56 protein-coding genes and 1 tRNA gene (2 of these 57 only partly in view) are annotated in these 56,521 nt (G+C 53.8%); 29 read left to right on the top strand and 28 right to left on the bottom strand.

Translation table 11 applies throughout. The features are described 5' to 3' along the window. The 3 genes from CCY01nite_RS09295 to CCY01nite_RS09305 all read right to left on the bottom strand — a co-directional run. Positions 1–869 carry the 5' portion of a tyrosine-type recombinase/integrase gene (locus CCY01nite_RS09295; RefSeq protein WP_146859946.1) on the bottom strand. It extends 385 nt beyond the left edge of the window, so only the first 869 of its 1,254 coding nucleotides appear in the window; its start codon is at positions 867–869; its stop codon lies off the left edge, out of view. 89 nt (positions 870–958) lie between these two features. After that, positions 959–1,045 (bottom strand) — tRNA-Ser (locus tag CCY01nite_RS09300). Between the two features lie 70 nt (positions 1,046–1,115). Further along, on the bottom strand, positions 1,116–1,361 hold the full coding sequence (locus CCY01nite_RS09305; protein WP_146859948.1) for a YdeI/OmpD-associated family protein: 246 nt from the start codon (positions 1,359–1,361) through the stop codon (positions 1,116–1,118). A gap of 91 nt (positions 1,362–1,452) precedes the next feature. On the opposite strand from CCY01nite_RS09305, the gene CCY01nite_RS09310 reads away from it, so the two are divergent. Beyond that, a complete protein-coding gene (locus CCY01nite_RS09310; RefSeq protein ID WP_146859949.1) occupies positions 1,453–2,376 on the top strand; it encodes a sugar phosphate isomerase/epimerase family protein in 924 nt (307 codons plus the stop codon). Here CCY01nite_RS09310 and CCY01nite_RS09315 read toward each other — a convergent pair. Then, positions 2,373–3,407: an asparaginase gene (locus CCY01nite_RS09315; protein ID WP_146859951.1), complete on the bottom strand. Its 1,035-nt coding sequence runs from the start codon at positions 3,405–3,407 to the stop codon at positions 2,373–2,375. The two genes, CCY01nite_RS09310 and CCY01nite_RS09315, sit on opposite strands and share 4 nt — an antisense overlap. A 43-nt stretch (positions 3,408–3,450) precedes the next feature. Continuing rightward, on the bottom strand, positions 3,451–4,221 hold the full coding sequence (locus CCY01nite_RS09320) for a TatD family hydrolase (RefSeq protein ID WP_146859953.1): 771 nt from the start codon (positions 4,219–4,221) through the stop codon (positions 3,451–3,453). Between the two features lie 118 nt (positions 4,222–4,339). Between CCY01nite_RS09320 and CCY01nite_RS09325 the strand changes: the two genes are divergently transcribed. After that, on the top strand, positions 4,340–5,209 hold the full coding sequence (locus CCY01nite_RS09325; RefSeq protein ID WP_146859955.1) for a hypothetical protein: 870 nt from the start codon (positions 4,340–4,342) through the stop codon (positions 5,207–5,209). A gap of 56 nt (positions 5,210–5,265) precedes the next feature. Here the strand turns inward: CCY01nite_RS09325 and CCY01nite_RS09330 are convergent, their stop codons facing one another. Beyond that, complete coding sequence (locus tag CCY01nite_RS09330) at positions 5,266–5,880, bottom strand: polysaccharide deacetylase family protein (RefSeq protein WP_146859956.1); 615 nt, start codon at positions 5,878–5,880, stop codon at positions 5,266–5,268. 65 nt (positions 5,881–5,945) lie between these two features. Here CCY01nite_RS09330 and gltX point away from each other — a divergent pair, with 65 nt between their 5' ends. Next, positions 5,946–7,478, top strand: a complete 1,533-nt coding sequence (gltX, locus tag CCY01nite_RS09335) for a glutamate--tRNA ligase (protein ID WP_146859958.1) — start codon at positions 5,946–5,948, stop codon at positions 7,476–7,478. Positions 7,479–7,572: 94 nt separating this feature from the next. On the opposite strand, the gene CCY01nite_RS09340 is transcribed toward gltX, so the two are convergent. After that, a complete protein-coding gene (locus CCY01nite_RS09340; RefSeq protein ID WP_146859960.1) occupies positions 7,573–7,857 on the bottom strand; it encodes a hypothetical protein in 285 nt (94 codons plus the stop codon). Positions 7,858–7,928: 71 nt separating this feature from the next. Beyond that, positions 7,929–9,596 carry a glutamine--tRNA ligase/YqeY domain fusion protein gene (locus tag CCY01nite_RS09345; RefSeq protein WP_146859962.1) on the bottom strand — a complete coding sequence of 556 codons (1,668 nt, stop codon included), beginning with the start codon at positions 9,594–9,596 and terminating at the stop codon, positions 7,929–7,931. A gap of 83 nt (positions 9,597–9,679) precedes the next feature. Between CCY01nite_RS09345 and CCY01nite_RS09350 the strand changes: the two genes are divergently transcribed. The 4 genes from CCY01nite_RS09350 to fumC all read left to right on the top strand — a co-directional run bounded on the left by CCY01nite_RS09350 (position 9,680) and on the right by fumC (position 13,352). Next, positions 9,680–10,099, top strand: a complete 420-nt coding sequence (locus CCY01nite_RS09350) for a cobalamin B12-binding domain-containing protein (protein ID WP_146859964.1) — start codon at positions 9,680–9,682, stop codon at positions 10,097–10,099. Positions 10,100–10,180: 81 nt separating this feature from the next. After that, positions 10,181–11,002: a porin family protein gene (locus CCY01nite_RS09355; RefSeq protein WP_146859966.1), complete on the top strand. Its 822-nt coding sequence runs from the start codon at positions 10,181–10,183 to the stop codon at positions 11,000–11,002. A gap of 108 nt (positions 11,003–11,110) precedes the next feature. After that, complete coding sequence (locus tag CCY01nite_RS09360) at positions 11,111–11,887, top strand: enoyl-CoA hydratase/isomerase family protein (RefSeq protein ID WP_146859968.1); 777 nt, start codon at positions 11,111–11,113, stop codon at positions 11,885–11,887. A 64-nt stretch (positions 11,888–11,951) separates the two neighbouring features. Then, on the top strand, positions 11,952–13,352 hold the full coding sequence (fumC, locus tag CCY01nite_RS09365; RefSeq protein ID WP_146859970.1) for a class II fumarate hydratase: 1,401 nt from the start codon (positions 11,952–11,954) through the stop codon (positions 13,350–13,352). Positions 13,353–13,429: 77 nt separating this feature from the next. Here fumC and CCY01nite_RS09370 read toward each other — a convergent pair whose 3' ends face one another. From CCY01nite_RS09370 to CCY01nite_RS09405, 8 genes are all read right to left on the bottom strand, one after another. After that, entirely contained in the window at positions 13,430–14,401 is a 972-nt protein-coding gene (locus CCY01nite_RS09370) for a sulfite exporter TauE/SafE family protein (protein ID WP_146859971.1), read from the bottom strand. 111 nt (positions 14,402–14,512) lie between these two features. Further along, on the bottom strand, positions 14,513–15,181 hold the full coding sequence (locus tag CCY01nite_RS09375; protein ID WP_246129897.1) for a lipoprotein signal peptidase: 669 nt from the start codon (positions 15,179–15,181) through the stop codon (positions 14,513–14,515). 63 nt (positions 15,182–15,244) lie between these two features. After that, on the bottom strand, positions 15,245–17,737 hold the full coding sequence (locus CCY01nite_RS09380; RefSeq protein WP_146859973.1) for a bifunctional UDP-N-acetylmuramoyl-tripeptide:D-alanyl-D-alanine ligase/alanine racemase: 2,493 nt from the start codon (positions 17,735–17,737) through the stop codon (positions 15,245–15,247). A 64-nt stretch (positions 17,738–17,801) separates the two neighbouring features. Next, positions 17,802–18,752: a TerC/Alx family metal homeostasis membrane protein gene (locus CCY01nite_RS09385; protein ID WP_146859975.1), complete on the bottom strand. Its 951-nt coding sequence runs from the start codon at positions 18,750–18,752 to the stop codon at positions 17,802–17,804. Between the two features lie 68 nt (positions 18,753–18,820). Further along, positions 18,821–20,539: a gliding motility-associated ABC transporter substrate-binding protein GldG gene (gene gldG, locus CCY01nite_RS09390; protein ID WP_146859977.1), complete on the bottom strand. Its 1,719-nt coding sequence runs from the start codon at positions 20,537–20,539 to the stop codon at positions 18,821–18,823. 10 nt (positions 20,540–20,549) lie between these two features. Further along, positions 20,550–21,287 carry a gliding motility-associated ABC transporter permease subunit GldF gene (gldF, locus tag CCY01nite_RS09395; RefSeq protein ID WP_146859978.1) on the bottom strand — a complete coding sequence of 246 codons (738 nt, stop codon included), beginning with the start codon at positions 21,285–21,287 and terminating at the stop codon, positions 20,550–20,552. Positions 21,288–21,389: 102 nt separating this feature from the next. Further along, positions 21,390–21,716: a HesB/IscA family protein gene (locus tag CCY01nite_RS09400; RefSeq protein WP_146859981.1), complete on the bottom strand. Its 327-nt coding sequence runs from the start codon at positions 21,714–21,716 to the stop codon at positions 21,390–21,392. Positions 21,717–21,739: 23 nt separating this feature from the next. Then, on the bottom strand, positions 21,740–22,912 hold the full coding sequence (locus CCY01nite_RS09405) for an IscS subfamily cysteine desulfurase (RefSeq protein ID WP_307726078.1): 1,173 nt from the start codon (positions 22,910–22,912) through the stop codon (positions 21,740–21,742). Positions 22,913–23,027: 115 nt separating this feature from the next. On the opposite strand from CCY01nite_RS09405, the gene mce reads away from it, so the two are divergent. Next, on the top strand, positions 23,028–23,426 hold the full coding sequence (gene mce / locus CCY01nite_RS09410; protein WP_146859983.1) for a methylmalonyl-CoA epimerase: 399 nt from the start codon (positions 23,028–23,030) through the stop codon (positions 23,424–23,426). A gap of 171 nt (positions 23,427–23,597) precedes the next feature. Here the strand turns inward: mce and CCY01nite_RS09415 are convergent, their stop codons facing one another. Further along, positions 23,598–24,878 (bottom strand): UDP-N-acetylmuramoyl-tripeptide--D-alanyl-D-alanine ligase, encoded by a 1,281-nt coding sequence (locus tag CCY01nite_RS09415; protein WP_146859985.1) that lies wholly within the window; start codon positions 24,876–24,878, stop codon positions 23,598–23,600. A 130-nt stretch (positions 24,879–25,008) separates the two neighbouring features. Between CCY01nite_RS09415 and CCY01nite_RS09420 the strand changes: the two genes are divergently transcribed. From CCY01nite_RS09420 to apaG, 5 genes are all read left to right on the top strand, one after another. After that, entirely contained in the window at positions 25,009–25,380 is a 372-nt protein-coding gene (locus CCY01nite_RS09420; RefSeq protein WP_146859987.1) for a hypothetical protein, read from the top strand. Positions 25,381–25,410: 30 nt separating this feature from the next. After that, complete coding sequence (locus CCY01nite_RS09425) at positions 25,411–25,956, top strand: YceI family protein (RefSeq protein ID WP_146859989.1); 546 nt, start codon at positions 25,411–25,413, stop codon at positions 25,954–25,956. Positions 25,957–25,969: 13 nt separating this feature from the next. After that, positions 25,970–26,896, top strand: coding sequence for a DUF5777 family beta-barrel protein (locus CCY01nite_RS09430; protein WP_146859991.1), 927 nt, complete (start codon positions 25,970–25,972; stop codon positions 26,894–26,896). A 78-nt stretch (positions 26,897–26,974) separates the two neighbouring features. After that, a complete protein-coding gene (locus tag CCY01nite_RS09435; RefSeq protein WP_146859993.1) occupies positions 26,975–27,301 on the top strand; it encodes a DUF4157 domain-containing protein in 327 nt (108 codons plus the stop codon). Between the two features lie 102 nt (positions 27,302–27,403). Further along, complete coding sequence (gene apaG, locus CCY01nite_RS09440) at positions 27,404–27,790, top strand: Co2+/Mg2+ efflux facilitator ApaG/CorD (protein WP_146859995.1); 387 nt, start codon at positions 27,404–27,406, stop codon at positions 27,788–27,790. A gap of 17 nt (positions 27,791–27,807) precedes the next feature. Here the strand turns inward: apaG and gldB are convergent, their stop codons facing one another. After that, on the bottom strand, positions 27,808–28,824 hold the full coding sequence (gene gldB / locus CCY01nite_RS09445; RefSeq protein ID WP_443092681.1) for a gliding motility lipoprotein GldB: 1,017 nt from the start codon (positions 28,822–28,824) through the stop codon (positions 27,808–27,810). A gap of 19 nt (positions 28,825–28,843) precedes the next feature. Between gldB and CCY01nite_RS09450 the strand changes: the two genes are divergently transcribed. From CCY01nite_RS09450 to CCY01nite_RS09490, 9 genes are all read left to right on the top strand, one after another. Next, positions 28,844–29,554: a porin family protein gene (locus tag CCY01nite_RS09450; protein WP_146859999.1), complete on the top strand. Its 711-nt coding sequence runs from the start codon at positions 28,844–28,846 to the stop codon at positions 29,552–29,554. Positions 29,555–29,579: 25 nt separating this feature from the next. Next, positions 29,580–31,247: an NAD+ synthase gene (locus CCY01nite_RS09455; RefSeq protein ID WP_146860001.1), complete on the top strand. Its 1,668-nt coding sequence runs from the start codon at positions 29,580–29,582 to the stop codon at positions 31,245–31,247. A gap of 40 nt (positions 31,248–31,287) precedes the next feature. Beyond that, positions 31,288–32,565, top strand: a complete 1,278-nt coding sequence (serS, locus tag CCY01nite_RS09460) for a serine--tRNA ligase (RefSeq protein ID WP_146860003.1) — start codon at positions 31,288–31,290, stop codon at positions 32,563–32,565. Between the two features lie 98 nt (positions 32,566–32,663). After that, positions 32,664–32,960, top strand: coding sequence for a c-type cytochrome (locus CCY01nite_RS09465; protein WP_186830981.1), 297 nt, complete (start codon positions 32,664–32,666; stop codon positions 32,958–32,960). A gap of 13 nt (positions 32,961–32,973) precedes the next feature. Beyond that, positions 32,974–33,519 (top strand): GNAT family N-acetyltransferase, encoded by a 546-nt coding sequence (locus tag CCY01nite_RS09470; RefSeq protein ID WP_146860007.1) that lies wholly within the window; start codon positions 32,974–32,976, stop codon positions 33,517–33,519. 3 nt (positions 33,520–33,522) lie between these two features. Then, on the top strand, positions 33,523–34,545 hold the full coding sequence (locus CCY01nite_RS09475) for a M48 family metalloprotease (protein ID WP_146860009.1): 1,023 nt from the start codon (positions 33,523–33,525) through the stop codon (positions 34,543–34,545). Positions 34,546–34,596: 51 nt separating this feature from the next. Continuing rightward, complete coding sequence (locus CCY01nite_RS09480; protein ID WP_146860011.1) at positions 34,597–35,673, top strand: HesA/MoeB/ThiF family protein; 1,077 nt, start codon at positions 34,597–34,599, stop codon at positions 35,671–35,673. A 157-nt stretch (positions 35,674–35,830) separates the two neighbouring features. Further along, on the top strand, positions 35,831–37,282 hold the full coding sequence (locus CCY01nite_RS09485) for a DUF1800 domain-containing protein (protein ID WP_186830982.1): 1,452 nt from the start codon (positions 35,831–35,833) through the stop codon (positions 37,280–37,282). A gap of 11 nt (positions 37,283–37,293) precedes the next feature. Then, positions 37,294–38,496 (top strand): DUF1501 domain-containing protein, encoded by a 1,203-nt coding sequence (locus tag CCY01nite_RS09490; RefSeq protein ID WP_146860013.1) that lies wholly within the window; start codon positions 37,294–37,296, stop codon positions 38,494–38,496. Between the two features lie 93 nt (positions 38,497–38,589). Here the strand turns inward: CCY01nite_RS09490 and bla are convergent, their stop codons facing one another. From bla to CCY01nite_RS09510, 4 genes are all read right to left on the bottom strand, one after another. Then, positions 38,590–39,522, bottom strand: a complete 933-nt coding sequence (bla, locus tag CCY01nite_RS09495; RefSeq protein WP_146860015.1) for a class A beta-lactamase, subclass A2 — start codon at positions 39,520–39,522, stop codon at positions 38,590–38,592. 86 nt (positions 39,523–39,608) lie between these two features. Next, a complete protein-coding gene (locus CCY01nite_RS09500; RefSeq protein ID WP_146860017.1) occupies positions 39,609–40,121 on the bottom strand; it encodes a hypothetical protein in 513 nt (170 codons plus the stop codon). A 24-nt stretch (positions 40,122–40,145) separates the two neighbouring features. Further along, positions 40,146–42,215 (bottom strand): OPT family oligopeptide transporter, encoded by a 2,070-nt coding sequence (locus CCY01nite_RS09505; protein WP_146860019.1) that lies wholly within the window; start codon positions 42,213–42,215, stop codon positions 40,146–40,148. A gap of 107 nt (positions 42,216–42,322) precedes the next feature. After that, a complete protein-coding gene (locus CCY01nite_RS09510; protein ID WP_146860021.1) occupies positions 42,323–44,026 on the bottom strand; it encodes a peptide MFS transporter in 1,704 nt (567 codons plus the stop codon). A 255-nt stretch (positions 44,027–44,281) separates the two neighbouring features. On the opposite strand from CCY01nite_RS09510, the gene purD reads away from it, so the two are divergent. The 7 genes from purD (at position 44,282) to CCY01nite_RS09545 (ending at position 52,271) form a co-directional block, all read left to right on the top strand. After that, the gene (gene purD / locus CCY01nite_RS09515) at positions 44,282–45,565 is read left to right on the top strand and encodes a phosphoribosylamine--glycine ligase (RefSeq protein WP_146860023.1); all 1,284 of its coding nucleotides are present in this window, start codon (positions 44,282–44,284) and stop codon (positions 45,563–45,565) included. A gap of 151 nt (positions 45,566–45,716) precedes the next feature. Next, complete coding sequence (locus CCY01nite_RS09520; protein ID WP_146860025.1) at positions 45,717–46,739, top strand: rod shape-determining protein; 1,023 nt, start codon at positions 45,717–45,719, stop codon at positions 46,737–46,739. Between the two features lie 67 nt (positions 46,740–46,806). Next, entirely contained in the window at positions 46,807–47,709 is a 903-nt protein-coding gene (gene mreC / locus CCY01nite_RS09525; RefSeq protein WP_146860027.1) for a rod shape-determining protein MreC, read from the top strand. Next, entirely contained in the window at positions 47,706–48,215 is a 510-nt protein-coding gene (locus CCY01nite_RS09530; RefSeq protein ID WP_146860029.1) for a rod shape-determining protein MreD, read from the top strand. Before mreC ends, CCY01nite_RS09530 begins: the two co-directional genes overlap by 4 nt. Positions 48,216–48,244: 29 nt before the next feature. Continuing rightward, positions 48,245–50,221: a penicillin-binding protein 2 gene (gene mrdA / locus CCY01nite_RS09535; RefSeq protein WP_146860030.1), complete on the top strand. Its 1,977-nt coding sequence runs from the start codon at positions 48,245–48,247 to the stop codon at positions 50,219–50,221. Next, a complete protein-coding gene (rodA, locus tag CCY01nite_RS09540; protein ID WP_146860032.1) occupies positions 50,218–51,504 on the top strand; it encodes a rod shape-determining protein RodA in 1,287 nt (428 codons plus the stop codon). Before mrdA ends, rodA begins: the two co-directional genes overlap by 4 nt. Before the next feature lie 17 nt (positions 51,505–51,521). Continuing rightward, positions 51,522–52,271 carry an MBL fold metallo-hydrolase gene (locus tag CCY01nite_RS09545; protein WP_246129898.1) on the top strand — a complete coding sequence of 250 codons (750 nt, stop codon included), beginning with the start codon at positions 51,522–51,524 and terminating at the stop codon, positions 52,269–52,271. On the opposite strand, the gene CCY01nite_RS09550 is transcribed toward CCY01nite_RS09545, so the two are convergent. The 6 genes from CCY01nite_RS09550 to rfbA all read right to left on the bottom strand — a co-directional run. Then, the gene (locus CCY01nite_RS09550; RefSeq protein ID WP_146860034.1) at positions 52,264–52,758 is read right to left on the bottom strand and encodes a hypothetical protein; all 495 of its coding nucleotides are present in this window, start codon (positions 52,756–52,758) and stop codon (positions 52,264–52,266) included. The two genes, CCY01nite_RS09545 and CCY01nite_RS09550, sit on opposite strands and share 8 nt — an antisense overlap. A gap of 4 nt (positions 52,759–52,762) precedes the next feature. Further along, positions 52,763–53,395: a hypothetical protein gene (locus CCY01nite_RS09555; protein ID WP_146860041.1), complete on the bottom strand. Its 633-nt coding sequence runs from the start codon at positions 53,393–53,395 to the stop codon at positions 52,763–52,765. A 35-nt stretch (positions 53,396–53,430) separates the two neighbouring features. After that, positions 53,431–53,982 carry an RNA polymerase sigma factor gene (locus CCY01nite_RS09560; protein ID WP_146860043.1) on the bottom strand — a complete coding sequence of 184 codons (552 nt, stop codon included), beginning with the start codon at positions 53,980–53,982 and terminating at the stop codon, positions 53,431–53,433. 114 nt (positions 53,983–54,096) lie between these two features. Then, a complete protein-coding gene (locus CCY01nite_RS09565; RefSeq protein ID WP_146860045.1) occupies positions 54,097–55,059 on the bottom strand; it encodes a transketolase family protein in 963 nt (320 codons plus the stop codon). Positions 55,060–55,100: 41 nt separating this feature from the next. Beyond that, entirely contained in the window at positions 55,101–56,132 is a 1,032-nt protein-coding gene (galE, locus tag CCY01nite_RS09570; protein ID WP_146860047.1) for a UDP-glucose 4-epimerase GalE, read from the bottom strand. A gap of 35 nt (positions 56,133–56,167) precedes the next feature. Then, on the bottom strand, positions 56,168–56,521 hold the 3' portion of the coding sequence (gene rfbA, locus CCY01nite_RS09575) for a glucose-1-phosphate thymidylyltransferase RfbA (protein WP_146860049.1). Its footprint extends 507 nt past the window's final position; 354 of the gene's 861 nt are visible here — the last part of the coding sequence; the start codon falls outside the window, past its right edge; its stop codon occupies positions 56,168–56,170.

Here is a 56,521-nt window from a genome sequence, read left to right on the forward strand (position 1 = left end):
TTAATGATCGAGTTCAGCCAGTCCACCATATCGTACTGTACCTGCAGTATCTCATCAGGGCGCATACCTGTCACATATTCCACCCGTAACAGGTTTCCCAGTTCGGGATGAGCTTTGGCCAAGTGGTTTTTGATGAGCTCGGTTTCTTCATCGGTCGCGTGGCGGTGGATTCCGAACGCAATGGGGGGCTTGTCGTCGATTTTATCGCACGGATTGAACTCAATAGCATCCAGCCCCACAAGGGTGTCAAAAAACGCACTCAGATACGATTTATAACGGTTGAATGCATTTGGCGTCCAGGTCTTCCCCTTCTTTTCTTTGTCGTACTCTTCCTGCCGGTCCTTCCCGATCTGTTCCAAGATCATGCGGACATGCAGCCGCTTCAGCTTACACAGCGGCAGTGTATCTACTGATAGTGCTTTGGCTGCTGGCACAGCGTATCGCAGCCCGGTTTCGTAGTTGAATTTCGTCTTTCTCTTCAGATCCTTCTTTTTGATCTGATAGGAGAGATCCAGCGCCTCGGCAAGTGGTGTGTCTGGCGTTGGGATTGGAATGCCATCTGGCGTTTTGAGAATGATTGCTGCCGGCGGGGTAGGTTCTTCCGGCTTGATGGAGCTGAGGTAAGTTTCGATGTTGCAGTCGAAGGGATTCCAGCCATTTTCCAAGGCTTTGGAAACAACCTTCTTTACCATTTTGCCCTCTATATCGCGTTCACGGGCTGTTTTGAAGAAATTGATCCCCAAGCGAACTTGTACAGGCTTGCGTTTCATCCGGACCGGGCATGTGAAGCGGAAACCCACATACCACTCCTTATCTGTATCGCCGCCGTACCTGTACAATTCGGGGTCAGAATAACCTTGTTTCAGCATACTAACTAAAATTAATGTTTGACTTTTCGTTTGACATTATTCTAATTAGCACTTCGGAAATCGCCGAAAATCAAGACTATAAAGAACTGCGGAGGAGAAGGGATTCGAACCCTTGATAGGCTTTCACCTATACACACTTTCCAGGCGTGCCAGTTCAACCACTCCTGCACTCCTCCGTACGGTTGAATTGATTATTCAGGGCTGCAAAGATAATCCTTTGGATAATAAATCCAAAAAATCCTCCTTTTATTCCCCTTTGTACACCATATTCATGTATTTCCCGCCTTTCCGCAGCTCTTCCAGCATCTGGTTCAGCCGTTTCTGCCGCGTTTCCTCCCGTTTGGCGCTGCTGATCCAGTGGATGTAGTCGTTTTGCTGATACGGGGGGCGCTTTTCGTACTTTTCGTACAGCTTATGGCGGGTCAGCGCCTCGCCGATGAAATCCGGCATCGGGTAGCGCGGGCGCTTCAGCGAGCTAAAATCCCTTTTCATCCGTTAATATTTATTTTTTTACGGGTCAGATGGAACCTTACGGTTTCATACAATATATTTTAAGCTATTTTACTACAAAATTCCAATTACCATGCCGTATACCCGTCGAAATTTTATTCAGACCCTCGCCATGGCGGGCGCAGCCTTTCCCCTGCGGGGCCTCGCCGGAAAAGCGGCTCCCGCATGGGAGATACACTGCTTTTCCAAACCGTTTCAATGGATGGATTATGACCTGCTTTGTGAAACTTTTGCCGCGGCGGGGCTGGACGGGGTGGATTATACCGTTCGTCCGGGCGGGCATGTGCTGCCGGAGAAGGTGGCTGACGACTTGCCGAAAGCCGTAGCAGCGGTTAAAAAGGCGGGCATGAAGGCGGTGATGATGACGACCGCCATACTCGACGCAAAGGAAAAGTATACCGAAGATATCCTTCAAACAGCAGCGGGAGAAGGCATCCGGTATTACCGCATGGGCTGGTATGAATATCTGAAAGATAGGCCGCTGCTGGAAAGCCTCCACCACCGCGGCCAGCAGCTGAAAGAATTAACCCTCCTGAACAGGAAATACAACATCCGCGCGGCCTACCAGAACCACGCCGGTAAGCTGGTCGGCGCCTCGGTGTGGGACTTGTACGAGATGATCAAAGATGTTGATCCGGCCTTTACAGGGGTGCAATACGATATCCGGCATGCTACCGTGGAAGGCGCCAACAGCTGGCCGCTGGGGTTGCAGCTGATCCGGCCGTTCATCAATACGCTGGTGATAAAAGACACCCGGTGGACGCAGCGCAACGGGCGTTACGTGCTGGAAAATGTGCCATTGGGCGAAGGCATGGTGGATTTCGCGGCATTCTTCAGGCAGGTGAAGCAGCTGGGTATTCATGTGCCGGTAACTTTGCATCTTGAATACGAATTGCTGAGCAAAGCGGAGGAAGCCTTGCCTGTAAAGCAGAAGCAGCAGATCGTGCTGAACAAGCTGAAGAAGGATGTGGACACGCTGAAGGGCTGGCTGGCCTAAAACTCCGCGTCCGGCAGCGTCAGTTCCCCACGCATCGGCGTTTCTATCAGCCGTTTGATCTCGGCAGGCGGAAGGTCCTGCCCCAGGAGGAACATCAGTTTGGTGGTGGTAGCCTCAAAGGTCATGTCGTGACCGCTGATCACGCCCACTTTCTGCAGTTGCTGGCTGGTTTCATATTTTCCAAGCTCTACCGATCCCCCGTCACACTGTGTAATGTCTACCATGATGATCCCCTTGTCTGTCGCTTTTTGCAGGCAGTCGGTGAACCAGGACTGAGTGGTGGCGTTCCCGCTGCCGAAGGTTTCAAGCAGCAGCCCGCGCATGCCGGGGGTATTGATGATCGCTTCCACGGCGCGGCGGGTGATGCCGGGGAAGATCTTGAGCACCCCGATGTTGGGGTCCATATTCTTGTGCACCACCAGTCCTTTGTCAGGCGCGGGCAGTACGTACTGGTTTTTATATTTGATGTCGATGCCGGCCTCTGCCAGCGCGGGATAGTTCATGGAATAGAACGCCTCGAATTTCTCCGCGTTGTATTTCTTGGCGCGGTTGCCGCGGAAGAGCATGAAGTCGAAATAGATGCAGACCTCCGGCACCATGCAGTGGCCGTTGCTTTTGGTAGATGCGATCTCCATCGCGGTGATGATGTTTTCTTTGGCGTCCGTACGGATCTTGCCGATGGGCAGCTGGCTGCCGGTGAGGATCACCGGTTTGGAAAGGTTTTCCAGCATGTAGCTGAGCGCGGAAGCGGTAAAGGCCATAGTGTCCGAACCATGCAGGATCACGAACCCATCGTAGCGGTCGTAACGGTCTTCGATGATGCTGGCCAGTTCCGACCAGATATCCGGTTGCATGTCTGACGAATCCATCGGCGGATTGAAGGCGTACACGTAGAAATCAATTCCCATCCGGTACAGTTCAGGCAGGTTGTTCCTTATTTCATTAAAGCCGATGGGCCGCAAGGCAGCCGTCTTTTCGTCGTAGATCATCCCCACGGTGCCCCCGGTATAGATGATGAGAATTTTCGTCATTTATCTATCAATAGAATTGCATGCAAATGTATCTACTTATCAGTTAGAGCGTTTTAAATAATTTCTGTGCATTGGCATTGGTAATTGCAGCTACTTCTTCAATTTTTAGATTTTTTGCATCTGCGATCTTTTCGGCGATCAATGGAATGTAAGCGCTTTCGTTGCGTTTGCCGCGATAGGGGACCGGTGCGAGGTAGGGTGCATCCGTTTCCAGCACGATGTGTTCCATCCCAATATCCGCTATCAAAACGTCCAGCCCCGCTTTTTTGAAAGTGACCACCCCGCCGATGCCGAGGTAGAATCCCATATCAATGATCTCCTGCGCTTCCTCCCGTGTGCCGGAAAAACAGTGGAATACGCCTGTCAGCGTGCCGTCGTGCAGCTCTTTCACTACCTCTATGCAGGCGCGGGTGGCTTCCCGGCTGTGGATCGAAATAGGCAGGCCATGCTCTTTGGCCATGATGATCTGCTGCCGGAACGCCTCCGTTTGCCGGTCGATGTACGTTTTGTCCCAGTAAAAGTCCAGCCCGATCTCCCCCACACCCCAGAAACGGCGCTTCTTCAGCCAGCTCCGCACAATAGCCAGCTGCTCTTCAACGTTTTCTGTCACGTAACAGGGGTGGATGCCCATCATGGGAAGGCATTTCCCGGGGAATTGCGTCTCCAGGGCCAGCATTCCGTCAATGGAGCCTTCATCGATATTCGGCATCAGCAGCCTGTCAACGCCCTGCCGGATGGCCCGTTCCACCATTTCCGTCCTGTCAGCCGCAAACTCTTTGGAATATAAATGGGTGTGGGTGTCGGTCCAGTTCATTACATATAGTTTTTTTCAATTAATTGTTTATCTTTATTTTCGCAAAAATTATAATATTTAACAAAAACCTTTTCACAAAGGTACAGTCTGAATACCATACCCTATTAAAACCGCTAAGATGAAACACTATTTTAACGCCAACAAGGTTCTCACGCTGACCGCAGTAGCCATCGGCACCATCACCGTTTTTTTCGCCTGCAAAAAGGATGACAAGGAGGGAGGAGATGAGCAAAGAGATTTACAGGTCATGAGCATTGCGCAGAAGGAAGCCGAGGTGAACGTCATATACGAAGATGCCTTCGAAGTAACGCTGGAAGCCAGTTCCCAGGATAACGGATTGAGCGGTACTGGCCGTAAAGCGCCGGTATCTGAAGGCGCGCAGGCCCGCTATTGTGAAACCATGCTCATTGGTTACGATCCTACAGACCTTGTTACATGGCCCAAGACGGTAACGATCGATTTCGGGGAAGGCTGCACCGACGCGGCCGGCCGCACCCGTAAGGGACTTATTCAGGTGGTGTTGAACAAGCCCGTTTTCCAGCAGGGCGCCAAAGCGACTATTACATTCGTGGATTATTATGTGAATGATATCAAGGTAGAAGGCACCCAGGTACTGGAAAACCTTTCTACCGGTTACTCCTACATGGTAAGCGGCGGCAAGCTGACCTATCCCGGCAATTATGTGGTGGAATACAGCGGTACCCGCACCGTTATGCTGAAGGAAGGTGCTGAAACTCCCTTCGTACTGATGGATGATGTATATGAACTGAGCGGCAACGCCACCCTGAAAGACAGCGCCATCACCGCACAGGTGGCTACTACCGAAAAGCTGCAGCGCCGCCTAGATTGTGCGCACATCGGTAAGGGCGTTCTTACCATCACCGTCAACGGCCATACGGCGAAACTGGATTATGGTAACGGTGATTGCGATAACAAAGCAATGCTGACGCTGAACGATAAAACGAAAAAAATCACCCTGCCGAGATAATCCGGCTGGTAAAAGATATACCGATGGGCTGTCTCAATCAGGAGGCGGCCCTTTTTTTACGTAATCGCCTCCACCCGCCACCCCTGGCGTTTGCAATGTTCCAGCACCCGCGGCAATGCAAAGCTCATCCGGTCCCACGCCTTTTCACTGTCATGAAACACCACAATAGAACCGGCCTGCAGCTTGAATACCACGTTCTGCACACAGGCTTCGCCGGTAATAGCGGTGTCGAAATCGGCGCTCAGCACGTCCCACATAATGATCCGGTAATTTTGCTTCAGTTGTTTTACCTGGAAGGGGGTGATACGGCCGTAGGGGGGCCGGAACAGATCGGAGCGGATGTATTGGGCGGCGTCGCCAATATTGCTGAGGTACGCCTGGGTGCCGGTTTTCCAGCCGTTGAGGTGGTTGTGGGTGTGATTGCCTACAGCATGGCCTTCCAGCAGTATCTGCTGATAGATATCGGGGTGCTCCACCACATTTTTGCCGATGCAGAAAAAGGTGGCTTTGGCGTCATATTTTTTCAGCTGTTCCAGCACGAAGGGCGTGGCTTTTGGGTGGGGGCCATCGTCGAACGTCAGGTATACGACCGGCGCCGCGGGAGAAAAATTCCAGATGCAGCTTTTGTACAATGATTTAAGCAGGGCTGGCGTCTTCGTGAAATAGAACATGCATGATAGTTTATCCGGTATCCAAAATCTCGTTCCCAAGCCCGAAATTATTATTTTTGCGGCGTATGAGTCAGAAAAAAGTACGGGTGCGCTTTGCACCAAGCCCTACCGGCGGCCTGCACCTCGGCGGTGTGCGCACGGTATTGTTCAATTACCTGTTTGCCCGCCATCATGGCGGCGAATTTGTGTTGAGGATAGAAGATACGGACCAGACCCGCTTTGTGCCGGGCGCGGAAGAATATATTATGGAGTGCCTCCGCTGGTGTGGACTGGAGGCTGATGAAGGTCCGCATAAAGGCGGGCCTTACGCCCCGTACCGGCAAAGCGAGCGCAAGGAATTGTACCGCCGCTATGCTGAACAGCTGGTGGAAGCGGGACATGCTTACTATGCTTTCGACACGCCGGAAGAGCTGGAAGCCATGCGGGAAGTGGAGAAAGCGAAAGGCAACTACGCGCCGCAATACAACCAGGCCGTGCGCGGCATCATGCGCAATTCGCTCTCACTCGGCGCGGCGGAAGTAAAGGACCTGCTGGAAAAAGGCGCGCCGCATGTGATCCGCATCCGGATGCCGGAGCAGGAAGAGGTGCGTTTTACCGATATGATCCGTGGTGAAGTGAGTTTTCAGGCCAATACGGTGGATGATAAAGTATTGCTGAAGGCGGATGGCATGCCTACTTATCACCTGGCTGTTGTGGTGGATGATTATCTGATGAAGATCACCCATGCTTTCCGGGGCGAGGAATGGTTGCCCTCCGCGCCGGTACATATCCTGTTGTGGAAATACCTGGGCTGGGAGGCGGACATGCCGCAATGGGCGCACCTGCCGCTGATCCTCAAACCGGATGGTAACGGAAAACTCAGCAAACGCGATGGCGATCGTTTAGGCTTTCCCGTTTATGCGATGAACTGGACTGACCCGAAGACCGGCGAGCTGACCAAAGGTTTCCGCGAGAACGGATTTCTCCCCGAAGCCTTCGTGAACATGCTGGCCATGCTCGGCTGGAACGACGGTTCCGGGCAGGAGATATTTTCCATGGAAGAGCTGATCGAAAAATTTTCGATCGGGCGCGTACACAAAGGCGGCGCCAAATTCGATTACGAAAAAGCAAAATGGTTTAACCACCAGTATATCCTTAAAACGCCGGACGATAAGCTGGCGGCACTGTTTCAGCCGGTATTGCAGGAAAAAGGAATCACGGCGGATGCAGCGTACGTTGCCCGCATTGCCGGTCTGGTAAAAGAGCGTTGTCATTTCGTGAACGAGATATGGGACCACGGATTTTTCTTCTTCGCAAAACCGGAGAAATATGATGTAGATGCTGTGAAACCTAAATGGAGTGCGGAAAAGCAGGCATTCTTCGAAGCGTGGATGACGGTATTGGAAGGGTTGGATGATTTTTCATTTGCGCCGGTCGAAGAAAGTTTCAAACAGCTGGCCGCGGCAAAAGGCATCAAGCCGGGCGAACTGCAGCTGCCTTTCCGCATCATGCTCTGCGGAGGAAAGTTCGGGCCTCCGGTGTTCGCGATCGCGGAAACGCTGGGGAAAAAAGAAACGATTGAAAGGATGAAACTGGCGCTCGCGGCGTTTACAGTATAATTCCAAGCATAAAAAAAGTCCGCCTGGTTTATCACCGGCGGACTTACATTATATAAATATTAGCATTCCATGACCTGGGGTGGAGTTGACGTTTTCAACGGCTCCTTCTGGGAAACAGATCACTGTTTTCCACGGCAACCCACTGGCTGATTTTTCTGACTTCATTTTCAATTGAAGACAATCTGCCTTCTACCGAAGATAACCTACCTTCCACCGAAGATAACCTATCTTCCACCGAAGATAATCTACCTTCCACTGCGAGGAATCTTTTGTTAAAGGTCGTCTCCATTGAATCCATACGGTTCTCCATTGAGCCCATACGATTATCGAGAGACGTTACCTTGACCAAAATTTCCTGTAAAATGTCCGTTTCAGTCATGAGCAAAATTTTAAAAATTTGCTCAAGGTATTTAAAAGTGTGATACTGGCCAAATCATATTCCGTCAGATATCACCCTTTCTTCGCTTCCTTCGCCCAGGTATCTTTCAGCGTCACCGTCCGGTTAAACACCGGCTTGCCCGGTGTTGAATCCGGGTCTACCGCAAAGTACCCTTTGCGCAGGAACTGAAAACGCTCGCCGGGTTGCACATCCAGCAGCGCAGGCTCGATGTACGCCCGGGGGATCACATGCAAAGAATCCGGGTTGATGTACGATTTAAAATCTCCTTCTTCCGAAGCAGGGTTCTCTACTTTGAACAGCCGGTCGTACAACCGCACTTCCGCGGTGGCGGCATGCGCGGCGCTCACCCAGTGGATGGTGCCTTTCACGCTGATACCGCTTTTGTCTGAACCGCTGTGGCTTTCCGGGAGATAGCTGCAATAGATCGTGGTCACATTGCCGTCCGCATCCTTGTCGAAGCTATCACATTTGATGATGTAGGCATATTTCAGCCGTACCATCAGGCCGGGGCTGAGACGGAAGAATTTCTTCGGCGCATTTTCCATAAAGTCTTCCCGCTCGATGTAGAGCGTATTGCTGAAGGTCACCTTGCGGTGGCCGGCGCTGGCATCTTCCGGGTTGTTTTCCGCCTGCAGCTCTTCGGTCTGGCCTTCCGGATAGTTGGTGATCACCAGCTTCACGGGGTCCAGCACCGCCATCACGCGGTTGGCCGTTTTGTTCAGCTCCTCGCGGATGCAGAATTCCAGCAGCCCCACGTCTATCAGGTTATCCCGTTTCTGAACGCCCACGCGGTCCGCAAAGGTGCGGATGCTGGACGGAGTGTAACCACGGCGGCGGTAAGCGCTGAGCGTGGGCATGCGCGGATCGTCCCATCCGTTGACATGCTTTTCGTTCACCAGCTGCAGCAGTTTTCGTTTACTCGTTACCGTATAGTTCAGCGCGAGGCGCGCAAATTCATATTGACGGGAAGGGAAGATCTCCAGCTTTTCGATGAACCAGTCGTATAGCGGGCGGTGCGGCACAAATTCCAGGGTACAGATGGAATGAGTGATCTGCTCGATGCTGTCGCTTTGCCCGTGGGCGAAGTCGTACATCGGGTAAATGCACCAGGCGTCGCCGGTACGGTGGTGATGCGCGTGCTTGATGCGGTACATCAGGGGGTCGCGCAGGTGCATGTTGGGAGCGGCCATGTCGAGCTTCGCCCGCAGCACCTTTGCGCCGTCGGGGAATTTACCGGCGCGCATGTCTGCGAACAGCTGCAGGTTCTCTTCCACGCTGCGGTCCCGGTACGGGCTGTTCTTGCCCGGTTCCGTGGGCGTACCTTTCATGGCTGCGATCTCGGCGGCGGAAGAATCGTCCACATAAGCCAGTCCTTTTTCGATCAGCTTTACGGCAAAGCCATATAATTGCTCAAAATAGTCGGATGCATAAAACTCCCCGGCCCACTGGAAGCCGAGCCACTGAATGTCCTGCTTGATGGAATCCACATATTCGGTTTCCTCGGTAACGGGGTTGGTGTCGTCAAAGCGCAGGTTGGTCTGGCCGTTGTATTTTTTTGCCAGCCCGAAATTGAGGCAGATGCTTTTGGCATGCCCGATATGCAGGTAGCCGTTCGGCTCCGGGGGGAAACGGGTCAGTATCCGTCCGCCATGAACGCCGTTGGCAATGTCTTCTTCAACGATCTGTTCTAAAAAGTTCAGTGATCTTTCTTCACTCATATATTGTAGCTTTTACCGAATTGCAAATGTAAGAAAACCACTTCAGCCGGGAAAACCCTACATTTACAATCCAATAAAGCATTATGATCCAGTCCAATCAACGTCCGATACGTGTGCTGGTGGCCAAGGTGGGCCTCGACGGGCACGACCGCGGCGCCAAGGTTATTGCCGCGGCCCTGCGGGATGCCGGCATGGAAGTGATCTACACCGGCCTGCGACAGACCCCTGAAATGGTGGTGAACGCCGCCCTGCAGGAAGATGTGGACGCCATCGGCATCAGTATCCTTTCCGGCGCCCATATGACCGTATTCCCCAAGATCATCGCCATGATGAAGGAAAAAGGGATGAACGACGTGCTCCTGACCGGGGGCGGCATCATCCCGGACGCAGATATGCAGGAATTGTACGCCTTGGGCGTGGGAAAACTCTTTCCCCCCGGCACCCATACGCAGGAAATTGCGGACTATATCGCAGGCTGGACAAAGGAACACCGGGAATTTTAAGAATTTTTGAAACTTTTTTGTAACCCGATCGTCTTACCATCAAAGGCAATATCCATCCATTCACCAAGTAAAGAACCAGGTATGAAATTTATCCGCTACACACTTATCCTGCTGGCGCTCGCTGCCACCACGGAGCTTCATGCGCAGGAAGACAGCACCGAAGTCAAAAAGAAGGAAAATACCAAAAAGATCACCTATCACTTCCACCTATACGCTCCGCCAAAGCCCCGCCACAGCTACATTACCCACGGCGGCAACGGTCCCCTGCTGTCTTTCGCCAACGTGAAAGACAACGATGAGCGCATCCGGAACATCCCCCGTTTTACCATTTTCTTCAACGTGGGTTCCAACTATAATTACGACTTCTCCAACAACTTCGGAATATTTACCGGGTTGAATATCAAGAATATAGGTCTGATTACGAAGGAAGACTCCCTGAAGCTGAAACGCCGCGTGTACACCCTGGGCGTTCCCATCGGCCTCAAATTTGGGAACATCCGGGACGGCTTCTTCTTTTTCATGGGAGGAGAATATGACCTCGCCTTCAACTATAAGGAAAAAACCTTCATCGACGGCGACAAAAAGAGCAAATTCAACGAGTGGTTCAGTGACCGGACCCCGCTGCTGATGCCTTCCCTGTTCGCGGGCTTCCGCTTTTCACCCGGCTTCGGCGTGAAAGTGCAGTACTACCTGAACGATTTCTTCAATAAGGACTTCTCCCAGACCGTGAACGGCGTGAAGCAGTACCCTTATCAGAACCTCGATGCCAACATGGCTTTCGTAACGCTGAGCTACAACTTCGGCGGCTCCTCCATCAAGCGCCACGACTACCATCAGACGAAGACCAAATACCGGAAAGGCAGCAAGGTGATCATCGAAAAGAAAACGGTGATCGACAATTGATCCGCACAACAGCTATGATATTCGGGGCGCCACCAGATGGCGCCCTTTTTCATTTCGGTGGTGGCGTATTAAACCTTAATTTAGATGAGGCAAAAAACTACTGAAGATATGTATAAGACACTCACCACCACGTTGAACGATGGCATCCTGGAGATCGCCATCAACCGGCCGGATAAAATGAATGCGCTGAACCAGGACGTAATGAAAGACCTCGGCCTTGCGATCGACGAGATTTACAAGCGGGACGAAGTGCATGGGGCCATCATCACCGGCTCCGGCCCGAAAGCCTTCATCGCCGGGGCGGACATTGCAGAGTTCCTGACCCTGTCCCCCAACCAGGGCATGGAGCTGGCGAAGCGCGGCCAGGTGGTGTTCCAGCGGATAGAAGTAAGCCCCAAGCCCATCGTTGCCGCGGTGAACGGCTTCGCGCTCGGCGGCGGATGCGAGCTCGCCATGGCCTGCCACGTGCGCGTGGCAAGCAACAATGCAAAATTCGGACAGCCGGAAGTGAACCTCGGCATCATTCCCGGCTACGGCGGCACGCAGCGGCTGGTGCAGCTCGTGGGCAAAGGCAAAGCCCTGGAAATGATGATGACGGCGGACATGATCAACGCGGAGGAAGCCCTGAAGTGGGGGCTGGTGACGCATGTGACCACCCCGGAAGAGCTGATGGACAAGGCCCGCTCCATTGTGCAGAAGATCCATACCAAAGCGCCACTGGCCATCGCAAAGGTGGTCAGATGCGTAAATGATTATTTCAAGGAGGATGTGGACGGATTTGAAACAGAGGTGCAGGAATTCGCCAAATGCTTCGCCACCAGCGATCTGCAGGAAGGCGCCGCGGCTTTCATCGAAAAAAGGGCCGCCCGTTTCAAGGGCGAATAACATGATATTTGACAGCCTTTCCTAAACCGTAATTGCCTATTTTTACGGCCCAAAATACTACCATATGGATTTCAGGATAGAGAAAGACACGATGGGAGAGGTAAAAGTGCCCGCCAATGCCTATTTCGGCGCACAGACCCAACGCTCCATCGACAATTTCAGGATTGCACAGGACATCAACAAAATGCCCAAAGAGATCATCCGGGCATTTGCTTACCTGAAAAAGGCCGCGGCCCTCACCAACCAGGAGGCCGGCGTATTGCCCGCCGAAAAAGCCACGCTGATCGGCAAAGCATGCGACGAAATACTCGAAGGCAAGCTGGACGCGGAATTTCCGCTGGTGGTTTGGCAAACCGGCTCCGGCACACAATCTAATATGAACGTAAACGAAGTGGTGGCCTACCGCGCGCATGTGCTCAACGGCGGCCAGCTGACGGATAAAGACAAAGTGGTGCATCCCAACGATGACGTGAACAAATCACAATCATCCAACGATACATTCCCCACCGCCATGCATATCGCGGCGTACAAAATGCTGCTGGAAGTAACCATTCCCGGCATCAAAAAGCTCCGCGAAACACTGGCGAAGAAGTCAAAGGAATACATGCACGTGGTGAAGATCGGGCGTACTCACTTCATGGACGCCACGCCGCTCACACTGGGCCAGGAGATCAGCGGCTATGTGTCGCAGCTGGACCACGGCCTGCGTGCCATCAAAAACAGCCTGCCGCACCTGAGCGAGCTGGCATTGGGCGGTACCGCCGTAGGCACGGGCATCAACACGCCGGAAGGATATGCGGAGAATGTAGCGAAGAAAATTGCGGAACTGACCGGCCTGCCTTTCGTGACCGCGGAAAATAAATTTGAATCACTGGCCGCGCACGACGCCATCGTGGAAGCACATGGCGCGCTGAAGACCGTTGCCGTAAGCCTGATGAAGATCGCGAACGACATCCGCATGCTCAGCTCCGGCCCCCGTTCCGGCATCGGCGAGCTGTTCATCCCGGACAACGAGCCTGGCTCCTCCATCATGCCCGGTAAAGTGAACCCCACGCAATGTGAAGCCCTCACCATGATCGCGGCACAGGTAATGGGGAACGACGTAGCCATCAACATCGGCGGCGCTACCGGCCATTTTGAGCTGAACGTGTTCAAGCCCATGATGATCTATAACTTCCTGCACTCCGCAAGGCTGCTCGGCGAAGGCTGCGTGAGCTTTAACGACAAATGCGCGGAAGGGCTGGCGCCGATCGAGGCGAACATCAAAAAGCATGTGGACAATTCACTGATGCTGGTAACGGCGCTGAACACGAAGATCGGTTACTACAAAGCGGCCGAGATCGCGCAGAAAGCGCACAAGGAAGGCACCACGCTGAAGGAAATGGCGGTGAAGCTGGGATATGTGACCGAAGCGGAGTTTGACGCCTGGGTAGACCCAAGCAAAATGGTCGGTAAAATTTCGTGATGTAATTGTCTGATAATAAAAACAGCGCCGTTCATCTGAACAGGCGCTGTTTTCTTTTATGGCAAGTATAGCGTCGTCTATTTTAAAAATGCGAGGATGATCGTGCGCAGGCTCATGGCGATCACCAGCACGCCTACCATGATCATCAGCGGTTTCCTTTTCATCCTTTTCACCAGGATCGCGGCAAAGGGTGATGCGATCACACCGCCGATGATCAGCCCGATGATCACCTGCCAGCTGTCGATACCATTGAAAAGCAGGAAGGTGCCGGCGCTGGACACGGATATAAAAAACTCCGCTGCATTCACGGAGCCGATGGTATAGTTCACGGTGCGTCCCTTGCTGAGCAGGGTGGAGGTCACAATGGGCCCCCATCCGCCGCCGCCCACCGCGTCCATGAACCCGCCAAAGAAGGCCAGGGGGCCGAGCCGGCGGGTTTTGCTTTTCGGTTTGTTGCGTTGCAGCGCCTTGCGCAGGATCAGGATGCCGAGGATCATGAGGTAAGCGCTCATGAAGGGTTTGATGATATCGCCGTCGATCCGGTCAGACAAAAGATAAGCGCCGATAACGGCGCCGATCATGCCGGGGATGAGTAAATGAAGGAACAGCTTTTTGTTGACGTTGCCCAGCTTGAAGTGCGCAATGCCCGAGGCGCCGGTGGTGAACACTTCCGCTACGTGCACGCTGGTGCTGGTCATTGCGGGAGATACGCCAAGCCCCAGCAGCAGGGAAGACGAGGTTGCGCCGTAAGCCATGCCCAGCGCGCCGTCCACTACCTGTGCCATCAGCCCCACGCCCATGAAGAACAGGAGCTTGTCCGTAAATACGCTCTTGGTAAACTGCGCAATGCGTGTCTGCGTATCGTGCGAAATACCATAAATATATGTGAACCAAAGGCCGGCCACCACCACCAGTACGGAAATACCGATCGTTATCCAGATCCAGCGCTTCCTGTTATTGTCTTCATTGACAAGATCAATCAGCACCTTCTGTGTTTCAACGGTAGCTACCCGTTGCTCAACCTTATCGATCACCTCGTTATTCGACATAAATTATATTTCTTGTATAGTCTACAGGAATTGTGGACTAAAAATATACTTAATCCCCGGTATATCCAAATATTTTGGTCCGGATTATGAAAAATGAGGGAGACTGCGGGATTACATCACCTGCTGCCGGTCGTCCACAATGGCTCCGGTTTCCACGGTAGGATGCGTTTCTTCTGTTTTCTTCACCAGGAAACGTTTCTGGAAGAGGAGGATGGCGATCACGCCCACGGAGATCGCGGCGTCGGCAATATTGAATACCGGGCGGAAGAAAATGAAATGTTCACCGCCCCAGAAAGGTACCCAGCTGGGCAACGTACCGTCAAACAGGGGGAAATACAGCATGTCCACTACATTCCCGTGCAGGAATGTGCCGTAGCCGCCGCCTTCAGGCAGGAACTGCGCTACTTCATAGCGGGTGCTGGCGGAAAAGATCAGGCCGTAGAACATGCTGTCGATCAGGTTGCCGGCTGCGCCGGCCAGTATCAGCGCGCCGCAGATCAGCAGGCCGGTATGATATTTTTCCCTGACGAGCTTCTTCATGTAGAAAAATCCGATCACCACAGCTACCAGGCGGAACAGCGTAAGCGCGATCTTGCCGAATTCCCCGCCGAATTTCAATCCATATGCCATCCCTTCATTTTCAATAAAATGGATGTAAAACCAGTCGGAGATCATGGGAAACTGCTCTGCAATGGCCATATTCGTTTTGATCCAGAATTTCAGCACCTGGTCTACCAGCAGGATCAGCACGACTATCAAGACTATGTGACGATATTTCAAAACCTTCAATTTTCCCAAAAATAATGTATTATTTGAAAGATGCTAACCAGTTGTTGTTATGTTTTACTCCTGGAAGTATACTCTTTTCACCCGTTGCGAAATGCCGGCGAGTATTTCATAGGGAATGGTGTCCGCCCATTCCGCGACCTGCTGTACGGGCAGGTCTTCCCCGAAAACGATCACTTCATCACCTTCTTCCACGCCCGGTATCTTCGTTACATCCAGCATGAGCATGTCCATCGCCACTACGCCGGCTACGGGAGCGAGCTTGTGCCGCACCAGCATTTTGCCGTTGTTGTTACCCAGCCTGCGCGGGTATCCATCGGCATAGCCTATACGAACCGTAGCGATCACGGAGGGTTCTTTCGCGGTCCATTTTCCACCGTAGCCAACGGTATCGCCGGCGGGTATACATTTCAGCTGTGCTACGGTTGTTTTCAGCGTACTCACATTGCGCAGGTTTTCTGAAAAACCGCCCGCATTGTCCACGCCATACATGCCGATGCCCAGCCGCACCATGTCCAGCTGCAGATCAGGATGGCGGTGAATGGCGGCGCTGTTGGCGATGTGACGGATGATGGCATATCCCAGCTGCGTTTGCAGGTTTACGCTCATCCTGTTGAACAGCTGCGCCTGTTTGCGCGTGAAGTCATCGGATGCGGGATCTTCACTGGCTGCCAGGTGGCTGAATACGGACTGTACCCTGAAGAGGCCGTCCATTTTCAGGCGCTGCACCAGCAATTCCATGTCCTGCGCCTCAAAGCCGAGGCGGTGCATGCCCGTGTCCAGCTTGATGTGCACGGGATAGTCCGTTTTGTTGGCATAGCGCACCACTTCTTCGAACTGTTCCAGGATGTGCATGGAATACAGCTCCGGTTCAAGGTTCCATTGCAGGATGGCGTCGAATGTAGTGGGCTCGGGGTTCATCACCATGATGGGCAGGGTGATGCCCGCGCGGCGAAGCTCCACGCCTTCATCCGCATACGCTACCGCAAGATAATCCACGCCGTGGAACTGCAGCAGGCTGGCGATCTCGTAGCTGCCGCTGCCGTAGGAGAAGGCTTTCACCATCGCCATGAGCTTTGTGCCGGGCTTCAGCCGCGCCTGGTATGCTTTGATATTGTGCGCGATGGCGCTGAGGTTGATCTCTAAAATGGTCTGATGCGCTTTTTGTTCCAGCAGCTTGCCGATGCGCTCGAACTGGAACACGCGCGCGCCTTTCACGAGAATGGTCTCGTTCTGGAATTCATCGGGGTTGAATTGCTGGAGGAACTCTTCCGTGGTGGCGTAAAAGCTGCTCTTCACATTCCGGAAGCTCTGCTTCTCGCGGCCAATGTTCTTCCCGATGCCGATGATCTTCTGAATGCCTTTCTGTTCCAGCATGCCGGCCACTTCCTCGTAGAGGGTGGCGTCGCTTTTCCCGCTTTGCAGGATGTCGCTGAGGATCACGGTGCGGGAAGGATGCTGCCGTTGCTGCTGCAGGAATTCCAGCGCGATCGCGAGGGAGCCGAGATCGGAATTATAGCTGTCGTTGATGATGCTGGAATTGTTGATGCCCTGCTTCAGTTCCAGCCGCATGGCGATGTTGCCGAGGTGGTCCATGCGTTCCTGGATCACGTCCTGCGGTTTGCCGAGGTAGAGCATCAGCGCCCAGCAGTGGATGGCGTTTTCGATAGAACCCTCGTCCACAAAAGGTATGCGGATGAACAGCGGTTCCTGCTTGTAGAGCGCATCAATGCGGGTATGGTTCTCGTTCTTGTCCACGCCAATGATGCGGAGGTCGGCATCCGTTTTACGGCTCCAGGTAAGAAGCTGCAGGTCGTTATCGATCTCGCGCTTGCCAACGAGGTTGTGGAAGCTGTTCACGCATTCATTCAACGCGAGATAGTCCTTGCAATAGATCAGCACATCGCTTTTCATGAAAAGGATGAGCTTTTCATTCACTTTCTGGCGGATGTTGAGGAAGCCTTCGTTATGGGCTTCGCCGACATTGGTGAAGATGCCGATGGTGGGGCGGATGATCTTTTCCAGGTTCACCATTTCGCCCGGCTGCGAGATGCCGGCCTCGAAGATGCCGAGCTGGTTTTCGGGCTTCATCTGCCATACGGACAAGGGCACGCCGATCTGCGAGTTGTAGCTTTTCGGGCTGCGCACGATGTTGTAATCTTTTTCCAGCAGCTGATGGAGCCATTCTTTGACGATGGTCTTGCCGTTGCTGCCGGTGATGCCGATCACGGGGATGTTGAACTGCTGGCGGTGGTACGCTACAAGCGTATGCAATGCCTGCATGGTGTTCTTTACCAGGATGATGTTGGCATTCGGATATTCGTGAAGGGGCGGCGGCTCGCTGACAACAAAGTTGCTGACGCCTTTCTGGTAAAGCTCCGCAATGTACTGGTGCGCATTGCGGCGTTCGCTGACGAGGGGGATGAACAGGGAAGTTTCCGCTGTTAATAATTTGCGGCTGTCCAGCAAAATATGCTCAATCTCCGGATTCCCGGTCTGCTGCAACAATTCACCCTTCAGGATCTTGCTGATACTTTCTGCTGTGTACAATTTTAATATGGTTTTAAGCAGAGCGTCCGGGGACTCTAACCCGGACGCTCTAAATATGTCAAAACTATTCGTCGAATTTGCCTTCCGGTTTCACCGGCAGCTTTTTCTGGAACAGGATGGAGTATACAATGGAGCCTGCGAGGCATACTACAATAACGATCAGTGAAACCCATACGGGCAGCTTGAAATGCCATATCTCCGCCAGCATTTTCAGGCCGATGAATACCAGCACGATGGCGATGCCCTGCTGCAGGTAGTCGAATTTGTCCACCGCGCCGCGCAGCAGGAAGAAGAGCGAACGGAGGCCGAGCACGGCGAAGATGTTGGAGGTGTACACCACCAGCGGCTCTTTTGAAATGGCGAACACGGCGGGAATGGAATCCAGCGCAAAAACGATGTCCGTCACCGCCAGCATTACCACTACCACGGCGAGGGAGGTGAAGTATACCTTGCCGCTGTGGTTGATCGTAAATCGGTCGTTCGGGTCCGCATGGGAAATGCGCATGTACTTCTGCATGAAGCGGTAGGCGAAATTCTCTTCCGGCTTGAATTCTTCATGCTGGTCCACCACGAACATCTTGATGCCCGTGTACACCAGGAAGGCGCCGAAGATATAGAGTATCCAGCCGAATTTCGCGATCAGCGCAACGCCCACGGTGATGAAGATCGCGCGGAAGATGATCGCCATGAGGATGCCGATCAGCAGCACCCGCGCATAGCTGGTTTCCTTCACCTTGAAGAAGCCGAAAATGAGAATGAATACGAAAATGTTATCGATCGATAGCGACCATTCCATCAGGTAGGCGCTGATATATTCGATGGCCATCCGGGAGCCGTCCTCATACCAGATAAAACCAAAGAAGCCGAATGACAGGGCAACCCAGAAGCAGGTTTGCAGTAATGCTTTTTTAATAGAGATGACCTGACCTTTTTTGCTTAGTAACCCAAGGTCGAAAATCAGGGCTAAGACGATTACAATACCAAATACGGCATACGTCCATTGTTGCGATGTCATTGAAGGTGGAAAATTTATTGAAAGGCAAAGATAATGCTTTAGAAGTTTCCTTTGCCGGTAATTGCTGCTTATGCTGCGGCATACCTGCGCTGGCGGATGAACTGGAACACCATGGCAAACAGCAATATAGCGCCGATAGGCACGGCGAAGGCGATCAGCTGCCATTTGGTGCGGTCCCGCTTCACTTTTTCGGCGTCCAGGAGCCGCAATGTTAATTCCCTGTTACGTGTATCCATGATGGGGGCCTTGCTGGTCAGGTATTCCATGCAATTGAGGAAGAATTCCTTGTTGGCGAACACGTACTGGGGGTTGAACTCGTTCACGCCCATTTGCAGGGGGCCGCTTTTTTGTGAAATGGCATTGGTGATGATATCGGCGTCGCTGACCACGATCATGCGGTTCACAGTATCCGCGCTGGCTTTGAAATCTTTACCGGTGGCGGATTTCAAGGCTGCGCGCTCTTCGGTGCTGATGCGGTGGTTGTACAGGGAAGTGAATTTTCCTTCCAGCAGCACCGCTGCGGGCACATGCCGCTGGCGGTAGTCCCGCGGGTTGGGCTGTTGCTGTACGCTTTCGAGGCTGATCTCCACGGGGGCGCTCAGCGTGCGGCTATGGTCTGAAGTAGCCAGCAGCACGGTTTTCCGGATGTTGTCATCTTTGATGGTGTCTATGGAATGGGCGAAGCGGCTCATCACCAGGTCCATATTCCGGACGATGGGATGGCTGTTGCCGGGCGTCAGCAGGGGGAAATAGGGGAAGGGGATGGGTTGTATCTGCGGTTTGTCGCCGATATGGCCCACCACCAGCGGGATCATGTCGCTTTGCAGGTCCATGACCAGGTCCGGGTTTATGCGGGCGCCGTACTTGAACAGGAGGTCCTGCAGCTGGAGGTCGCGGTTGATGGCTACGAAGTTGCGGCCGCGCAAGCTGTCTACCGAGGCGTTGAGGGGCTCTATGAACCAGATCACCTTGCCGCCGTTCATGACGTACTGGTCTATCTTGAGCTTGTCCTGGTCTGAAAACGTTTCCAGTGGCCGTACGAACAGCACCGCATCAAATTCTTCGGGGATGAAAGCGTCGTGTTTGAGGTTGATGGTATCTACCTGGTAATGTTCATGCAGAGTTTTCAGGGCGTCGTAGATGTTAGCGCCTTCCGGCTCGCCGTGCCCGAGCATATAGCCTACCAGCGGGCGTTCCGGCTGCTGCAGCTGGTAGATGGCGCTGGTGAACCTGTATTCCAGGAGGGCTTCCGAGCTGTTGAGTGCCTGCATGGGATCAAGGCCGCCCTGACTTTTAAGCAGGTTCACGGCGATTTCGCGCCCCTGGTAAGTAATGACCGCGCCGGGGAAGATCAGCCTTTCCGCATAGGCGTCGCTGTTATCTTCCTGCACCTGCAGGTTGAACGGCAGGATGCCTTTAGACATCAGCGTGTCCTGGAAAGACATCCGCAGCGAATCCGGCAGGTCTGTACCGGGATTGGTGAACCTGAACCGGATGTTATTGCCTCCGTACTGCTGGAACTCTTCCAGCAGCTCACGGGTGGCGTCCGCCAGTTGACGGAAACCCGCGGGGTAATTGCCTTTCAGGTATACTTCTATGTTGACGGGCGCATCCAGGCCGCGGAGCAGCTGGCGGGTGGAGGGCGCGAGGGTATAACGTTTCTCGGCGGTAAGGTCCCACCGCGCATGAATATACGAAGCCGCAATGTTCAGGGCTACCAGCAGCAATATGACGCCGATAGTACGTTGCAGGTATTTTTTACGTTTATCCGTTCTTGTTATTTCCATGGTTCATCGGTTATCCCTGCCAGATCTTGCGTTGCAGGGACATTTTTGTCAAATAGAGCATCAATCCTGTTACACTGAAAAAGTAAATGATGTCCCGGCTGTCTATCACGCCGCGGCTGACGGAGTTGTAATGGTAGCGGATGCCGGCCATTTGCAGGTAATAATCCGCGCCGCCAGAGAACACCGGCACTTTGCTCAGGGCATCAAATCCGTTATAGAAAATGTAACAGGTAAAGATCGCAACGAGGAAGGCTACGACCGCGTTGGTGGTAAGGGAAGAGGCCCAGAGACCGATGGCCGTGAACGTGCTGCCGAGCAGGAACAGCCCGATGTACGAGCCGATGATGCTGCCGCTGTCCAGCGAACTGCCGCCGGCAGCGAGGGCGGACATGGCCACGTAGTAAACGATCGTGGGTACCAGCGCTATCAGCACGATCAGCACGCAGGCGCTGAACTTTCCCCAGACGATCTGCCACCAGGTAATGGGCTTGGTGCTGAGCAGCTCCATGGTGCCGCTTTTGAACTCGTCGGAAAGGCTGCGCATGGTAATGGCGGGGATCAGCAGCAGAAAGATCATAGGCGCCAGCTCAAAGAGGCCGTCCAGGTTGGCATAGCCCATGTCCAGCAGGCTGGTATCGGGAAAAACGAAAAGAAAGAGGCCGTTTGCCAGCAGAAACAGGATGATGGCCACATAGCCGGTGATGCTGCTGAAAAACTGGTGGATCTCTTTTTTGAATATTGCTAACATGACGATGACAAATATATAATTACGGATCAGCAAATACGAATTAAAAAAGCCGTCCGGATAGCATCCAAACGGCTTTTATGTAAAAATCGTATGCGGCCGCAACTATACGGCGAAGCTCTCCCCGCAGCCACAGGTGCGGGAGGCATTCGGGTTGTTGAAGTAAAACCCTTTACCGTTGAGCCCGTCGGAAAATTCAAGTGTCGTATTGCACAGGTACAGGAAGCTTTTGATGTCTGTCACCACTTTAATGCCCTTGTCCTCAAACACCTGGTCTTTCGGCTTGTCCACATTATCAAACTCCAGCTTGTAGCTGAGGCCGGAACAGCCGCCGCCTACCACGGATACGCGCAGAAAGAAATCTTCACCGATCGTTCCTTCCGCCCGGAGGGCGTCCACTTTCTGCTTTGCTTTGTCGCTTATGTAAATCATGATAATTCCCTTTTAATGTATATTTAAAATCCCCCTAAAGGGCTCATTTCCCGTAAGTTATTCACCGATTCGCGGACGGTGCGGATGGCGAAATCAATTTCTTCCTCCGTTGTGAACCTTCCCAACGCAAAACGTAGCGAAGAATGTGCCAGATCATCCGGAATCCCCATTCCTGTCAGTACATGGCTTGGCTCCATGGATGCGGAAGTACAGGCGGAGCCGGACGAAACGGCCAGGTCCCTGGAAAAGCCTGTCATCAAACCCTCTCCCCCGGCGTATTTGAAGGAAATGTTGGTGACGTGGGGCAGGCGTGGGGCGGTGGCGCCGTTCACGCTTGTTTCTTCCAGTTCCAGCAATCCTTTTTCCAGTTTGTCACGCAAGATTGTCAGGCGCGCCGCTTCTGCTGTCATTTCCTGCCGGGCCAGCTCACAGGCTTTGCCGAAGCCCACGATCGCGGGAACGTTCAGTGTGCCGGACCGCATGCCCCTTTCGTGCCCGCCGCCGTCCATCTGGGCGGTGACTTTCACACGGGGATTCTTACGCCGTACGTACAATGCGCCGACGCCCTTGGGACCGTACAGCTTGTGCGCGCTTACCGCCATCAGATCGATCCCGTCCCGCTGCACGTCCACCGGTATTTTGCCCAGTGCCTGCGCCGCGTCGGTCATCATCAGTACGCCGTGTTTGCGGGCGATATCGCTGATAGCCCTGACGGGCTGGATCACGCCCGTTTCGTTATTGGCGTACATGACCGACACAAGGATGGTCTGGTCCGTGATCGCCGCTTCCAGCGCGGAAAGATCAATGAGGCCGTCGTGGCCGGCTTTCAGGTAAGTAACGGCAACACCCTGCTTTTCAAGATGCCGGCAGGTATCCAGTACGGCTTTATGCTCGGTTTCGCAGGTGATGATATGCCGGCCTTTGGCCGCGTACATTTCCACCACGCCTTTGAGGGCCAGGTTATCCGCTTCCGTAGCGCCTGAAGTGAAAACGATCTCTTCGGGTACCGCTCCGATCAGCGCTGCTACCTGCTCCCGGGCCGTCTTTACCGCTTCTTCCGCCGCCCAGCCGTAAGCGTGGCTGCGGCTGGCGGCATTGCCGAAATGGGCCGTGAAAAAGGGCAACATGGCTTCCAGCACGCGCGGATCGCAGGGTGTGGTAGCGTTATTGTCCAGGTAAACAGGTAGTTTCAGCATAATCCTCCGGGTACAAGACCACCACAAATTTACGATATAAGTTCTATTTTTGGCCGGTTGGCACTATTGCAAAACAGCGGGCAGCGTATAGGCTGCGTCTATATAATTCACCATCATGCTCAAAGTAGAACATATCGGAATCGCCGTGAGGTCGCTATCTGTTTCCATTCCTTTATTCGAAAAGCTGTTGAACACGCCCTGCTATAAAACGGAAGAAGTGGCTGCGGAAGGCGTGACCACGGCGTTTTTTCAGCAGGGGGAAACAAAGATCGAGCTGCTGGAATCCGTGAAAGCGGGCAGCGCGGTGGCCAAGTTCCTGGACAAGAAAGGAGAGGGCGTGCATCATATTGCTTTTGAGGTAGCGGACATCCATGCTGAAATAGAACGCCTCAGGGCTGAAGGCTTTGAGGTGATCAATGCGGAACCCCGTGTGGGCGCGGATAACAAGCTCGTTTGTTTTCTCCATCCCAAAAGCACGAACGGCGTGCTCATAGAGTTGACCCAGTCCCGCTGAAATTATTTTTTATTTCCCGCAACCTTTTCATGACTTCCATGTTGTAATAGAAGTAAGTATGAATGCAATGCCGCAAGGCTTCATAATACTCTAAAGTTGGCATAGGTTATGAAAACCTGTGGGTTTTTTAACTCGCAGGTTTATTTTTTGCGCTCCATTTGCGCCCGGTTTTTATGCCTGATCCGGCAAAACCTTTTCCATGCCTACGCTGCGCGACCCTTTCACTAACAGGTGCGTATCCTCGAAAGCCTGTTGTTCCACCCAGCGGCGGGCGTCTTCAGCTGTTTTCAAAAAGATGTAAGGGTGATCGATCTTTGCAAAATCACCATCTACCAGCACTACGGCTTTCCAGTGGGTTTGCTGCAGCAAGTCGGCGAGCGCCTGGTGTTCTTTGAGGCTGTCTTCCCCCAGTTCTTTCATCCCGCCGAGCAACAGCACTTTATTGGCCGCGTCCAGTGCCGCGAAGTTCTCTATGGCGGCTTTCATGCTGGAAGGGTTGGCGTTGTAGGCGTCCATGATAAAGGTATTGCTGCCGCGCCGCACAATCTGTGAGCGGTTATTGGAAGGAATATATTGTTCGATGGAAGGTTTTATTTTTTCCGGCGGCACGGCGAAATGCAGGCCGATGGCGATGGCGGCCATGACGTTCGGGAAATTGTAATCGCCCACCAGGTGCGTGACGATCCTGCCTGTTTCTTTTGTTTCCAGTTCCAGCAGCGCGGTTCCGGGCGTGGAGGCGCCGGTATAATCCGCCTCTTCTTTACCATAGGTGATCACGTTAGAGATGCCTTTGGACATGTCTACCAAATAAGGATAGTCATTGCAAACGAAAGCTGTGCCGCCGCTGGCGCGCAGGTGATCGTACAGCTCACCTTTGGCTTTCCGTACGCCTTCTTCGCCGCCAAAGCCTTCCAGGTGGGCCTTCCCGATATTGGTGATCAGCCCGTGCGTAGGCAGCGCCACCTTGCAGTAACCTTCTATTTCCAGCTGATGATTGGCGCCCATTTCTATAACAGCCATTTCCGCGTCCGGCGGGATGCCGAGCAGCGTCAGCGGTACGCCGATATGGTTGTTCAGGTTGCCGGCTGTTGCATAGGTCCGGTATGCGGAACCCAGCACGGTGCGTATCATTTCCTTCGTAGTGGTCTTCCCGTTAGTGCCGGTGATGGCGATGAACGGAATGCTGAATTGCTGCCGGTGATGGCGGGCAAGCGCCTGAAGGGCTTCCAGTGCATCGGGGACCAGCATCATTTTTTCAGGTTGGGTGAAAAAGGCCGGATCATCTACTACCGCATAGGCGGCGCCTGCATCCAGCGCCTGCTGCGCATACTGGTTCCCGTTGAAATTGGGACCGCGCAGGGCGAAGAAAATATCGCCGGGCTGCAGTTTGCGCGTATCTGTCTGTACCGCCGGATACTGACGGTATACCTGGTAAAGTTGTTCGATGTTCACGGCCTGATCATTTGCCTGCAAAAATAAGAAATGGAATCTCGTTTTATTTATATCTTTCCGAGGCAACCGTTCCCTGTCCGGCTGCGTATAAGAATCCTTGAAAACCTGTGTTTCACCAACTCAAAAATTTATGAAATCTATTCTGACCGGCCTGGGTTTAATGCTCTGCTGCGCGTATGTCTGTAGCTGTTCTTCCGAAAAAGCGCCTGAACCTTCCAATTCCGCCTGCGACACGATGGTGATCAACAGCGCGCGCATCTATGCAGTGATACAGATGAACTGTACGAACCACAGCTGTCATCCGGGCGGCGGCGCTCCCGTGGTGGCGGACTTTTCCAGCCTGGCGAAGTTAAAAAGCTACATCAACGCCAACCATTCCACCTTCGCTTTAAGGGTAACGGGGCCGAATGCGGATATGCCGCAGTCCCAGAGCTTCCCGGCGTTGCCGCGCGCAGTCAGGGATTCCATTGCCTGCTGGGTGGAAAAGGGGATGCCGGACTGATATGAAAAAGATACAAACAAGATCATCGACATGAAACAGATATTTCTCATCAGCGCCTTCCTGCTGGCCGGTTTCGCCGTATCTGCACAGGATATCTATTCCTGCCGGAACGCCACGCTGAGCTTCTTTTCCAGCGCGCCGCTGGAAGACATCGACGCAAAGACCACACAGGGCGTTTCCGCGCTCAACATCAAAACGAAAGCGGTCTACTTCAAAGTACAGATCAACACTTTCCAGTTCAAAAAGAAACTCATGCAGGAGCATTTCAATGAGAACTACCTGGAAAGCGACAAGTACCCGCATGCCGAATTCAAAGGGAAGATCACCGACAATATAGACCTCACGAAAGATGGCGCCTACCCGGTTACCGTTGAAGGCACGCTGAACATACATGGCGTACCGAAGACCTACCGCGAGAAGGGCACCGTGACTGTCAGCAACGGAAAAGTGACAGCCGCATCCAAATTCAATGTGCGGGTGGCCGACCACAAGATCAAGATACCGAGCCTGGTGGTAAAAAACATTGCTGAAGTGGTGGAAGTGAGCGTGAACGCTGTTTATGAACCCGTGAAATAATCAAATCAACGATATGTTGTACTTACGAATAATGACCGTAGCCCTGCTGACAGCGCCCGCCGCCATGGCGCAGGACGACCTGAGCGCTATGTTTGGAAAGGATTCCGTCCGCCGCGACGGGGTGACCTCTACATTTAAAAGCACCCGCATCATCAACGGGCAATCCAATGAAACCCTCGCCAAAGGGGACCTCGACTTCCGCGTGGCGCACCGCTTCGGCGACATCGGCGGTTCCGACGGCGGGAGCAAGACCTTCTTCGGCATGGACAATTCCACGGACATCCGCATCGCATTCGAATACGGCATCACAGACCGGTTGACGGCGGGCATTTCGCGCTCCAAAGGCAGCGGCAGCCTCTCCCAGCTGTACGAAGTGCTGGGCAAGCTCAAAGTACTGCAGCAAACGCACGATAATCGTATACCCGTGGGCGTAACGCTCTTCGGTAACGCCGTGGTAACAGGGATGAAAAGCGCCGCGGAAGAGGAAGAGCCGAGCTACTTCGGCAACTTCTCGCACCGGATGACCTATACCGGCCAGGCGATCATCACCCGCAAGTTCGGCAATGCCTTGTCCCTCGCCGTTCTGCCCACTTACATCCACCGCAACCGGGTGGCTTTTATGGATGTGAACGATATGTTCGCCCTGGGCATCGGCGGACGGCTGCGTTTTTCCAACCGCGTGGCGCTGGTGGTGGACTACTTCCTGCCGTTCCGGGAGCAGGCCAGCAAAGATTACTTCGCGGAACGGGGCGTAAAGTTCTACAACCCGCTGGGCGTGGGCGTGGAGATCGACACCGGCGGCCACATCTTTCATCTTAACTTCACCAATTCAACAGCCATACTGGAAAACCAGTTTATCCCGGAAACCACCAGCACCTGGCGGAACGGGCAGTTCCGGTGGGGGTTCAATATTTCGAGAAGGTTTTCGCTGGCGAAGTAGCGGCCGGTTCTCCGCGGCGGCTGTACAAGGTTGTAACGGCGCTTCAATATTTCACCCCGTTTCCCCTAAATTGCAGGGATGAACACCATCCGCTGCCGTATCAAAGAAAACTCGCGCCTCGCGCGGCTCGCCGCCTGGAAGCTCAAAGGCTCCGGCGCGGCGATCGTTTTCGGTAACGTGATACATCTGTACGGCGTGAGCCGCGGGGACTTCCTGGCGAACGTCCCCTGGGTCCGGCATGAGGTTTGCCATGTAAAACAGTACAGGAAATACGGCTTCTGGCGCTTTTTATGGCTGTACGTGGCGCAGTGGACAAGAGTAGGGTACCGGAACATTTCCTTCGAAAAGGAAGCCAGGCTGGCGGAACGCAACGCGCATGAGCTGGACGGCGTGGAAATAACCTAAAGATTCGTTAAATCCATACCGGACATATAAAAAAAAGTTGCAACGCAGTTATTTTCCTTATTTTTACGGTAACAGGTTTATTTACGTAAAAGGATTGATCTTATGGTAAAGAAGGTCACAGAGGGCATTACCATCAGCGTGGAAACGTTCTACCAGCCGGATTATTCCAATCCAATCGGGAGTGAATTCATGTTTGCATACCGCATCACCATTGAAAATAACAACACTTTTCCGATCAAACTGTTAAGACGCCACTGGTATATCATAGATTCGAACGGCTCGCACCGCGAAGTGGAAGGCGAAGGGGTGGTAGGCGTACAGCCTTTACTGGCGCCATCAGAGAGCTATCAATATGTGTCCGGCTCCAACCTCAGAACGGAGATCGGCAAAATGTACGGTACGTACCAGATGGAAAACCAGCTGAACAAGAAACTTTTCGAGGTAAAGATCCCCGAATTCCAGATGGTGGTGCCTTTTAAAATGAACTGATTTTTTCCCTATCTCTTTTAAGGTCTGTACCTGGCCCCGTTGAATATGTCCATCGCCTGCATATTCAGTAATTTTTCCAATGTCACTTCCGGATGTTTTTTGATGTAGGACTGCACGATGCGGTAGCCTGTGAACGCGCCTATCTGTCCCGGTGCTTCCGCCGGCATTCCCTGTGTGGACGGGCCTTCGCCGATATAACGGACAATATCCTGCCAGTCCCCGGTATACAGCAGCTTGTGCTGCACGAAGAACTGCCAGATCATTTCCTCGTTTTCATGGCAGAAGTCGAGCTGCGCCTGGGTATAACCGAGGCGCACTGCTTCCGGGGTTTCCGGCAATACTTTTTCCAGGAAATACTGCTGCCGCCCGAGGTCCAGCATCTGCTCCACGAGCTTGGCGTCGTCGCGCAGGGGAAAAAGGTTTTGATGCAGCACTTTCATGACGTTGGTGCTGATATATTCCGGCGTGAAGCGGCGGATGATATAATCCGGGTAGCCGGGGATGAGGCGGTAGACGGGGAAGTCCGCGCCCATGTACATATCCAGGCCGATGCCGAGCGTGGAGTCAACCGTTACCGCGCCGTAGTTGCCGATGGCGGAAGTGAAAGCCAGCACCCGCGGCGCGGTGAAAGCGGGAAGGTAGTATTTGGCCAGCCGGAAAGACTGGGTGAGGGCGGCTTCTATCGGTTTTACATCCGCGAAGTGCGCATTCACGGAATCCTGCAGGTCCCGGAAATCCTTGTTGGTGAGGAAAGCCCGCACCTGCGTCTCCATCAATTGGCTGGAATCCGGCTCCGGCCCGAAGTTCATGATCTCCTGCAGGTACGTGGGCAGGAAGCCCGGGTAAGAAGCCGCCAGCAATTTTATGCCGCTCATCACGTTATTGGTATCGATGCGGAAGAACTGCTGATCAAAACGCTCAATGCTTACATGGATGGGAATATGACTGACATCAGGGATATTTTTCTTTTCCCCGCAGGCCATTAAAAATGCAACCATGCCAGGCAGGATATATTTATTCAAGTAATTTCGCATCGCCTGTAAAACTTTAGAAATGGTAAAAATATTGCATCACAACGTATTATTGAAATCTTTTATCCTTTTGTTCATCCTCGCCGCCGCGGGCAGCAGCGCGCATGCGCAAAGCTTTGGGGACCGGATGAGCAGGGTGCGCTTCGGCTTCAAGCTGGACCCCGGCGGCTCCGTTATGCGGCCGCAGGAGAACGGCGTCACCCGCAACGGCGGCAAGTTCTATTTCAGCTATGGCGTTATGGCCGATTTTTATATCGATGCGAACAGCAACTACGCGATTTCCACCGGCCTCGGCATCAGCCACATGGGCAGCGTGCTGAAATACGAGGTAGGCAAAGGCGTGGAGAAGTTCAGGTCCGAGCCAACGGAATATGATCTCCGCCTGCAATACGTGGAGATCCCCTTCGCCCTGAAACTGAAAACCAACACCACGAGCGGCATCGGCATATGGGGCCAGTTCGGCGCTTTCGCCGGTGTTCCCGTACGGGCACGTGCCAACGTTATCAGCGGCCTGCAGCGGTACGACAAGGAAAATGTGCTGCAGGACATCAACCGCTTCAACACCGGCATGCTGATCGGCGCCGGCATTGAATACCCGCTCACGGAAACGCTGATGGGCGTGGCCGGCTTCAATTTCCAGAACGGCTTTACAGACATTACCCGGAATAAAAAATGGGACGATGGAAGGGTGAACATGAATGCGTTCGTTCTCCGGCTCGGAGTTTATTTTTAGACAGGATTCGCCGTAACTTTGCCCCATGAAAATCTTTTTAGCGCAGCAGAATTACCATATCGGCAACTTCGAAGCGAATACCGCCAGGATCATCTCGGCCATTAAAGATGCGGAAGCGCAGGGGGCAGACCTTGTGCTGTTCTCCGAACTGTGCGTTTGCGGCTATCCCCCGCGGGATTTCCTGGAGTTCGAAGACTTCATCGCCAAATGTTATGCAGCGATCGACGAGATCAAAAAGCATACGGGGCAGGTGGCCGTGCTGGTAGGCGCTCCCTGCCGGAATCCTGTGATGGAAGGGAAAGATCTTTTCAATGCCGCCTGGTTCCTGTATGAAGGACAGGTGCAGCAGGTGATACATAAAACATTACTACCTACCTACGATGTGTTCGACGAGCACCGCTATTTTGAACCGGGCTACGAATGGAATGTGATACCGTTCAAAGGCAAAAAGCTCGCCGTGACCATCTGTGAAGATATCTGGAATCTTGGCGATAACCCGCTGTACCGCATCTGCCCGATGGACCAGCTGATGGCGCACAAGCCTGATGTGATGCTCAACCTCTCCGCATCACCCTTCGATTACGATCACGACGAAAGCCGCAAGGAGATCATCCGCGCCAATGTGCGCAAATACCGGTTGCCCATGTACTACTGCAACACGGTGGGTTCGCAAACGGAGATCGTGTTCGACGGTGGTTCCATGGTGTTCGACGCGCAGGGCAACATCGTGAAGGAGCTGCCTTATTTCGAAGAAGCGCTGGATTTTGTGGAGCTGGATACGCTGCACAGCAAACAGGGAGATCCCGTACCGGCGCATGCTACGTCCGATATCACCGCGCTGGAATTCGACCATAACATTCACCGCATCCACGATGCGATCGTGCTGGGCATTCGTGACTATTTCGGGAAGATGGGCTTTAAACAGGCCATCCTCGGCTCTTCCGGGGGAATCGACAGCGCAGTGACGCTGGCGCTTGCCTGCGAAGCACTTGGCCGGGAAAATGTGCGCGCCATCCTCATGCCGTCGCCGTACTCCACCGAACATTCGGTAGATGACGCCGTGGCTTTGTCCAAAAACCTGGAGAATCCGTACGACATCATCCGCATCAACCATATTTACGAAAGCTTCCTCGAAACGCTGGACCCTTATTTTCACGGCCTGCCTTTCAATGTGGCGGAAGAGAACACGCAGTCGCGCATCCGCGGGAACCTGCTGATGGCGCTCTCCAACAAATTCGGCTACATCCTCCTGAACACCTCCAACAAAAGCGAGCTGTCCACCGGCTACGGCACGTTGTACGGCGATATGGCCGGCGGCCTGTCCGTATTGGGCGATGTATACAAGATGCAGGTGTATGCGCTGGCGCGGTATATTAACCGCGACAAAGAGATCATCCCGGCAAATATCATCGATAAAGCGCCGTCTGCCGAGCTGCGCCCCAATCAGAAGGACAGCGACAGCCTGCCAGATTACGCGGTGCTGGACCGGGTGCTGTACCAGTACATCGAAATGCGGCAGGGCCCCCGCGAGATCATAGAGCAGGGCTTCGATCCCGCGCTGGTAGCACGCGCACTGAAACTGGTGAACACCAACGAATACAAGCGGAACCAGTTCTGCCCCATCATCCGCGTATCGTCCAAAGCCTTTGGCGTAGGGCGCCGCGTGCCGATCGTAGGGAAATATTTGAGTTAAGGAAGAACCCCGTTATCTTTGTCCAAATTCAACAGTAATAATGTTACAGGTACAATTTATTCGTCAAAACAAGGAATTGGTGCTGGAAAGGCTTGCGCTCAAACATTTTAAAGAGCCGGGCCTGGTAGAGGAGGTCATTGCGCTGGACGATCAGCGCCGGAAGCTGACGCTGGAATATGATGAAACACAGGCGAAAGTGAATGCCGCATCGAAAGAGATCGGCAAGCTGATGGCGTCAGGCGATAAAGCCGCCGCGGAAGCCCGCAAGGAAGACGTGGCCCGCTTCAAGCAGGCGCTTGGCCCCATTGACGAATCGCTCAGATCAACGGAAAAATTACTGCAGGATACCCTGGTGAAGCTGCCTAACCTGCCCGGGCAGAACGTTCCCGCCGGCAAAACGCCGGAAGAGAATGTGGAAGTGCGCGGCGGCGGCAGCAAGCCCTCCCTGTACGAAGGGGCGGTGCCGCACTGGGACCTGGCCAAACAGTACGACCTGATAGACTTTGAACTCGGCAACAAGATCACGGGCAGCGGCTTTCCCGTGTACAAGAACAGGGGAGCGCGCCTGCAACGCGCGCTGATCAGCTATTTCCTGGACTATAATACCGCCAACGGCTATACGGAAGTGCTGCCGCCGTACATGGTGAATGAAGCATCCGCCTACGGCACCGGCCAGCTGCCGGATAAAGAAGGGCAGATGTACCATGTGACGGAAGATAATTTTTACCTGATCCCCACCGCGGAAGTGCCGGTAACGAATATCTACCGTGACGAGATACTGAAGGAATCAGCGCTGCCGGTGAAGATGACGGCTTACACGCCGTGTTTCAGGAGGGAAGCGGGTTCTTATGGCAAGGACGTACGCGGGCTGAACCGCCTGCATCAGTTCGAAAAAGTGGAGCTGGTGCAACTGGTGCGCCCTGATCAATCATATGCCGTACTGGAAGAAATGGTCAGCCATGTGGAAGCGTTGATCAAATCGCTCGGCCTGCCTTACCGCATCCTGAACCTTTGCGGCGGTGATATGAGCTTTACCTCCGCGCAGACCTACGATTTTGAAGTGTACTCCGCGGCGCAGGACAAGTGGCTGGAAGTTAGCTCCGTATCCAACTTTGAAAGCTACCAGACCAACCGCATGAAGATCCGTTATAAAGACGAAGCCGGCAAGAACCAGCTGCTGCATTCCCTGAACGGAAGCTCCCTGGCGCTGCCGCGCATCATGGCCTGCCTGCTGGAAAATAACCAGACGAAGGAAGGCATCCTGCTGCCGGAAGTGCTGCACCGTTACTTCGGCAGCGACCGCATAAGCAACGGTTAAGGATATACTTTCGTATTAAATATGTAGAAAGCGTACCGGCATCGGTACGCTTTTTGATTTTTTAATGTTATTTTGGAGAAGGTCTAAATATGCAAATCATGAAACAATTAGGTCAAATCATGTTGGTGGCTATCGTATTGGCCGGTTGTGCCAAGGGCCTCAACCCCAATAACACCGCAAAAGTAGAAGCCGCTTTTGCCAAATACGAAGATTCCGAAGGCAAGGCCATTTTCAGGGACAAATGCGCAAAGTGCCACGGGTATATGTTGCCTGAAACGCGCACCGCGGAAAAATGGCCGAATATACTCGACCGCATGGCGAAGAAAGCAAAATTAACGGATGAGCAGAAGGAGGCGGTTGTGGCTTTTGTGACAAAGCACGCAAAGGCGTCCTGATAAGCGCTTGTTTATGCGCCATTTTCTTCCCAACGGCAAACAGCTGGTGATCCGTACACCCGGGATCCGTGATGCGCAGCATTGCCTGGATTGTTTTCTACAGCTTACGCAGGAAACGGACTTCCTGCTGTATACCTATGCGGAGGCGAAAGGCTTTGACCTGGCCGCGGAGGAGGCATTCATCGCTTCCTATATGAACCATCCCAACCATCTTTTCCTGGTGGCGGACGTGGAGGGCGAGATCGCCGGTTCGCTGACGCTGAACCAGAACCGGTTTTCGAAGCAGCAGCATATGGCGCTGCTTGGTGTGGCCGTGCTGCACAAGTACTGGAACATGGGGATCGGGAGGCGGTTGCTGACAGCGGCGATCCGTTGGGTGGAGGAGCATCCTGTGATCAGCGTGATCCATTTTGAAGTATTGTCCACCAACGAAAGAGCGATCCAGCTCTACCGCAATTTCAACTTTACCGAACATGGCCGCATCCCGCAAGGCATCCGCCAGCCTGACGGCAGCTGGGCGGACCTGGTGGTCATGAGCAAACGCATCAAACCCCTGTGACCCATGCAACGCTTTGAAGGGCTTTATTCCTACGATTCCCCCGATAACATTCAACCCGCCGTTGTAACGGTAACGAATAAACGTATTGAAATCCATCTGAAAGATGCACGTGTGGTATACTGGTATTGGTACAACGTGGTGAAGGGCAACGGTCCGGATCTGCATCATGCCGGCCTGCCCCTGCAGACGCTGAAAGTAGCGGACGCGGCTTTTGCCGCTATTGCGGCGAAGCAGCTGTCGAAAAAGTACCGGTCGTATGTGGTCCCTTTCCTCGCGGGGCTGGGTATTGTTATCGCGGGATTGCTGCTGGCGGCCTATTTCTGGCTGATACCGTTCCTGGCGGGCCGCGCCGCGCAAAGCCTGCCGGTGGAATATGAAACAGAGATGGGAGAAAGCGCTTACAAGGCCATGATCGGGGACTTCAAAGTAAATGAAGCAAAAACGGCGCTGGTGAACCGGTTCTTCGGAGCGCTGCATATTCCTTCCGCTTACCCGGTGAAGATCACGGTAGTGGAAGAGCGGCAGCTCAATGCCTTCGCGGTGCCGGGCGGCCGCATCGTGGTGTTCACCGGCCTGCTTGAGCAGATGCAGCGGCCGGAAGAACTGGCGGCATTGCTGGCGCACGAGTTTTCCCATGTGGAGCTGCGGCATACCACGCGCGCTCTTTTACAAAGCCTCGGCACGTACATGATGGTAAGCCTTGTGTTCGGCGACCTGTCCGGCATCAGCGCCGTGGTGGTGGAAAACGCCAACACGCTGCAACACCTGGAATATTCCCGTTCCCTGGAGCGGGAAGCGGACCTGAACGGGTTGGCGCTGCTGGAAGCGCGGCACATCAACGGGGAAGGATATATCTGGCTGTTCCGGACATTGCAGAAAGATGGCGCCGCCGCGCATTCGGAATGGCTGAGCAGTCACCCTGACCTTGGGAACAGGATAAGATATGTGGAGGAAAGGTTGCGCGGTGCGTCGGCGGACACGGTGCCTGCGGGCTTGCAGGAGATATGGACGGAGTTGAAAAAGTGATGCACCCCGCATATTGACTGCCAGCAAAAAAATTCCGAAATTAGTGCCGATATGGACCGCTATGACCGACAAATACGCCTGAATGGCTTTGGCGCTGAAAAACAGGAAATGCTCCGCAAGGCCGCCGTACTGGTGGTGGGAGCAGGCGGTCTCGGTGTGCCGGTGTTGCAATATCTTACCGCCATGGGCGTGGGCACCATCGGCATCGTGGAGCAGGATACCGTGTCCATCACCAACCTGCAAAGGCAGGTGATCTACAACACGGAAGATGAAGGCAAACCCAAGCTGCAAACAGCCATCACGCGGCTGGAGGCTCTGAACCCCGAAGTTACTTTCATACCCCATTCCACTTATCTTTCTACGGCCAACGCTTTGGAGATCATCGGGAAGTACGATGTGGTGATCGATTGCTGCGATAATTTCGCCACCCGTTACCTGGTGAATGATGCCTGTGTGATATTGGAGAAGCCGTTTGTTTCGGGGTCTATTTTTGAATATGAGGGACAGGTGAGCGTGTTCAACTACAAAGGCAGCGCTACTTACCGTTGCCTGTTCCCTGTGCCGGGGAACGCGCCGGATTGTAACACGATCGGTGTGCTGGGGGTGCTGCCGGGCCTCATCGGCTGCTACCAGGCGAACGAAGCGGTGAAAGTGATCTGCGGGATCGGGGAGCCGCTGACCAATCAACTGTTAAGCATCAACATACTGGATAATATCCACCAGATATTTACCTTCCAGACCATTTCCGCAAACCTCCGTATCTCGGAGCTGCAGGATAGTTATGGTGATAGTATATGCGACGCCGTGACCATGGAACTGCTGTCTGTAAAAGAACTGCAGCAGTGGCTGGAAAATGGCCATGACTTCCTGCTGGTGGACGTGCGGGAAAAAGAAGAATGGGATATTTGCCATATCGATGGAGCAGTACACATCCCCATGCGCCGCGTGGAAGCCTCGGTGTCCAGCCTTTCGAAGAAAAAGCCGGTCGCGGTGATCTGCCACCACGGCATGCGCAGTAAAGCTGTTGCGCAACTCCTTGTGCAGTTGGGTTTTAGCGAGGTATACAACGTTACCGGCGGCATCCATGCCTGGGCCGGTGAAGTGGATAATAATATGGCGACGTATTGAATGCTGCTGCGGTTCGGCAGGATTTCCGAAAAGTTTAACACCTGCATTTCAAACGTTAGCCCCCGCTGGAATGAAATTTGTGTTTTTTTATTGTTACCAGTACCTGGCCATTTAAACTTTCCTTTTATCCTTCCGTCTTATTTTAAATTTTTTATTTATGGCTGCTGTTCCCGAACACATACAATTGCAACACCTGGGCTGGAGGGCGGGTTTTGGCGAAAGTCTTCCCGTGATCCGCTCCTGGGCCAAAAAGCGGCGCAAGGAAGTAGTGCGCAAACTGGTCCTCGGTCCCGAATCCGACCTGAACCCCGTAAAGGTGGTGGATGAAACGGACCTCCCCGATTACAGGAGAGCGAAGAACATGGGCGCCGAAGAGCGGAAGATGCTGCAGCGCATGAATACCAACGGCATCAAAGACCTCAGCGTGCTATGGACCCACGCGATGATCGACAGCGACCATCCGCTGCGTGAAAAAATGGGCCTCTTCTGGCACGGGCACTTCGCCTGCCGCACGCAGAACGTATTGTTCAACCAGCAGCTCCTGCAGGTGATCCGGCAACACGGACTGGGCAACTTCGGCACGCTGCTCTCGGAGGTATCCAAAACCCCCGCCATGCTGGCTTTCCTGAACAACCAGCAAAACCGCAAGCAAAGGCCGAACGAGAACTTCGCGCGGGAAGTGATGGAGCTTTTCACGATGGGGCAGGGCAGCGGATACACGGAAAAGGATATCAAGGAAGCAGCCAGGGCGTTCACCGGCTGGTCGTACGATCAGGTGGGACAATTCAGGTTCCGCAAAAATACCCATGATGAAGGCGTAAAGACCATCCTCGGTAAAACCGGCAATTTCAACGGCGATGATGTGATCAAAATATTGCTCGAACAAAAACAGACCGCGAAATACATCACCCGGAAGATCTACAAATACTTCGTCAATGAAGAAAACCCGGATGAAACCCACATCGCGCACCTCGCTGATAAATTCTATCAATCCGGCTACGACCTCCGCGCGTTGATGCAGGAGATCTTTATGGCGGACTGGTTTTACGAGGAAAAGAACATCGGCAGCCGCATCAAATCTCCCATGGAACTGCTGATCGGCCTGCGCAGGGCCATTCCTATGCGGTTCGAGCAGGAGGAGGCCATGCTGGTATTCCAGCGGGTAATGGGACAAACGCTTTTTTATCCGCCTAACGTAGCCGGCTGGCCCGGCGGCAGAAGCTGGATAGACAGCTCCAGCCTCATGTTCCGGATGCGCGTTCCGCAGATCATCCTGTATTCGCAGGAATTCAATGTGAAGCCCAAAGAGATCACACCGGAAATGGGCGAAGGGCAGAATTACAAGATGACGATGCAGGTGAACGAATTTCTGCGGAAGCAATATGCCCGCAGGGTGAATGCGGACATCGACTGGACGGCCTATATCGCGGGGTATAAAGATGTGCCGCGCGAAGCGCTGGCAGACAGCATCGCGCAGAGCCTGCTGGTGAAAAATGAAAAGATCGATAAAAGTCTGCTTGAAAAATATTCAGATACATCCACCCGTGATAATTACATCAAAACGATCACCATCGATGTAATGAGCACGCCGGAATATCAACTTTGTTAAAATCTGCTACTATGACCTTACATATCAACAGGCGCCGTTTTCTGCAGGTAGGCTCGCTCGCTTCCGCCAGCCTGATGCTGCCGAAGTTCCTCAAGGCGATGGAACAGGGCCACCTGGTGCCCCCCGGCAACAAAGTGCTCGTGGTCGTGCAGCTGTCCGGCGGCAACGACGGCCTCAACACCGTGATCCCTTACCGCAACGATATTTATTACCGGATGCGCCCCCAGCTGGGCATCAAACGGGAAAAAGCGCTCGCGCTGAATGATGAACTCGGTATCCATCCCGCGCTGGAAAGCTTCAAATCACTGTATGACGAAGGATCGCTCGGCGTGCTGAACAGCGTGGGATATCCCAACCCCAACCGCTCGCACTTCCGGTCTATGGACATCTGGCAAAGCGCCAGCGATTCCGAAGAGAACTGGAGCACGGGCTGGCTGGGCCGCTACCTGGACGTGCAATGCAAGGATTGCGACAAACCTACGCAGGCGCTGGAAATAGACGATACGCTCAGCCTGGCCATGAAAGGCGATCATGTGAAAGGTCTGGCGCTCACCGATCCCAACCGGCTGTTCGGCGCCAGCAACGATAAATACTTCCGGGAACTGCTCGCCAAACAGCATGCGGACGAACATCAGAACGTAGGCTATCTCTACAAGACGATGGCGGAAACAATCTCTTCGGCCGCTTACATCCGCCAGCAATTCAAAACGTACAAGAGCAAAGAGTCCTATCCCAATTCGGAGCTGGGCCGTAACATGAAGACCATCGCGGAACTGATCATGACGGATATCAATACCAGCGTATACTACGTTTCGCACGGCAGCTTTGATACGCATGTGGGGCAGGAGAACCAGCAGAAACGCCTGTTCGATCAGCTGAATGAAGCGCTGAAAGTTTTTGTGGGCGACCTGAAAAAGAACAACCGCTTCCAGGACGTGCTGGTGATGACCTTCTCCGAATTTGGCCGCCGCGTTGGGCAGAATGCGAGTGGTGGTACGGACCACGGCACGGCGAACAACATGTTCCTGATCGGCGGGGGATTGAAAGAAAAGGGCGTGCTCAATGAAGGGCCTGACCTGACGAACCTGAAAGACGGGGACCTGCAGTATAAAGTGGATTTCAAAAGCGTGTACGCCACGCTGCTGAACAAATGGTTAGGGGCGGATGACCAGATGATCCTGAAAAAGAAATACGAGCATTTGTCGTTTATCTGATCAATGAAAACGGCCCCGTTGCAGGGGCCGTTTCTTTTATATGTTTTGCCCTGTTGCGGGGGCTGTTCCTTTTATATGCCTGCGAAATCTGGCTTACTGCGCCACCTTGTCATACGCGGCTTTCGCGATCTGCGCGATCGTTGCTTCGCGGGTGGCTTCATCCGATCTTGCATTCATCACATATACCACGATGGCGAGTTTTTGTCCGTTCGGCAGCACGATGATCCCCGCATCGTTCGTAGCGGCGGCCACGCCGTCCCGCACACCGGAAGTACCTGTTTTATGCGCCACGGGCGTACCGACGGGCAGCAGACCTTTGAGGCGTTTGGGGCCAGTGGAGGTTTTCAGCATGATGTCCCACAGAAAATCATTGCTGGTTTTGGAGAGCGCGGAGCCTTTGTGCAGGATGTCCAGCAGCTGCACCATGGCGGAAGGCGCGCAGAAATTGGTGAACTGCACGTCCCATGCGCTGGCCATTTTGGCTTCGCTGGCCACGATGGCGATCTGCTTTACGCCGAGGCCATGTACGTAGTCATTGATCGCGGCTTCGCCGCCGGCGAGATCGATAAGGAGGTCGCAGGCGATGTTATCGCTTTGGGACACCATGTATTCCAGCAGCTGCGCCAGCGTCTGATCCACATTGCCATCGGGGAATGCATCGCGCAGCGGGCTCCAGGTGCCGGGCACCATCCATTTTTTATCGATATAGATCTTTTGTTCCAGCTTCATTTTCCCTTCGTCCACCTGGTGCAGAATAGCCATGGCGATGGGGAATTTGAAGACGCTTTGCATCGGGTAAACCGGGTCGTTCTGGAAGTTCAGGGTGTCGCGGGTGTGCAGGTTCATGATGCCGACGCCTACGGTTCCGCCGGAGCGTGCCGCGATGGCGGCAATTTCATTGCGCAGGCTGTCGCTCAGCCCCGGCGCTTCGGATGCGGTGGAATCAGCGGAATTATTGCGGGTGGCGGGCGCATTGCATGCGGCCATGAGAAATAATGTTGCGGCGGAGATCGCGGTCAGCTTCATATAGTCAGGTGTTTGGGTGCATCAAGTTATAAAAAAGGTCATCACGATGTATCGCGATGACCATATAATTTGCAGGATTTTTCCGGTTAGTAATAATTCCGGTATACTACTTTGAAATATCCGTCTTTCACGGTTTTCAGGCTGCCGTCGTCCTCGCTTACCAGTGTGCCGTTGAACTGGCCGGTCACCAGGGAATCTTTTAATTGATGAATGATGATGGTGAAATCGCCGAACTGGTCATCCGCTGTGATCAGCTCCAGCGAGGAACTCATTTCCATGACCATGCCGGTGCCGGGCGCGGTATTCCGGTACACGCCGGGCGTGATGTCCGCGGAAGCGGAAGTGACGCGGATGTTGATCACGTCCTTTTCATAACTGTATCCCGAGATCAGCAGCTCCGCCCGGTCGTTGGCGGGGTCCGTGTCCGTCAGGTTACCGGGTGAATAATAGGCCCGGTGGCTCTGTTCAGACAGCACCACCTTGTTGTCCATTTTAAAGGAGATGAACTTGCGCGTGGGCGTTACATCTTCGTTGGACTTGCAGGCGGCCAGCAGCAGGAGAAAAGCAGCCGCGCCTGACAGGGACAATTTTCCAGGCATAGGATAATACCGTTTTATGATCAATTATAATTTTTCGATCGATGTCTGTTTTTGCCGGCCGATGCGGTACAGTACATATCCCATCGTTGCAAAGAACAATACGCCAAGCAATTGATAGCCTCCGCTTCCGAGCAAGCCGCTCAGTCCATGTTCCGCATTCACTTTCTTCAATCCTTCCGCTACATTTTCATTCACGGAAAGCACGGCTACGATCACCCCGGCTACCGCACCGCCCGCTACCAGGCCGGTCGCGAAAAGGTTGCCTTTGCCCAGCTCTTCTTCTTCCGCGCTCAGCTGTATGCCGGAGCGTTTCTGCTTCCATTCCACCAGCCCGCGGATAGCGCCGCCGATGAAAATGGGAAGCGTGGTGGACAACGGAAGATAAGCGCCTACCGCGAAGGACAGGGACTTGACGCCGCAGAGTTCCAGTGTGATGGCAATGAACACGCCTACGAGCACGAATTGCCAGTCGAGGTTAAAGGACAGAATACCTTTAATGAGTGTAGCCATCAGTGTAGCCTGGGGCGCTGCATATTTTTCGGTGCCGATGGCATGCTGAATACCCTGTGAGGCCATTTCCGCCGTGGGCGTATCCAATATGTGCACCGTCCATCCGATCACGAGCGAAGAAACGATCGCTCCGATAAATAACGCAATTTGCTGGTTTCTTGGTGTGGCGCCGACAATATATCCTGATTTCAGGTCCTGCGAAGTGGCGCCCGCGTTGGCCGCGGCGATGCAGATCATGCCTCCTACCACCAGGGCCATCGGTTCAAAAACTTTACCCGTCCATCCCACGGCAATGAATATCAGGCAGGTGCCCATGATGGTGGCGATGGTCATGCCTGAAATGGGATTGTTGCTGCTGCCGATGAGGCCTACGATGCGGCTGCTCACCGTTACGAAGAACGCGCCGAAGATCACCACGAGCAAGCCGATCAGCAGCTTGTTCCAGATAGAATCGCCGGGCAGCTGCGGCAGCAGGGCCATCAGCAGGATAAGCGCGACGCTGCCGATGATCACCACCTTGAAGGAAATATCTCTTTCCGTTCTGGGTACGGCTTCGCTTTCATTCTTTTCTTTCAGTGATCCGAGGCTGTCTTTAAAGGATGATATGATGGTGGGGATGGTCTTCAGGAGTGTGATGAATCCTCCGGCTGCTACGGCGCCCGCGCCGATCTGCTTCACGTAGGCCTGGTAGATGGCGGAGGAATAATCGCTGAAGGTACGGGTGGCCGGGTCCCATCCGCCGGAGCCGCCGGCGGTGTTGAGGTCCGCCAGCAATCCGAGTTTAACGAGCTGCGTGGCGATAACTTCCGCGGGGATCAGCGAAGCCAGCAAAGGAATGAGGCATAACCATGCCAGCACCCCGCCCGCCACCAGCACGCCCGCAATGCGGGGGCCGATGATGTAGCCCACGCCCAGGTATTCCGGCGTGATCTCGCCGCTGACCTTTGCGGAAGGGAAGATCTTGTTCGTCTGCCTCGTCAGAAAGGTGGGGGTTTCCGCGATCACATGCAGCACTTTTTGCAGCATGGCGTACACGAGCGCAAAGCCCAATCCCAGGAAAGCCGTTTTGGCAAACTCGCCTCCCTTTTCACCGGCTTTGAGCACGGAGCCGCAGGCGGTGCCTTCGGGGTAGGGCAATGTATCATGCTCTTTTACGATGAGCGACCGCCGCAGCGGGATCATCATGAGCGTACCGAGGATACCGCCAAAGATGGCGAGTATCAGGATAGTCATATAGTCGAAATAAGCCTCCCCGCTGCTCTGCCCCTGCTCGTTCGCGGAAAGGAACAGGAAACCCGGCAGGGTGAACACCACCCCTGCCGCGATCGATTCGCCGGCGGAGCCGGTGGTCTGAATGATGTTGTTCTCCAGGATGGTGGTTTTGAAGAACTTCCGTCCCAACGTAATGGCGATCACCGCAATGGGAATGGAAGCCGAAACCGTCAGTCCCGCTTTCAGGGCAAGGTATACCGTGGCGGCGCCGAAGATCACACCCGCAACACATCCGAGGAGGATGGACTTGAGGGTTAATTCCTTCATCTTGACTTCGGGCGCTACAAAAGGCTTGAATTTGTTGGACGACATAAGGAGGTGTTAGGAGATGGATTTTCTGATTTAACCTATTAAATATAGTGATTTTTCATGGTATGTAAATAAAAAATGCGGAGTGGGTGGCTCCGCATTTTTTATCGCTATTGTGCGTTCATCATTTTCTGTAACTGTTTCGTGAGGCCGAACAGGATCAGGGAAGCGACCCCGGCCATGCCTACGAACAGCATGAAGAATTCGTAAAGGTTGCTCATATGGTAACCAAGGAACACCGTTGTTTTACCGTCCGGATACAAGGCGCTCAACTCGCCTGCGAGCTTGTTGGCAACAGCGTTGGCGAGGAACCATACCGCCATCAGCAGCGAAGCGAACTTGGCAGGCGCGAGCTTGTTCACCAGCGCGAGGCCGATGGGTGAAAGGCAAAGCTCACCCCAGGTATGCAGTGCGTACATGCCGATCAGGTACATCATGGTTACCTTCACACCCGGCGCCACGTCTTTCACGCCGAATGCTATCACGAGGTAGCCGATAGCCAGCAGCATGAGGCCCATGGCCATTTTGGTGGGGGATGACGGCTCATATTTCCCGAGTTTAAGCCAGATGAAGGCGAACAGGGGAGCGAAAGTGACTACGAAAATGGAGTTGAGGGACTGGAAGGTGCTGGCGGGCAGTTCCTTCACGGTGACGCTGCTGTCGCTGCCGGTCATCAGAGAAATGTTCAGGTACACGAGGTAAGCGGCGCCTGCTGCCAGCAGCAGGTAGATGATCATTCTTACGCCTTTCGGGTCTTCCTGCAGATTTTTGCGCGCGCTGGTGAAAGCTTTGTAGAGCACATACAGCAGGCCGGCGGAGAGAATGGAAACTACCCACAGCGGGATGTCGAGGTTCAGCTCGCGGTTGGTCTGCTCGTCCGCAAAGAAAGTAAGGGAAGCGCCCGCTTGCTCGAACGCGGCCCAGAAGAAGATTACGAAAAAGGCGACGATGAATATGACCGCGATTTTTTTCTTTTCAGCCACGGTCAGCTTCTTGTCGGAGAAGATCATGGCGCCGATGGCCAGTACGGCCAGCAGCAGCAGGTAGGTCAGGAACGGCACCACTTTGGCGTCTGTATACAACATGCCGATCATGGCGCAGGACATGATGAAAAGACCAATGTACACGAGAACCATCTTGCCCTGCTTGGCGTCAGCCGGCGGTGTGCCGAGCGGCGTGCCATCGGGGCGGCGGATATAATGGTCTTTCAGCCAGCGGAAGGTGATCACGCTCAGCAGCATGGCAATGCCCGCGGCGAGGAACGACCATTTGAAATCGGCAGGATCGCCAGTATCGCCTACAGCGCCGCAGATCGCGGGGCCGAGGGCGCCGCCTACGTTGATGCCCATGTAAAAGATAGTATAAGCCGCATCTATCCGCCGGTCACCTTCATTATATAACTGACCCACCATTGAAGAAATGTTGGGCTTGAAGAAGCCGTTGCCAGCGATCATCACGCCCAGGCCGGTGAAGAACAGGAAGGTGGACAGCTGCGGAGAAGTGGTGTATACGGAAGCACATCCGAATAATATAAATTCCCCGAGCGCCATCAGCAAACCGCCGATGATAATGGACTGGCGGTTACCCCAGTACCGGTCTGCCACAAATCCGCCGATCAGCGGCGTGAGATAGGAAAGGCTGGTATAGCTGCCATATAAACTGGAAGCGAAAGCTTTGTCAAAAGCCAGGGCTTTGGTAAGGAAAAGCACGAGGATGGCCCGCATGCCATAATAGTTGAAACGTTCCCACATTTCAGTGGTAAATAACACGTACAGCCCCTTAGGGTGCCCTGTTGATGCTAGCTTCGCATTCATAAATGGTTAGTTTGATTCTAGTTGTTTTACTCTCAAATAAGCAGTTACGCAGAAAATAGAGGCGGCAATATAAAGAAAATCAGGTATCCCGGTGAAAAAACTGGCTTTTTTGGGTTTACTTTGCAAAAATTTTCCGGCTGCCCGGCCAGTGCCATGTAACCGGATCCCCCTCATACTTATTACGTTTCAATTCATTATGAAACCGGGCACGATAAGCATTTCTGCGCGGTTCCATCAAGGCAATTTTGAAGACAAATGAATATTTTACTTTTAGGAAGTGGTGGCCGGGAGCACGCCCTGGCATGGAAGATAGCACAAAGCGCCGCATGCAGCCAACTGTACATTGCCCCCGGAAATGCGGGCACAGCGGCGCATGGCACGAACGTAAACATCGCGGTGAGCGACTTCGCGAAGATCCGGGACTTCTGTATAGACAATAAAATAGACATGCTGATACCCGGCTCGGAAGAGCCGCTGGTACTGGGGATATATGATTTCTTCAAATCAGACGCGGCCTTGCAGCACATTCCGGTGATCGGCCCGTCCAAAGAAGGCGCGCAGCTGGAAGGCAGCAAAGCCTTTGCCAAGCAGTTCATGCAGCGCCACCAGATCCCTACCGCTGCGTACCGCGAGTTCGATGAAAGCAATTTCGATGAAGGCGTGGCCTACCTGCGCCAGCACACCGTTCCCATTGTGCTGAAGGCGGACGGCCTCGCGGCGGGCAAAGGGGTAGTGATCACCTCCTCCCACGATGAGGCGGTAGCGGAGTTTGAAGAGATGATCAAAGCGGCGAAGTTCGGGGAGGCCAGTAAGAAAGTGGTGATAGAGCAGTTCCTCACCGGCATCGAGCTATCGGTTTTTGTGCTGACGGACGGCAAGCACTATAAAATATTACCCACCGCGAAAGACTACAAGCGCATTGGCGAAGGGGATACCGGGCTGAACACCGGCGGGATGGGCGCCGTATCGCCGGTGCCATTTGCACAGGGGGAATTTATGCGGAAGGTGGAAGATCATATCATCCGCCCCACAGTGGATGGTTTGGCAAAGGAGGGGATCGTGTACCAGGGCTTCATATTTTTCGGATTGATCAATGTGGATGGGGAGCCTTATGTGATCGAATATAACTGCCGGATGGGCGATCCGGAAACGGAAGTGGTGATACCGCGCCTGCAGAATGACCTGCCGGAGCTGTTCTCCGCCGTGCAGCGGCAGCAGCTGGATGCCGTGCAGATCGTGGAAGATCCGCGCGTGGCTGCTACGGTGATGCTGGTAAGCAAAGGATATCCGGAGGCATACGAGAAAGGCAAGCCCATTACGGAAGTGCCGGCGCCGGCCAAAGACCAGCTGGTGTTCCATGCGGGCACCAAAGCGGACGGCGATAAAGTGCTGACGAACGGCGGGCGTGTAATGACCGTTACATCTTTGGCAGGCGATTTGCAGATAGCGCTCGCTCACTCCAGGCAGACGGCCGAAAACATTCAGTTCGAGGGCAAGTATTACAGGAGAGATATTGGATATGAGTTCATTAGCGGATGAAACTTCGTACAGTGATCACGGATAGATAAAAAATGCATGTTGCATCCGTGGCATTTAATTCAGGTTCCTGCTTGAAAAATCCAATAATTGCGTCGTATATTCGTTAGAATTATTCATTTTTGCATTCAAATATTTTTGACCGTATCAAACAATGGGCTTCTTTAACTTTTTAACTCAGGAGATTGCAATCGACCTTGGAACTGCCAACACGCTGATCATTCATAATGACCAGGTGGTTGTGGACGAACCTTCCATTGTAGCTATAGAACGAGCCAGTGGCAAGATCGTCGCTGTCGGCAAAAAGGCGATGATGATGCACGAGAAGACGCATGAATACCTGCGTACCATCCGTCCGTTGAAAGACGGGGTGATCGCGGACTTCAATGCTGCGGAAGGCATGATCCGGGAGCTGATCAAAATGATATATCCCAAGAAGCCGTTGTTTGCGCCCAGCTGGCGGATGGTGATCTGTATCCCTTCCAGCATTACGGAAGTGGAGAAACGTGCGGTGCGCGATTCCGCGGAGCAGGCCGGCGCCAAGGAAGTATATCTGATTCATGAGCCGATGGCCGCTGCCCTCGGTATTGGCATAGACGTGGAAGAGCCGGTGGGTAACATGATCATCGACATCGGAGGCGGTACCACCGGTATCTCCGTGATCGCCCTGGCCGGTATCGTGTGCGACCAGAGTATCCGTATCGCAGGTGACGAGTTCACTGCGGACATCATGGAAGCCCTGCGCCGCTATCACAGCCTGCTGATCGGTGAAAGAACGGCTGAGCAGATCAAGATACAGATCGGTTCGGCGTTGAAGGAGCTGGACAATCCGCCGGACGAGATACCGGTGAACGGCCGTGACCTGGTAACGGGCATTCCCAAGCAGATCATGGTATCTTACCAGGAGATCGCAGAAGCGCTGGACAAATCCATCTTTAAAATAGAAGAAGCCATTCTGAAGGCGTTGGAAACAACGCCGCCGGAGCTGGCGTCCGACATCTACCGCCGCGGCCTCTACCTCACGGGTGGCGGCGCCCTGCTGCGCGGGCTGGATAAAAGGCTTTCACAAAAGATCAAACTGCCTGTGCACGTGGCGGACGATCCGCTGCGCGCCGTGGTGAGAGGAACCGGCATTGCCCTGAAACATATCGGCAAATATCCTTTCCTGATGCAATAATATTACCTGGTAAGGCCCCGCACACCCGGGGCCTGCCGCATACCCGGAATCCTTACATTCGAATCAAGTGCGAAATCTGATCATTTTTTTAAGGCGGTATTTCAACTTCTTTCTGTTTTTGCTGCTGGAAGTGATCTGCTTTATTTTCGTATTCCGGCACAACAATTTTCAGCGTACCGTTTACCTCAACTCCTCCAACGCCATGAGCGGCAAGTTGTATTCCCGGTATAACGACGTTACCTATTATTTCCATCTTCAGTCTACCAACGACAGCCTCGTCAGGGAAAACACCATCCTGCGGAACGAGCTGGCCTCTTCTTTCGAGATCAGCGACACCGGCAGCACGGTGATATACGATACGCTGCGCCGGTTCAGCAATGATTCCGCCCGCAACCTCATGAGCGTGGAAGCCCGCAAGTTCCTCTACCGCGAAGCCAAGGTGATCAACAACTCCGTGAACCGCGAGATCAACACCATCACCCTGCGCCGCGGCAGCAAGCACGGCATCCGCCCCAACATGGGCGTGGTGAGCCCCACCGGCATCGTGGGTGTGGTGCGCAGCGTAAGCGACAACTACGCGGTAGTCGTTTCCCTGCTGTACAAATCATCCGCCTCCGCCACGTCCAACTTCGGCGTAAGCGCCAAAATGCGGCGCTCCGGCGAGATCGGCACGGTGTATTGGGACGGCGCCAATGCCGGGTTCGCACAAATGAAGGACGTGCCGCGCAGCGCCATCCTGCAGAAAGGAGACACCATCGTCACCAGCGGCTTCTCCGCGTTCTTCCCGGAGAACATCACCATCGGGTATATCGATACGTTCCGGGTGTCAGACAGGTCCAGCACCTCCTATAACATCCGCCTGAAACTCGCTACCAACTTTTACAACCTGCAATATGTGTATGTGATCGAGAACCTCCTGCGCGACGAGCAGATGAAGCTGGAAGACTCTACACGCAACCTGCTAAAATGAGCATACTGTTAAAAAATATCATCCGTTTCATCTTACTGATCCTGTTCCAGGTGCTGGTGCTGGACCAGATACTGATCCATCAGCTGGTGAACCCTTACCTGTACATGCTCTTCATCCTCCTGTTGCCTTTCAACCTGCCCCGCCCGGCGGTACAGCTGCTTGGCCTGCTGCTCGGCCTTACGCTGGACATGTTTACCGATACCATGGGCCTGCATGCCGCGGCCTGCGTGTTCATCGCGTACCTGCGCCCCTTCATTCTCAACATCCTCTCGCCGCAGGGAGGCTTTGAAGTGATCCAGCGCACGCCGTCGGTGACCAGCATGGGCACCTCGCAGTTCGCTATTTATGTTTCTATCCTCGTCCTGTTACACAACATCGTATATTTCTGCCTGTCCGTTTTCAGTTTCGCCGATCCCCTGTACCTGTTGATCAAGATCCTGCTATCCACCGCGGTCAGCCTCTTTCTTGTGCTGCTATACGAGTTGTTGTTCTTTAGCAGGAAATAAGTATATTAAGCCTTAATTCAGGAACCTGCATGTCTGTTTATAATCAGCCCAGAAAAAGAGTTATCCAGTTGATCATCCTTGGCATGGTGTCGCTCATCGTGGTGAGGTTGTTTTTTTTGCAGGTGATCGAAACGAAATATTCGAAGCTGGCGGATGCCAATGCTGTGTTGAAGAAGGTCATCTACCCGAGCCGCGGCATCATCTACGACCGCAATGGCCTGAGCGTGCTGCGCAACGAAGCGCTGTACGACCTGATGGTGACCCCGTCCAACGTCAAAAAAATAGATACGGCCTACCTGTGCAGCATCCTGCAGATCGATAAGGAAGAATTTCATAAAAGGATCGTGGAATCGATCATCAGGAACGGCCGCGTGCGGCAATCCGTGTTCGCATCGCTGCTCACGCCGGACATGTACGGCAAGCTGCAGGAAAGCATGCACCGCTTCCAGCCGGGATTCGAGCTGGTGTTGCGGCCGGTGCGGTCGTACCCCTACGGCGTGGGCGCCAGCATTCTCGGGTATATCAGCGAGATCTCCCCGCGGCAGCTCAAGGACCCTTCCGGCGAATACAGCGCTTACCAGCCGGGAGATTACATCGGTGCAACGGGACTGGAGAAAACATACGAAAGCATCCTCATGGGGCAGCGCGGGATACAATACCTGATGAAGGATAACCTGAACCGCCCGCAGGGCTCGCTGGAGAACGGCGAGTTTGATACGGCGGCCATCGCGGGAAAGAACCTGCGGCTGGCGCTGGACATTGAGCTGCAGGTGCTCGGCGAGCGCCTGATGAAAGGAAAAGTAGGCAGCATCGTAGCCATCGACCCGCAGACCGGCGGCATCCTCGCCATGGTCAGCGGCCCTTCCTTCGACCCGAACCTGCTTTCCGGTTCCTTCCGCGCCAAGAACTTCAACAAGCTGTACGTAGACACGACCAAGCCATTATACAACCGCGCCATCCAGGCCGCCTACCCGCCGGGCTCCACCTTCAAGCCCATTACCGGCCTGATCGGGCTGGACATGGGCGTGATCACCCCGGACTTCGGGTTTAATTGCCGGGGCGGCTACGGCCTCTGCGGCCGCTTCAGCCGCTGCCTGCACAGCAATCCCGGCCACGCCGCCAATATCCGGCTGGCGCTCGCCAACTCCTGCAACTCGTATTTCATGCATGTCTACCGCATGTCCGTAGACGCGCCCAAATGGGGCGGCGTAATGAAAGGGCAGGCCAAGTGGACGGAATACCTCAGCGCGATGGGCTTCGGCCACCGCGTGGGAATCGACATCCCCAGCGAGCTGGGCGGCATCATCCCGGATACAGGCCGTATGAACAGGCGGTACAACGGTTCCTGGAACTCCTGCTCCGAAATGTATGTGGGCATGGGCCAGGGCCTGCTCGGCGTTACGCCCCTGCAGCTGGCGAACGCCATGTGCATCATCGCCAACCGCGGGTATTATTACATCCCGCATTTCGTGGAAAGCATAGACGGCGATCAGTCAGACATCCTGTCCAAATACAAGGAAAAACACCGCGTATCGCATATTTCAAATGAAGCCTTCAACTCCGTAGTGCTCGGCCTGGAAGATGTGGTGAGAAACGGAACGGCGCGCGGCGCGGCGATGGACAGCATCATCGTCTGCGGAAAAACAGGTACGGCGGAGAACAAGGCGAGGATCAACGGAAAGATCGAGAAGCTGAAAGACCACTCCCTCTTTGTAGGGTTCGCCCCGCGTGACAATCCGAAGATCGCCATTGCGGTGATCGTGGAGAACTCCGGCTTCAGTACAACGTACGCCGTACCCATCGCCAGCATCCTGATGGAAAAATACCTGACGGATTCCATTTCAGTGAAACGCCGCCCCATCCTGCAAAGGATGCTGGAGGCCGAAACCATGTCGCCCGAAATGAAGGCGAAGTCAAAACTGGACTCATTGAACAGCGTAAGCTACGCCGCTACTTACGGAGAAGACCTGCTGAAAAAGATCATTTCAAATAACCTGAAAAAATGAACCGCTCACAAGCGAAGCTGACAGAAGGAATCGACTGGCCCATATTCGGGATGTACCTCGCGCTGGTGCTGATAGGGGTGCTGGCCATCTTTGCGGCGGAATACCGGGAAGGGGACGACATTCTTCAGAACCTCCTGGGCCAGAACAAAAACTGGGCGCGGCAAGTGCTCTGGTTCGGCGTATCTATGGTCCTCGCCACGGGCATCTGGCTCACGGACAGTAAATTCTTTACCGCAACAGCCAACCTTTTCTATGCTTTCGGGATATTGCTGCTGCTGATCGTACTGGCGATCGGCACCGGCGTGAAAGGATCGAACTCCTGGCTGGAGCTGGGCGGCTTCCGCTTCCAGCCGGCGGAATTCACGAAGCTCTGTACCAACCTTGCGCTGGCCAAATACCTGTCGTCGCTCGAAACGGATTTCAGCAAGATGCGCGCCCGGCTGATCGCCGCCGCCATGGTACTGGTACCCTGCGGCATCATCATCCTGCAGGATGAAACGGGCCTCGCACTGGTATACCTTTGTTTCTTCCTCGTGATGTTCCGCGAAGGGCTGCCGGGCATCCTGCTCGTGATCGCCTTCTCGTTGATCATCCTCGTACTGTCTTCCCTGCTGGTGGACAAGTTCATATTACTCTACATCTTCACCGGCATCGCCGCATTGGTGATCTATTTCAGCCGCCGCGAGATCCGGCGCAAGCGGTCACGGCTGGCGCTGATCCTTGTCATATGGGGCTTTTGCTCGGCCTTTGTGCTGTTCATCGTTCCCTTTGTGTTCACCAAAGTGTTGAAAGATTACCAGGTGCGCCGCATAGAGGTGATGCTGGGCAAGGAAAACGATCCCAAGGCTACCTATAACACCCGCCAGAGCATGATCGCCATCGGTTCCGGGGGCATGTGGGGGAAAGGATACCTGAAAGGCACGCAAACGCGGTTCGACTTTGTGCCGGAGCAGAGCACTGACTTCATCTTCTGTACTATCGGGGAGGATTTCGGCTTTACCGGCAGCTTGCTGTTCCTGGGCTTGTATGTGGCGTTGCTCTTCCGGATCATCCATATCGCCGAACGCCAGCGATCGACCTTCAGCCGCGTATATGCGTACGGGGTAGCCAGTATTATCTTTTTGCATCTCGCCATTAATATATCGATGACCATCGGCCTGGCGCCGGTGATCGGCATTCCGCTGCCACTGGTGAGTTACGGCGGTTCTTCCCTGATGACGTTCACCATGCTCATCTTCATTATGCTGCGGCTGGATGCGGACAGGCAGATGGTATTGCGATAAAGCAGTATTTTTGCGGCATGGCTCGAATTATTCCCTTGTCTGAAGGCAGTTTTACAGTAGACGGAACCAAAAGCTTCATTCCCTTCGATGAACAGAAAGACTCGATGAAAGACCGCGGCGCCGGCTCTTTGCTGGTGGAGATCCAGCCTTTCCTGGTGATCACGGACCGCGACATCCTTTTGCTGGATACCGGCCTCGGCTTCCGCAACGCGGACGGCGTGCTGCAGCTGCACCAGAACCTGATCGACAATGGCATCAACCCCATGGAAGTGACCAAGGTGCTCATGAGCCACCTGCATAAGGACCATGCCGGCGGCGTGAGCGTGGAAGACCCGGTGACGGGGGAACGTTCGCTGAGCTTCCCGCATGCCACTTATTACGTGAACCGGCAGGAGCTGGAATATGCGTTTGCCAACGACGGTAAATCCTATCTCAAAGCGGAAATTGATCTGCTGCCAAAGCGGGATAACGTAGTGATCACGGACGGCAACGGCAGCATTGACGGATATATCCATTATGAAATGACCGGCGGGCATTGCCCTTATCACCAGGTATTTCTGATAGATGACGGAGAAGATAAAGTGTTTTTCGGGGGAGATGTGGCGCCGCAGATATCGCAGATGAAAAGCCGTTTTGTGGCGAAATACGATTACGACGGGAAGCGCAGCATGGAGTTACGCCAGGAATTTATGGAGCGGGGAAAGGCGGAAGACTGGACCTTCCTTTTCTATCACGATACGAAATTGCCGACTACGAAGTTCAGTTAGGTTTGTTCTGCCGGCGCATCATCTTGTTCTCCCTGCGCTCTTTCATCTGCCGGATCATCATATTGCGGAACTCTCTTTCCGAACGGTACAGGATGCCCACTTTGCGGGCGGGGATGGCCTTCAGGAACTCCTGCTTGTAGCGCGTCTTGATATCGATCATCCTCTTTTCATACCCCAGTTCCTTGTCCAGCGCGGCTTCCGCTACTTTATCATCGGTGCGGGGCTTGCCTTTCAGCTCCTGCGCCCGGCGCTTGCGCTCCGCGATCAGCTCGTTCACTTCACGGGTGTATTTGTTGTAAAGCGGCCAGAATTTCTGCGCTTCTTCCGGCGTGAGGTCCAGTTCCCTGGAAATATAAGCGATTTCCAGTGACTTGATCTTGTCCTGCTTGGACTGTGCCTGCTGCGGTTTGCCTTGCTCCTGGGCCAGTGCGGCGGGAGCGGAAACAAGCAGCAGTATGAGCAGCCGGATCAGTAAACCTGGGTTCATATTTTTAGTTAAACGGTACATCTTTTAATAAGTTCTCTTCCAGTATTGCGTCTATCTCTTCGGTGGACAGCTCTTCCGGCAGCGCGATGTCGGGCATGTTGTCCGTATCATCGTCCAGCACGGCATTGGCGAAGATGCTCTCGGTATCGAAAGCATCCGTACGGAATTGCAGGTAATCTATGATCTCCTGGTCGCTGAGCTGCGCTATTTGTTTATCCAGCGAATTGGTGCTGAACTGTTTGGACAGCAGCACGGCGCCTACGCTGACGGCGCCGGCGATGGCGGCGGCTACCAGGCATTTTTTATACAGCCGGAGCCTGCGGCTCATTTTCACCACTCTGCCGGGTGTGCCTTCAAATTTGCGGTCAGACACCTCGCGGGTCAGCGATTCAAAATAATTGTCGGGTACGGAGAACGGTGATTGGCGGGGCGCCGCGGCCAGGAGGGGAGACACCTCGGCCAGTTCGGCCGTTACCGCTTCACTGGCTTCCATGGCGTGGATGCGCGCCATCAGCTTGCCGGGAAATTCCTCAAAGTATCCACCCGGCACGCTGAAATCCGGTGAGGAGCCCAATGTGCCGAGGCCGGGGGCTACTTCCCGTATTTCGTTCCTGATATCTTTCCCTTTGTTTGTCATCTTAATAAGACCCTTATTATTACAAATGGTTTAAATCAATTGTTTTTCATGAATTCCTCCACCTTCTTTACCGCATGATGATAGGAGGCTTTGAGCGCGCCTTCCGAGGTTTCCAGCACCCGGCTCATCTCTTCATACGGCATTTCATCGTAATACCGGAGGTTGAAGACCACGCGCTGCTTTTCCGGCAGCATGAGAATGGCCTTTTGCAGCTTCCATTCTATTTTGTTCGCATCAAACTGGCTGTCTGACTGCAGCTTGTTGCTCAGGCCGGATTCCACGTCTGACAGTGAAATGGCTGCCTTTCGTTTTTGCTGCTCCAGGAAAGTGAGGCATTCATTCGTAGCGATCTTGTATAACCAGGTGTACAGGCGGGCATCTTCACGGAAATCCCCAAGGCTTTTCCAAACCTTGATGAACATGTTCTGCAACACGTCGTTTGCATCCTCATGATCTATTACCAGCCGCCTGACATGCCAATACAACCGTTCCTGGTACTTCCGCACGATCAGCGTAAATCCCTTCTCTTTTGTGTCAGGCTGCCTGTATAGCGACAGTAGTTCGTTATCTTCTTGCGATACAGCCATAGGTGGTTAAACCATGAAAATATTAAATTCTATCGATACAAACCCCCCTGAAAAGCAAAAAACCATCAACAATATGATGGTTTTTGCGGCAGGAAGTTTAATCACCTGTAAATTTTAACTTTTTTTGCGGGCCATGGCCTTGAGGGCGGCCTCTACGATCTGGGGCGTATCCAGGCCGTATTTTTTCAGCAGTTCCAGCGGCTTGCCGCTTTCCCCGAAAGTATCTTTTGTGCCGATATATTCAATGGGGATGGGCATGTGGCGGGCAGCTACCTGCGCAATGCTGTCTCCCAGGCCGCCGAGCACGTTATGTTCTTCAGCGGTAACGGCGCAGCCGGTCTTGGTAATGGATTTGAGCACGGCTTCTTCATCCAGCGGCTTGATGGTGTGGATGTTGATCAGCTCTACGCTGTATCCCTGTTCTTCGAGGATGCGGCCGGCTTCCACGCATTTCCATACGAGGTGCCCGCAGGCAAAGAGCGTTACATCGGTACCTTCGTTGAGCACCTGTGCTTTACCGATCTCGAATTTTTGGTCTTCGGGGGTAAAGTTGGGCCATTTCGGGCGGCCGAAGCGGAGATATACGGGGCCTTCATAGTCAGCAATGGCTATGGTGGCGGCTTTTGTCTGGTTAAAATCGCAAGGCACGATCACCGTCATACCGGGGAGCATCTTCATCATGCCGATGTCTTCCAGTATCTGGTGGGTAGCGCCGTCTTCGCCGAGCGTGAGGCCGGCGTGGGATGCGCATATTTTCACGTTTTTACCGGAATAGGCTACGGACTGACGGATCTGGTCGTACACGCGGCCGGTGGAGAAGTTGGCAAAAGTGGTGGTGTAGGGGATCTTGCCGCCGATGGTGAGGCCCGCGGCCACGCCGATCATGTTGGCTTCGGCAATACCGCATTGAACAAAGCGGTCCGGGAATTCCTTGATAAACGCCTGGAGCTTCATGGAGCCCAGCAGGTCCGCTGTCAGCGCGATGACGTTCGGGTTCCGGCGACCCGCTTCCAGGATGCCCTCGCCGAATCCGCCGCGGGTTTCCTTTTCATTCAGTACTTGTATGTCTTTTACCATTGTGCCTGAGATTTGTGCCGCAAAGCTAGTAAAATAAAGAATTAATTGTTTAAAACCCTGTCGCGCAGCGCTACTTCCCACTGCCAGGCCGTCCGCATGGAATCCTCAATGCCTGTTTCCGGCGTCCAGCCGAGTTTTTCCCGGGCTTTGGAGTTGTTGGCGTAGATGGCGATCACGTCGCCGGGGCGGGCCTCGCCCAGCTCATAGTTCAGCTTCACGCCGGACACTTTTTCAAAGGCACGGATGGCTTCCAGCACGGTCACACCGTTGCCGGTGCCGAGGTTGAGCACCTCGCAATTGTCCGTATTGCGCTTTTCCAGCAGGTATTGCAGGGCTTTGGTATGCGCGTTGGCAATGTCCATCACGTGAATATAATCGCGGATGCAGGAGCCGTCGCGGGTGGGGTAGTTGGTGCCGAATACGGTCAGCTTCGGCAGTTTGCCGATAGCTACCTGGGTGATCACGGGCACCAGGTTGTCCGGCTTGCCCAGCGGCAGCTCGCCGATGAGCGCGGAAGAATGTGCGCCTACGGGGTTGAAATAGCGGAGCAGGATGCTCTGCGTATTGTTCACCCGGCTGTAATCCTCAATGATTTGCTCGCCCATCTGCTTGGTGCGCGCGTAGGGTGACTGCGCTTCGCCGAGCGGGGTTTCTTCCACTACCGGCAGCGCGGTGGTATTGCCGTACACGGAGCAGGAAGAAGAGAATACGAAGTTGGGGACATTGAATTCCTTGATGCATTTCAGCACGTTCACCAGGGAGGTGATATTGTTCTGAAAGTAATACAGGGGATCGTTTACAGATTCTCCCACGCTTTTCAGGGCCGCGAAATGGATCACGCCCACGATGTCGCGGTTCTCATGGAATACGGCATGGGTGTCTTCCAGGTTGCAAAGGTCCACTTTGTAGTTGCGTACCTTTTTGCCGGTGATCTTTTCCACGCCTTCCAGCAGCTGCGTGGTGCTGCGAATGTTACTGTCTACGGACACTACTTCAAATCCATGGTTGATCAGATCTACGATGGTGTGGGCCCCGATGTATCCACACCCGCCTGTTACAAGCACTTTTTGCATTGCTGATAAGTTAGATTATGTGATATAATAGCCTTCTATTTGATCAGGTTCATGAGGTACTGACCGTACCCGCTTTTTACGAGGGGCTGCGCCAGCTTTTCGAGCTCCGCCTTTCCTATGAAGCCTTTGCGGTAAGCGATCTCCTCGATGCAGGCGATCTTGATGCCCTGCCTTTGTTCGATCACCTGCACGAACTGGGAAGCCTGCATCAGCGAGTCGAAAGTGCCGGTATCCAGCCAGGCGGTGCCGCGCGGCAGGATGGAAACTTTCAGCTTGCCCCTGCGGAGGTATTCCCTGTTCACGTCTGTGATCTCGTATTCCCCGCGCGGGCTGGGCTGCAGCTCCTGCGCGATGTTCACCACCTCGTTATCGTAAAAGTAAAGGCCGGG

It is taken from the genome of Chitinophaga cymbidii (assembly GCF_007992715.1).
Classification (GTDB): Bacteria; Bacteroidota; Bacteroidia; order Chitinophagales; family Chitinophagaceae; genus Chitinophaga; species Chitinophaga cymbidii.

What these genes read in the sequence shown, in the direction of transcription:
- CCY01nite_RS09305 (WP_146859948.1), bottom strand. Translation starts at nt 1,361, where the DNA reads ATGAAAAGGGATTTTAGCTCGCTGAAGCGCCCGCGCTACCCGATGCCG.
- CCY01nite_RS09310 (WP_146859949.1), top strand. Translation starts at nt 1,453, where the DNA reads ATGCCGTATACCCGTCGAAATTTTATTCAGACCCTCGCCATGGCGGGC.
- CCY01nite_RS09315 (WP_146859951.1), bottom strand. Translation starts at nt 3,407, where the DNA reads ATGACGAAAATTCTCATCATCTATACCGGGGGCACCGTGGGGATGATC.
- CCY01nite_RS09320 (WP_146859953.1), bottom strand. Translation starts at nt 4,221, where the DNA reads ATGAACTGGACCGACACCCACACCCATTTATATTCCAAAGAGTTTGCG.
- CCY01nite_RS09325 (WP_146859955.1), top strand. Translation starts at nt 4,340, where the DNA reads ATGAAACACTATTTTAACGCCAACAAGGTTCTCACGCTGACCGCAGTA.
- CCY01nite_RS09330 (WP_146859956.1), bottom strand. Translation starts at nt 5,880, where the DNA reads ATGTTCTATTTCACGAAGACGCCAGCCCTGCTTAAATCATTGTACAAA.
- gltX (WP_146859958.1), top strand. Translation starts at nt 5,946, where the DNA reads ATGAGTCAGAAAAAAGTACGGGTGCGCTTTGCACCAAGCCCTACCGGC.
- CCY01nite_RS09340 (WP_146859960.1), bottom strand. Translation starts at nt 7,857, where the DNA reads ATGACTGAAACGGACATTTTACAGGAAATTTTGGTCAAGGTAACGTCT.
- CCY01nite_RS09345 (WP_146859962.1), bottom strand. Translation starts at nt 9,596, where the DNA reads ATGAGTGAAGAAAGATCACTGAACTTTTTAGAACAGATCGTTGAAGAA.
- CCY01nite_RS09350 (WP_146859964.1), top strand. Translation starts at nt 9,680, where the DNA reads ATGATCCAGTCCAATCAACGTCCGATACGTGTGCTGGTGGCCAAGGTG.
- CCY01nite_RS09355 (WP_146859966.1), top strand. Translation starts at nt 10,181, where the DNA reads ATGAAATTTATCCGCTACACACTTATCCTGCTGGCGCTCGCTGCCACC.
- CCY01nite_RS09360 (WP_146859968.1), top strand. Translation starts at nt 11,111, where the DNA reads ATGTATAAGACACTCACCACCACGTTGAACGATGGCATCCTGGAGATC.
- fumC (WP_146859970.1), top strand. Translation starts at nt 11,952, where the DNA reads ATGGATTTCAGGATAGAGAAAGACACGATGGGAGAGGTAAAAGTGCCC.
- CCY01nite_RS09370 (WP_146859971.1), bottom strand. Translation starts at nt 14,401, where the DNA reads ATGTCGAATAACGAGGTGATCGATAAGGTTGAGCAACGGGTAGCTACC.
- CCY01nite_RS09385 (WP_146859975.1), bottom strand. Translation starts at nt 18,752, where the DNA reads ATGACATCGCAACAATGGACGTATGCCGTATTTGGTATTGTAATCGTC.
- gldG (WP_146859977.1), bottom strand. Translation starts at nt 20,539, where the DNA reads ATGGAAATAACAAGAACGGATAAACGTAAAAAATACCTGCAACGTACT.
- gldF (WP_146859978.1), bottom strand. Translation starts at nt 21,287, where the DNA reads ATGTTAGCAATATTCAAAAAAGAGATCCACCAGTTTTTCAGCAGCATC.
- CCY01nite_RS09400 (WP_146859981.1), bottom strand. Translation starts at nt 21,716, where the DNA reads ATGATTTACATAAGCGACAAAGCAAAGCAGAAAGTGGACGCCCTCCGG.
- CCY01nite_RS09405 (WP_307726078.1), bottom strand. Translation starts at nt 22,912, where the DNA reads ATGCTGAAACTACCTGTTTACCTGGACAATAACGCTACCACACCCTGC.
- mce (WP_146859983.1), top strand. Translation starts at nt 23,028, where the DNA reads ATGCTCAAAGTAGAACATATCGGAATCGCCGTGAGGTCGCTATCTGTT.
- CCY01nite_RS09420 (WP_146859987.1), top strand. Translation starts at nt 25,009, where the DNA reads ATGAAATCTATTCTGACCGGCCTGGGTTTAATGCTCTGCTGCGCGTAT.
- CCY01nite_RS09425 (WP_146859989.1), top strand. Translation starts at nt 25,411, where the DNA reads ATGAAACAGATATTTCTCATCAGCGCCTTCCTGCTGGCCGGTTTCGCC.
- CCY01nite_RS09430 (WP_146859991.1), top strand. Translation starts at nt 25,970, where the DNA reads ATGTTGTACTTACGAATAATGACCGTAGCCCTGCTGACAGCGCCCGCC.
- CCY01nite_RS09435 (WP_146859993.1), top strand. Translation starts at nt 26,975, where the DNA reads ATGAACACCATCCGCTGCCGTATCAAAGAAAACTCGCGCCTCGCGCGG.
- apaG (WP_146859995.1), top strand. Translation starts at nt 27,404, where the DNA reads ATGGTAAAGAAGGTCACAGAGGGCATTACCATCAGCGTGGAAACGTTC.
- gldB (WP_443092681.1), bottom strand. Translation starts at nt 28,824, where the DNA reads ATGCGAAATTACTTGAATAAATATATCCTGCCTGGCATGGTTGCATTT.
- CCY01nite_RS09450 (WP_146859999.1), top strand. Translation starts at nt 28,844, where the DNA reads ATGGTAAAAATATTGCATCACAACGTATTATTGAAATCTTTTATCCTT.
- CCY01nite_RS09455 (WP_146860001.1), top strand. Translation starts at nt 29,580, where the DNA reads ATGAAAATCTTTTTAGCGCAGCAGAATTACCATATCGGCAACTTCGAA.
- serS (WP_146860003.1), top strand. Translation starts at nt 31,288, where the DNA reads ATGTTACAGGTACAATTTATTCGTCAAAACAAGGAATTGGTGCTGGAA.
- CCY01nite_RS09465 (WP_186830981.1), top strand. Translation starts at nt 32,664, where the DNA reads ATGAAACAATTAGGTCAAATCATGTTGGTGGCTATCGTATTGGCCGGT.
- CCY01nite_RS09470 (WP_146860007.1), top strand. Translation starts at nt 32,974, where the DNA reads ATGCGCCATTTTCTTCCCAACGGCAAACAGCTGGTGATCCGTACACCC.
- CCY01nite_RS09475 (WP_146860009.1), top strand. Translation starts at nt 33,523, where the DNA reads ATGCAACGCTTTGAAGGGCTTTATTCCTACGATTCCCCCGATAACATT.
- CCY01nite_RS09480 (WP_146860011.1), top strand. Translation starts at nt 34,597, where the DNA reads ATGGACCGCTATGACCGACAAATACGCCTGAATGGCTTTGGCGCTGAA.
- CCY01nite_RS09485 (WP_186830982.1), top strand. Translation starts at nt 35,831, where the DNA reads ATGGCTGCTGTTCCCGAACACATACAATTGCAACACCTGGGCTGGAGG.
- CCY01nite_RS09490 (WP_146860013.1), top strand. Translation starts at nt 37,294, where the DNA reads ATGACCTTACATATCAACAGGCGCCGTTTTCTGCAGGTAGGCTCGCTC.
- bla (WP_146860015.1), bottom strand. Translation starts at nt 39,522, where the DNA reads ATGAAGCTGACCGCGATCTCCGCCGCAACATTATTTCTCATGGCCGCA.
- CCY01nite_RS09500 (WP_146860017.1), bottom strand. Translation starts at nt 40,121, where the DNA reads ATGCCTGGAAAATTGTCCCTGTCAGGCGCGGCTGCTTTTCTCCTGCTG.
- CCY01nite_RS09505 (WP_146860019.1), bottom strand. Translation starts at nt 42,215, where the DNA reads ATGTCGTCCAACAAATTCAAGCCTTTTGTAGCGCCCGAAGTCAAGATG.
- CCY01nite_RS09510 (WP_146860021.1), bottom strand. Translation starts at nt 44,026, where the DNA reads ATGAATGCGAAGCTAGCATCAACAGGGCACCCTAAGGGGCTGTACGTG.
- purD (WP_146860023.1), top strand. Translation starts at nt 44,282, where the DNA reads ATGAATATTTTACTTTTAGGAAGTGGTGGCCGGGAGCACGCCCTGGCA.
- CCY01nite_RS09520 (WP_146860025.1), top strand. Translation starts at nt 45,717, where the DNA reads ATGGGCTTCTTTAACTTTTTAACTCAGGAGATTGCAATCGACCTTGGA.
- CCY01nite_RS09530 (WP_146860029.1), top strand. Translation starts at nt 47,706, where the DNA reads ATGAGCATACTGTTAAAAAATATCATCCGTTTCATCTTACTGATCCTG.
- mrdA (WP_146860030.1), top strand. Translation starts at nt 48,245, where the DNA reads ATGTCTGTTTATAATCAGCCCAGAAAAAGAGTTATCCAGTTGATCATC.
- rodA (WP_146860032.1), top strand. Translation starts at nt 50,218, where the DNA reads ATGAACCGCTCACAAGCGAAGCTGACAGAAGGAATCGACTGGCCCATA.
- CCY01nite_RS09545 (WP_246129898.1), top strand. Translation starts at nt 51,522, where the DNA reads ATGGCTCGAATTATTCCCTTGTCTGAAGGCAGTTTTACAGTAGACGGA.
- CCY01nite_RS09550 (WP_146860034.1), bottom strand. Translation starts at nt 52,758, where the DNA reads ATGAACCCAGGTTTACTGATCCGGCTGCTCATACTGCTGCTTGTTTCC.
- CCY01nite_RS09555 (WP_146860041.1), bottom strand. Translation starts at nt 53,395, where the DNA reads ATGACAAACAAAGGGAAAGATATCAGGAACGAAATACGGGAAGTAGCC.
- CCY01nite_RS09560 (WP_146860043.1), bottom strand. Translation starts at nt 53,982, where the DNA reads ATGGCTGTATCGCAAGAAGATAACGAACTACTGTCGCTATACAGGCAG.
- CCY01nite_RS09565 (WP_146860045.1), bottom strand. Translation starts at nt 55,059, where the DNA reads ATGGTAAAAGACATACAAGTACTGAATGAAAAGGAAACCCGCGGCGGA.
- galE (WP_146860047.1), bottom strand. Translation starts at nt 56,132, where the DNA reads ATGCAAAAAGTGCTTGTAACAGGCGGGTGTGGATACATCGGGGCCCAC.